At 71.7% G+C, this 55957-nt stretch carries 55 protein-coding genes and 1 riboswitch (2 of these 56 only partly in view); of the genes, 37 read left to right on the forward strand and 18 right to left on the reverse strand.

Annotated features, from left to right (window positions below; translation table 11 throughout):
- The 3 genes in view from BJ975_RS04785 to BJ975_RS04795 are tightly spaced (each overlapping or abutting the next) and all read right to left on the reverse strand, a layout consistent with a single transcriptional unit that may run on beyond the window.
- Window positions 1-425 carry the 5' portion of a hypothetical protein gene (locus tag BJ975_RS04785; RefSeq protein WP_179424057.1) on the reverse strand. Its footprint begins 223 nt before the window's first position, so only the first 425 of its 648 coding nucleotides appear in the window; it begins with the start codon at window positions 423-425; the stop codon falls past the left edge of the window.
- Complete coding sequence (locus BJ975_RS04790) at window positions 422-1030, reverse strand: hypothetical protein (protein ID WP_179424058.1); 609 nt, start codon at window positions 1028-1030, stop codon at window positions 422-424. The genes BJ975_RS04785 and BJ975_RS04790 overlap by 4 nt, the downstream gene beginning before the upstream one ends.
- On the reverse strand, window positions 1027-1671 hold the full coding sequence (locus BJ975_RS04795) for a hypothetical protein (RefSeq protein WP_179424059.1): 645 nt from the start codon (window positions 1669-1671) through the stop codon (window positions 1027-1029). Before BJ975_RS04795 ends, BJ975_RS04790 begins: the two co-directional genes overlap by 4 nt.
- Before the next feature lie 77 nt (window positions 1672-1748).
- On the opposite strand from BJ975_RS04795, the gene BJ975_RS04800 reads away from it, so the two are divergent.
- The 8 genes from BJ975_RS04800 to BJ975_RS04835 all read left to right on the forward strand — a co-directional run bounded on the left by BJ975_RS04800 (window position 1749) and on the right by BJ975_RS04835 (window position 10069).
- Window positions 1749-3014 (forward strand): aminotransferase class I/II-fold pyridoxal phosphate-dependent enzyme, encoded by a 1266-nt coding sequence (locus BJ975_RS04800; protein ID WP_179424060.1) that lies wholly within the window; start codon window positions 1749-1751, stop codon window positions 3012-3014.
- A gap of 1 nt (window position 3015) precedes the next feature.
- On the forward strand, window positions 3016-4125 hold the full coding sequence (locus BJ975_RS04805) for a glycerate kinase family protein (protein WP_179424061.1): 1110 nt from the start codon (window positions 3016-3018) through the stop codon (window positions 4123-4125).
- 124 nt (window positions 4126-4249) lie between these two features.
- Window positions 4250-4615 (forward strand): HesB/IscA family protein, encoded by a 366-nt coding sequence (locus BJ975_RS04810; RefSeq protein WP_179424062.1) that lies wholly within the window; start codon window positions 4250-4252, stop codon window positions 4613-4615.
- 79 nt (window positions 4616-4694) lie between these two features.
- Window positions 4695-5699, forward strand: a complete 1005-nt coding sequence (locus BJ975_RS04815; protein ID WP_179424063.1) for a carbohydrate kinase family protein — start codon at window positions 4695-4697, stop codon at window positions 5697-5699.
- Window positions 5700-5790: 91 nt separating this feature from the next.
- Window positions 5791-6639: an aa3-type cytochrome oxidase subunit II gene (gene ctaC, locus BJ975_RS04820; RefSeq protein WP_179428019.1), complete on the forward strand. Its 849-nt coding sequence runs from the start codon at window positions 5791-5793 to the stop codon at window positions 6637-6639.
- On the forward strand, window positions 6639-8387 hold the full coding sequence (gene ctaD / locus BJ975_RS04825) for an aa3-type cytochrome oxidase subunit I (RefSeq protein WP_179424064.1): 1749 nt from the start codon (window positions 6639-6641) through the stop codon (window positions 8385-8387). The genes ctaC and ctaD overlap by 1 nt, the downstream gene beginning before the upstream one ends.
- Window positions 8388-8390: 3 nt before the next feature.
- A complete protein-coding gene (locus BJ975_RS04830; RefSeq protein ID WP_179424065.1) occupies window positions 8391-8786 on the forward strand; it encodes a cytochrome c oxidase subunit 4 in 396 nt (131 codons plus the stop codon).
- Between the two features lie 92 nt (window positions 8787-8878).
- Entirely contained in the window at window positions 8879-10069 is a 1191-nt protein-coding gene (locus BJ975_RS04835; protein ID WP_317628325.1) for a L,D-transpeptidase, read from the forward strand.
- 3 nt (window positions 10070-10072) lie between these two features.
- Here BJ975_RS04835 and BJ975_RS04840 read toward each other — a convergent pair whose 3' ends face one another.
- A complete protein-coding gene (locus BJ975_RS04840) occupies window positions 10073-10648 on the reverse strand; it encodes an HhH-GPD-type base excision DNA repair protein (protein WP_179424066.1) in 576 nt (191 codons plus the stop codon).
- Between the two features lie 133 nt (window positions 10649-10781).
- Between BJ975_RS04840 and pstC the strand changes: the two genes are divergently transcribed.
- The 8 genes from pstC to BJ975_RS04880 all read left to right on the forward strand — a co-directional run bounded on the left by pstC (window position 10782) and on the right by BJ975_RS04880 (window position 21542).
- The gene (gene pstC / locus BJ975_RS04845) at window positions 10782-11795 is read left to right on the forward strand and encodes a phosphate ABC transporter permease subunit PstC (RefSeq protein WP_317628324.1); all 1014 of its coding nucleotides are present in this window, start codon (window positions 10782-10784) and stop codon (window positions 11793-11795) included.
- The gene (pstA, locus tag BJ975_RS04850) at window positions 11792-12880 is read left to right on the forward strand and encodes a phosphate ABC transporter permease PstA (protein ID WP_179424068.1); all 1089 of its coding nucleotides are present in this window, start codon (window positions 11792-11794) and stop codon (window positions 12878-12880) included. The genes pstC and pstA overlap by 4 nt, the downstream gene beginning before the upstream one ends.
- Entirely contained in the window at window positions 12877-14481 is a 1605-nt protein-coding gene (locus BJ975_RS04855) for a substrate-binding domain-containing protein (RefSeq protein ID WP_179424069.1), read from the forward strand. The genes pstA and BJ975_RS04855 overlap by 4 nt, the downstream gene beginning before the upstream one ends.
- Window positions 14478-16988: a hypothetical protein gene (locus BJ975_RS04860; RefSeq protein ID WP_179424070.1), complete on the forward strand. Its 2511-nt coding sequence runs from the start codon at window positions 14478-14480 to the stop codon at window positions 16986-16988. The genes BJ975_RS04855 and BJ975_RS04860 overlap by 4 nt, the downstream gene beginning before the upstream one ends.
- Window positions 16985-17890, forward strand: coding sequence for a sortase domain-containing protein (locus BJ975_RS04865; RefSeq protein ID WP_179424071.1), 906 nt, complete (start codon window positions 16985-16987; stop codon window positions 17888-17890). The genes BJ975_RS04860 and BJ975_RS04865 overlap by 4 nt, the downstream gene beginning before the upstream one ends.
- Before the next feature lie 123 nt (window positions 17891-18013).
- Entirely contained in the window at window positions 18014-19861 is a 1848-nt protein-coding gene (locus BJ975_RS04870) for an Ig-like domain repeat protein (protein ID WP_179424072.1), read from the forward strand.
- Window positions 19862-19935: 74 nt separating this feature from the next.
- Complete coding sequence (locus tag BJ975_RS04875; protein WP_218845737.1) at window positions 19936-20790, forward strand: phosphate ABC transporter ATP-binding protein; 855 nt, start codon at window positions 19936-19938, stop codon at window positions 20788-20790.
- Window positions 20787-21542: a lytic transglycosylase domain-containing protein gene (locus BJ975_RS04880; protein ID WP_218845738.1), complete on the forward strand. Its 756-nt coding sequence runs from the start codon at window positions 20787-20789 to the stop codon at window positions 21540-21542. The genes BJ975_RS04875 and BJ975_RS04880 overlap by 4 nt, the downstream gene beginning before the upstream one ends.
- A 9-nt stretch (window positions 21543-21551) precedes the next feature.
- Here BJ975_RS04880 and BJ975_RS04885 read toward each other — a convergent pair whose 3' ends face one another.
- Window positions 21552-22859, reverse strand: coding sequence for a condensation domain-containing protein (locus BJ975_RS04885; protein ID WP_179424073.1), 1308 nt, complete (start codon window positions 22857-22859; stop codon window positions 21552-21554).
- A gap of 47 nt (window positions 22860-22906) precedes the next feature.
- Here BJ975_RS04885 and BJ975_RS04890 point away from each other — a divergent pair, with 47 nt between their 5' ends.
- Window positions 22907-23689 carry an alpha/beta fold hydrolase gene (locus BJ975_RS04890; RefSeq protein ID WP_179424074.1) on the forward strand — a complete coding sequence of 261 codons (783 nt, stop codon included), beginning with the start codon at window positions 22907-22909 and terminating at the stop codon, window positions 23687-23689.
- Window positions 23690-23854: 165 nt separating this feature from the next.
- Here BJ975_RS04890 and qcrB read toward each other — a convergent pair whose 3' ends face one another.
- The 4 genes from qcrB to ctaE all read right to left on the reverse strand — a co-directional run bounded on the left by qcrB (window position 23855) and on the right by ctaE (window position 28244).
- Window positions 23855-25561, reverse strand: a complete 1707-nt coding sequence (gene qcrB / locus BJ975_RS04895) for a cytochrome bc1 complex cytochrome b subunit (RefSeq protein ID WP_179424075.1) — start codon at window positions 25559-25561, stop codon at window positions 23855-23857.
- Window positions 25558-26649: a cytochrome bc1 complex Rieske iron-sulfur subunit gene (gene qcrA / locus BJ975_RS04900; protein ID WP_179424076.1), complete on the reverse strand. Its 1092-nt coding sequence runs from the start codon at window positions 26647-26649 to the stop codon at window positions 25558-25560. Before qcrA ends, qcrB begins: the two co-directional genes overlap by 4 nt.
- Window positions 26646-27485 carry a cytochrome bc1 complex diheme cytochrome c subunit gene (gene qcrC, locus BJ975_RS04905; protein ID WP_179424077.1) on the reverse strand — a complete coding sequence of 280 codons (840 nt, stop codon included), beginning with the start codon at window positions 27483-27485 and terminating at the stop codon, window positions 26646-26648. The genes qcrA and qcrC overlap by 4 nt, the downstream gene beginning before the upstream one ends.
- A gap of 153 nt (window positions 27486-27638) precedes the next feature.
- Window positions 27639-28244: an aa3-type cytochrome oxidase subunit III gene (gene ctaE, locus BJ975_RS04910; protein ID WP_078700705.1), complete on the reverse strand. Its 606-nt coding sequence runs from the start codon at window positions 28242-28244 to the stop codon at window positions 27639-27641.
- A 24-nt stretch (window positions 28245-28268) separates the two neighbouring features.
- On the opposite strand from ctaE, the gene BJ975_RS16670 reads away from it, so the two are divergent.
- The 3 genes from BJ975_RS16670 to BJ975_RS04920 are packed head-to-tail and all read left to right on the forward strand — an operon-like array spanning window position 28269 to window position 30428.
- A complete protein-coding gene (locus BJ975_RS16670) occupies window positions 28269-28682 on the forward strand; it encodes a hypothetical protein (protein WP_269302656.1) in 414 nt (137 codons plus the stop codon).
- Window positions 28679-29731, forward strand: coding sequence for an anthranilate phosphoribosyltransferase (gene trpD / locus BJ975_RS04915; RefSeq protein WP_223303362.1), 1053 nt, complete (start codon window positions 28679-28681; stop codon window positions 29729-29731). The genes BJ975_RS16670 and trpD overlap by 4 nt, the downstream gene beginning before the upstream one ends.
- A gap of 34 nt (window positions 29732-29765) precedes the next feature.
- Window positions 29766-30428 carry a GOLPH3/VPS74 family protein gene (locus tag BJ975_RS04920; RefSeq protein ID WP_179424079.1) on the forward strand — a complete coding sequence of 221 codons (663 nt, stop codon included), beginning with the start codon at window positions 29766-29768 and terminating at the stop codon, window positions 30426-30428.
- A gap of 146 nt (window positions 30429-30574) precedes the next feature.
- Here the strand turns inward: BJ975_RS04920 and BJ975_RS04925 are convergent, their stop codons facing one another.
- Window positions 30575-30853: an Lrp/AsnC family transcriptional regulator gene (locus tag BJ975_RS04925; RefSeq protein ID WP_179424080.1), complete on the reverse strand. Its 279-nt coding sequence runs from the start codon at window positions 30851-30853 to the stop codon at window positions 30575-30577.
- Window positions 30854-30874: 21 nt separating this feature from the next.
- The gene (locus BJ975_RS04930; protein ID WP_179424081.1) at window positions 30875-32593 is read right to left on the reverse strand and encodes a DEDD exonuclease domain-containing protein; all 1719 of its coding nucleotides are present in this window, start codon (window positions 32591-32593) and stop codon (window positions 30875-30877) included.
- Window positions 32594-32682: 89 nt separating this feature from the next.
- Here BJ975_RS04930 and BJ975_RS04935 point away from each other — a divergent pair, with 89 nt between their 5' ends.
- Both BJ975_RS04935 and BJ975_RS17085 read left to right on the forward strand, forming a co-directional pair.
- Entirely contained in the window at window positions 32683-32919 is a 237-nt protein-coding gene (locus BJ975_RS04935; RefSeq protein ID WP_179424082.1) for a hypothetical protein, read from the forward strand.
- A gap of 42 nt (window positions 32920-32961) precedes the next feature.
- Window positions 32962-33109, forward strand: a riboswitch (cyclic di-AMP (ydaO/yuaA leader).
- Between the two features lie 10 nt (window positions 33110-33119).
- A complete protein-coding gene (locus BJ975_RS17085) occupies window positions 33120-34076 on the forward strand; it encodes a C40 family peptidase (protein ID WP_218845739.1) in 957 nt (318 codons plus the stop codon).
- A gap of 61 nt (window positions 34077-34137) precedes the next feature.
- Here the strand turns inward: BJ975_RS17085 and BJ975_RS04945 are convergent, their stop codons facing one another.
- Window positions 34138-35880 (reverse strand): AMP-dependent synthetase/ligase, encoded by a 1743-nt coding sequence (locus tag BJ975_RS04945; protein WP_317628323.1) that lies wholly within the window; start codon window positions 35878-35880, stop codon window positions 34138-34140.
- 72 nt (window positions 35881-35952) lie between these two features.
- Here BJ975_RS04945 and BJ975_RS04950 point away from each other — a divergent pair, with 72 nt between their 5' ends.
- Together BJ975_RS04950 and BJ975_RS04955 are read left to right on the forward strand one after the other, a co-directional pair.
- A complete protein-coding gene (locus tag BJ975_RS04950; protein ID WP_179424083.1) occupies window positions 35953-36402 on the forward strand; it encodes an SRPBCC family protein in 450 nt (149 codons plus the stop codon).
- Complete coding sequence (locus BJ975_RS04955) at window positions 36395-37432, forward strand: ROK family glucokinase (protein WP_179424084.1); 1038 nt, start codon at window positions 36395-36397, stop codon at window positions 37430-37432. Before BJ975_RS04950 ends, BJ975_RS04955 begins: the two co-directional genes overlap by 8 nt.
- Here BJ975_RS04955 and BJ975_RS04960 read toward each other — a convergent pair.
- Both BJ975_RS04960 and BJ975_RS04965 read right to left on the reverse strand, forming a co-directional pair.
- Window positions 37335-37757: a hypothetical protein gene (locus BJ975_RS04960; RefSeq protein ID WP_179424085.1), complete on the reverse strand. Its 423-nt coding sequence runs from the start codon at window positions 37755-37757 to the stop codon at window positions 37335-37337. The two genes, BJ975_RS04955 and BJ975_RS04960, sit on opposite strands and share 98 nt — an antisense overlap.
- A gap of 28 nt (window positions 37758-37785) precedes the next feature.
- A complete protein-coding gene (locus BJ975_RS04965; protein WP_179424086.1) occupies window positions 37786-38565 on the reverse strand; it encodes an alpha/beta hydrolase in 780 nt (259 codons plus the stop codon).
- A gap of 16 nt (window positions 38566-38581) precedes the next feature.
- Here BJ975_RS04965 and BJ975_RS04970 point away from each other — a divergent pair, with 16 nt between their 5' ends.
- A complete protein-coding gene (locus BJ975_RS04970; protein ID WP_179424087.1) occupies window positions 38582-39373 on the forward strand; it encodes a lysophospholipid acyltransferase family protein in 792 nt (263 codons plus the stop codon).
- Window positions 39374-39437: 64 nt separating this feature from the next.
- Entirely contained in the window at window positions 39438-40775 is a 1338-nt protein-coding gene (locus BJ975_RS04975; protein WP_395487640.1) for a class II 3-deoxy-7-phosphoheptulonate synthase, read from the forward strand.
- A gap of 32 nt (window positions 40776-40807) precedes the next feature.
- On the opposite strand, the gene pknB is transcribed toward BJ975_RS04975, so the two are convergent.
- Both pknB and BJ975_RS04985 read right to left on the reverse strand, forming a co-directional pair.
- Complete coding sequence (gene pknB / locus BJ975_RS04980) at window positions 40808-42784, reverse strand: Stk1 family PASTA domain-containing Ser/Thr kinase (protein WP_179424089.1); 1977 nt, start codon at window positions 42782-42784, stop codon at window positions 40808-40810.
- Window positions 42785-42846: 62 nt separating this feature from the next.
- The gene (locus tag BJ975_RS04985; RefSeq protein WP_179424090.1) at window positions 42847-43875 is read right to left on the reverse strand and encodes a polyprenyl synthetase family protein; all 1029 of its coding nucleotides are present in this window, start codon (window positions 43873-43875) and stop codon (window positions 42847-42849) included.
- A gap of 24 nt (window positions 43876-43899) precedes the next feature.
- Here BJ975_RS04985 and metF point away from each other — a divergent pair, with 24 nt between their 5' ends.
- On the forward strand, window positions 43900-44808 hold the full coding sequence (metF, locus tag BJ975_RS04990) for a methylenetetrahydrofolate reductase [NAD(P)H] (RefSeq protein WP_179424091.1): 909 nt from the start codon (window positions 43900-43902) through the stop codon (window positions 44806-44808).
- Window positions 44809-44895: 87 nt separating this feature from the next.
- Here metF and BJ975_RS04995 read toward each other — a convergent pair whose 3' ends face one another.
- Together BJ975_RS04995 and BJ975_RS05000 are read right to left on the reverse strand one after the other, a co-directional pair.
- Window positions 44896-46071: an FAD-dependent oxidoreductase gene (locus BJ975_RS04995; protein ID WP_179424092.1), complete on the reverse strand. Its 1176-nt coding sequence runs from the start codon at window positions 46069-46071 to the stop codon at window positions 44896-44898.
- A 2-nt stretch (window positions 46072-46073) separates the two neighbouring features.
- Complete coding sequence (locus tag BJ975_RS05000; protein ID WP_179424093.1) at window positions 46074-46649, reverse strand: DUF4126 domain-containing protein; 576 nt, start codon at window positions 46647-46649, stop codon at window positions 46074-46076.
- 54 nt (window positions 46650-46703) lie between these two features.
- On the opposite strand from BJ975_RS05000, the gene BJ975_RS05005 reads away from it, so the two are divergent.
- From BJ975_RS05005 to murD, 10 genes are all read left to right on the forward strand, one after another.
- The gene (locus tag BJ975_RS05005) at window positions 46704-47453 is read left to right on the forward strand and encodes a class I SAM-dependent methyltransferase (RefSeq protein WP_179424094.1); all 750 of its coding nucleotides are present in this window, start codon (window positions 46704-46706) and stop codon (window positions 47451-47453) included.
- Window positions 47454-47466: 13 nt separating this feature from the next.
- Window positions 47467-47847: a DUF3040 domain-containing protein gene (locus BJ975_RS05010; protein WP_179424095.1), complete on the forward strand. Its 381-nt coding sequence runs from the start codon at window positions 47467-47469 to the stop codon at window positions 47845-47847.
- Window positions 47848-48130: 283 nt separating this feature from the next.
- Window positions 48131-48583, forward strand: coding sequence for a division/cell wall cluster transcriptional repressor MraZ (mraZ, locus tag BJ975_RS05015; protein ID WP_179424096.1), 453 nt, complete (start codon window positions 48131-48133; stop codon window positions 48581-48583).
- A 121-nt stretch (window positions 48584-48704) separates the two neighbouring features.
- Window positions 48705-49652, forward strand: a complete 948-nt coding sequence (gene rsmH, locus BJ975_RS05020; RefSeq protein WP_179424097.1) for a 16S rRNA (cytosine(1402)-N(4))-methyltransferase RsmH — start codon at window positions 48705-48707, stop codon at window positions 49650-49652.
- Between the two features lie 22 nt (window positions 49653-49674).
- A complete protein-coding gene (locus BJ975_RS05025; protein ID WP_179424098.1) occupies window positions 49675-50136 on the forward strand; it encodes a hypothetical protein in 462 nt (153 codons plus the stop codon).
- Entirely contained in the window at window positions 50136-51878 is a 1743-nt protein-coding gene (locus tag BJ975_RS05030; RefSeq protein WP_179424099.1) for a peptidoglycan D,D-transpeptidase FtsI family protein, read from the forward strand. Before BJ975_RS05025 ends, BJ975_RS05030 begins: the two co-directional genes overlap by 1 nt.
- Window positions 51879-51916: 38 nt before the next feature.
- Window positions 51917-53401, forward strand: a complete 1485-nt coding sequence (locus BJ975_RS05035; RefSeq protein ID WP_179428031.1) for a UDP-N-acetylmuramoyl-L-alanyl-D-glutamate--2,6-diaminopimelate ligase — start codon at window positions 51917-51919, stop codon at window positions 53399-53401.
- Complete coding sequence (locus BJ975_RS05040) at window positions 53398-54756, forward strand: UDP-N-acetylmuramoyl-tripeptide--D-alanyl-D-alanine ligase (RefSeq protein WP_179424100.1); 1359 nt, start codon at window positions 53398-53400, stop codon at window positions 54754-54756. Before BJ975_RS05035 ends, BJ975_RS05040 begins: the two co-directional genes overlap by 4 nt.
- A gap of 27 nt (window positions 54757-54783) precedes the next feature.
- Window positions 54784-55851 (forward strand): phospho-N-acetylmuramoyl-pentapeptide-transferase, encoded by a 1068-nt coding sequence (gene mraY / locus BJ975_RS05045; RefSeq protein ID WP_179424101.1) that lies wholly within the window; start codon window positions 54784-54786, stop codon window positions 55849-55851.
- On the forward strand, window positions 55841-55957 hold the beginning of the coding sequence (gene murD / locus BJ975_RS05050) for a UDP-N-acetylmuramoyl-L-alanine--D-glutamate ligase (protein WP_317628322.1). It continues 1332 nt past the right edge of the window; only the first 117 of its 1449 coding nucleotides appear in the window; it begins with the start codon at window positions 55841-55843; the stop codon falls past the right edge of the window. The genes mraY and murD overlap by 11 nt, the downstream gene beginning before the upstream one ends.

The raw sequence follows: 55957 nt of genomic DNA on the forward strand, positions 1-55957 counted from the left end.
CCGTCCAGCGGCAGGCCCGAGTCGGACTCGCCGTGCAGGTTGCCGGCGGCGTCCACCACCGCGACGGTGCAGCCGACGAGCGACACGTCGGGGTCGGCGCTCACGTCGAGCCGCAGTCGCCACGCGCGCACGCCGTCGGGGAGCGGATCCCCGCCGATCAGGGTCACGTCGTCCGCCGGCTCGAACGCGTTGACGGTGTACCGCGCCTCGATCGGGTAGCGCAGGTGACCGTCGTCGTACTCGTCGACGAGGTGCGCCTGCGAGGCCTCGACGGGCGCGGGTGAGTGGAACCCCTTCGCCCACCAGTAGTCCTGGAGCCGCGAGCTGCCCGCCGCCAGCGCCAGCACGAGAGCGAGAGGAAGAGCCACGAGTCCCCAGCGGTTGCGCTGCCACCACGTGCGGCGGTGCTCGATCGTGCTGGTCACGACGCCTCCGTCCGAATCAGCTCGCGCGGGGCCGGCAGCTCGAGCGGCTCCTCGCGCTCCTGCCAGCGCTCGACGTCGCTCGCGTCGACTCCGAGCTCGACCACGGCCATGGAGTCCCAGCGCTCGTCGAGGCCGAGGGGCGCCAGTGCCACGGAGGCGCCGGGGACGCTGCGCGGATCCGCCTCGACGACGGCGACGCACCGCGCGGGCCGGTCGACCATGAGGCCGGTGCACGAGACGGAGCTGCGGCCGCTGGTGCCGAAGAACGGCAGCACGCGTCCGGCGTTGTCCCGCAGGGCGGCGTAGGTGAGGTCGGAGGACTCGCCCCGCGGGGTCCAGGCGAGCTCGACCGCGACGAAGACGCCGGGGGAGACCATGGTCGCGCCGCCGGCGGGCGCCACCGAGCGCGCGCCGTCGACCGACAGCACCTCGAGGTCACCGCTGCGCAGCGCGGCCGTGCCGCCGACCGCGACCGGCTCCTCGAAGGGGCGTGAGGACTGGGCACGCTCCGGCAGCTGCTGGTGCAGCCACTGCCCGAGCACGAGGGCGAGCACGACGAGGACGCCGGCGGTCGCGGGAGGCCGTCGCAGGCCGAGCACGCTCATGACGCACGCCCCTGCGACACCGCGAGCGTGCCCGCGTGGGTGACCGTCGGGTCGAACCACATCAGCTGGTCGTCGAGCGAGCTGCGGCGCCAGGTCCAGGCCGAGACGGCCACGGTGGCCTCGGTCGGCAACGGCTCGGACGCCGCCTGCTCCCACACGAAGGCGACCTCGTACTCGAGCCCGGGCGCGACGGCACTGAGCGGGCTGGCGTCGGCCAGCACGAGCACCTGCGGCGCGGCGTCGTCGCTCCGCCCGGTCTCCTCGCCGAGCAGCCCCGTGTAGAAGCCGTCGAGGCCCTTCAAGCGCACGGAGTCGCGGACGGTGCTGGTGTAGACGGGGTGGTCGGACGTGTTCTCCACCGTCGCGACGGCCACGAGGTAGCGTCCGCGGACGTCCTCGTCGAGGCCCAGGTCGTCCGACCACCGCAGCCGCTCGACGGTGAGGTCGAAGGGCTCGGCGTGGAACGGCTCGCCGGCCACGATCTCGGTGGGTCCGGCCGTCCTCGCGGTGGCGAGCCCGCCGAACAGCCCCGAGGCCAGCACGACCACCGTGGCGCCCGCGGCGAGCACCTGGCGCAGCGTCATCGTGCGGCTCAGCTGGCGCAGCCACCGGCGCACGCGTCCGCCCTCGTCCCCCGTCATGGCCCTGATGGTAGGGCAGCCCGAGCGGGCCGCGATGCCGGAGCAGGCACGACCGTGCTGCGCGATACCTTGGGTCCGTGACCCTCGACTCCCTCTCCCGTGACCAGCTCGACGCCTTCCTGGCCGAGCAGCAGCAGGCCTATGCCGACCTCCAGCAGGCCGGCCTGAAGCTCGACATCACGCGCGGCAAGCCGTCCTCGGACCAGCTCGACCTCTCCGAGGGCCTGCTGACGACGCCGGTCGAGGCTCACGTGTCCGGCGGCGTCGACGTCCGCAACTACGGCGGCGGCACGGGCCTGACCGAGCTGCGCGAGATCTTCGCCGAGCTGCTCGGCGTCCCCGTGGGCCAGCTCCTCGCCGGCAACAACGCGAGCCTGTCGATGATGCACGACTCGATCGTGTTCGCGATGCTGCACGGCGTCCCCGGCGGATCGGCCCCGTGGAAGGACGGCCCGGTCAAGTTCCTGGCCCCCGCGCCGGGCTACGACCGCCACTTCGCGATCTGCGAGCACCTCGGGATCGAGATGATCCCGGTCGAGATGCGCGAGGACGGCCCCGACATGGAGGCCGTGCGCGCCCACGTCGCCGACCCCGCGGTCAAGGGCATCTGGATCGTGCCGACCTACTCCAACCCCACCGGTGCCGTCGTGAGCGAGCAGGTCGCCGCCGAGCTCGCCTCGCTGGAGACCGCCGCCGACGACTTCCGGATCTACTGGGACAACGCCTACGCGGTCCACGACCTCACCGAGGAGCACGCGAAGTCGGCCGACATCCTCGGCCTGTGCTCGGCAGCCGGGCACCCCGACCGCCCGCTGATGTTCGCGTCCACGTCGAAGATCACGCTGGCCGGATCGGGCGTCAGCTTCCTCGCGGGCTCGCCCGACAACATCGCCTGGTACCTGTCGCACACGGCGATCCGCACGATCGGCCCCGACAAGGTCAACCAGCTGCGCCACGCGCAGTTCCTCGGCAGCCCGCAGGGCGTGCTCGACCTCATGGCGCGCCACCGCGAGATCCTGGCGCCGAAGTTCGACACGGTGCTGCGGATCCTGTCCGAGCGTCTCGGCCCGCACGAGGTCGCCACGTGGACCACGCCCAAGGGCGGCTACTTCGTCAGCCTCGACGTCGTCGACGGCACCGCCTCGCGCGTCGTGCAGCTGGCCAAGGAGGCCGGCATCTCGCTCACGCCCGCCGGCGCCTCGTTCCCGTACGGCAAGGACCCGCGCGACCGCAACATCCGCATCGCGCCGTCGTTCCCGCCGCTGCAGGAGCTGACGCTCGCGATGGAGGGCCTGGCCACGTGCGTGCTGCTCGCCGCGGCCGAGAAGGCCGCCTCGGCCTGACGTGCGCATCGTCGTCGCCCCGGACAAGTTCGCCGGCACTCTTACCGCACCCCAGGCTGCGCGCGCCATCGCCGAGGGGTGGCGGCGCACCGCGCCCGGCGACGAGCTCGTCGAGGCACCCATGGCCGACGGTGGACCGGGCTTCCTCGACGCCCTGCAGGGCGCGTTCGGAGCCGACGCGCGCCTCGAGGTCGTCACCGTGCCCGGCCCGCTGGGCGAGCCGGCGCCGGTCGGGCTGCTGGTCGCCGGTGACACGGTCTACCTGGAGTCCGCGCAGGCGTGCGGGCTGCACCTGGTGTCCGAGCGGCGTCCGATGGACGCCACCACCGTCGGCGTCGGCCGGGCGATCGCCGCGGCCGTCGACGGGGGAGCGCGGCGCATCGTCGTGGGACTGGGCGGCAGCGCCACCAGCGACGGAGGAGCGGGACTGCTCGCGGCCCTCGGCGCCACGTCCGACGTCCCCCTGGACGCCGGCCCCACCGGGCTGGACGGCGTCACCGAGGTCGACCTGGCCCCGGCACGTGCGCGGCTCGAGGGGATCGAGCTCGTGGTCGCGGCCGACGTTGAGACCACCCTGCTCGGGATGTTCGGCGCGGCGCGCACCTTCGGTCCCCAGAAGGGCCTCACGGACGAGCAGGTCATCACCGTCGACCACCGTCTCGACCGCTTCGTCGAGGCCGCCTGCGGCAGCACGCCCGCCGAGCGACGCGTCGCCGACCAGAAGGGTGCCGGCGCCGCCGGTGGTCTCGGGTTCGCGCTGCTGGTCCTGGGCGCCGAGGTCACGTCGGGCATCGGCCTGGTCGCCCGGGAGGCGGGCCTCGCCGACCTCGTGGCGGGCGCCGACCTCGTGATCTCGGGGGAGGGGGCGTTCGACTACTCCTCCCGCGCGGGCAAGGTCGTGCACGGCGTCGCCTCGATCGCCATGGAGCACGCCACGCCCTGTGTCGTCCTCGCCGGTCGCGTCGACGTCGGCAGCCGCGAGATGCGCGCCCTGGGCGTCGAGTCGGCCTACGGGATGGTCGACCGGGTGGGCGAGGAGGCCGCGCTGCGCGAGCCCCACCGGTATCTGGCCGACCTCGCCGAGCGCGTCGCCCGGTCCTGGTCGGCCTGAGACGGCGCGCGCGACCGGCCGGTGCCGCTCGACGACTTCGATCCGCCGCGTACCATGGGAATCGAATCCGATCGCGCCGTGTTGCACCTGACGGCATGATCCATCCGTAGACCGAGGAGCCTCGATGACCGCCACGGACCAGACCACCACCGAGACCACGCCCGCCGACGGTGTGACCCTGAGCGACGGCGCGGCCGGGAAGGTCAAGAGCCTGCTGCAGCAGGAGGGCCGCGACGACCTCGCGCTGCGCATCGCCGTGCAGCCCGGCGGCTGCTCGGGACTGCGCTACCAGCTCTTCTTCGACGAGCGCACGCTCGACGGCGACGAGATCCGCGAGTTCGACGGCGTCAACGTCGTCGTCGACCGCATGAGCCTGCCGTACCTCCACGGCGCGACGATCGACTTCGTCGACACCATCGAGAAGCAGGGCTTCACCATCGACAACCCGATGGCGACCGGCTCCTGCGCCTGCGGTGACTCCTTCCACTGAGTCGTCCAGCAGCCCACGTCGATCGGGGCACGCCACCGGGGTTTCCGGCGGCGTGCCCCGATCGCATATGGTGGCGGCCGTGCACCTCGCCATCGCCGGGTCGGTAGCCACCGACCACCTGCAGACCTTCGCCGGCAAGTTCTCCGACTCGCTCGTCCCCGACCAGCTGGACAAGCTGGCGGTCTCGTTCCTGGTCGAGGACCTCGACGTCCGCCGCGGCGGATGCGCCGCCAACATCGCCTTCGGGCTCGGCAGCCTCGGGCTGCACCCCACGCTCGTCGCCGCCGTCGGTCGCGACTTCGACCTCGGCTACCGCGAGTGGCTCCAGGAGTCCGGCGTCGACTGCTCGAGCGTCTTGGTGTCGCCCACGCTGCACACCGCGCTGTGCACCATCACGACCGACGAGGCGCACGCCCAGATCGTGACGTTCTACCCCGGCGCGATGGCCCAGGCGCGCGAGATCGACATCGCCGCGCTGCATGCCGAGCGCCCGATCGACCTGCTCCTCATCGGCCCCGACGACCCCGACGGCATGCTGCGGCACACGCGCACCGCCCGCGAGCTGGGCATCCCGTTCGCCGCCGATCCCTCCCAGCAGCTGGCCTGGGCCGGGGGAGAGCTGATCCGCGACCTGATCGACGGTGCCGCGTACCTGTTCAGCAACGACTACGAAGCGGCCCTGATCGCCAAGAAGACCGGCTGGAGCGACGCCGACATCGCCGAGCGCGTGGGCGTCCGCGTCGTCACGCACGGCAAGGACGGCTGCGTCGTCCACGAGGCCGACGGCACGCGCCACCAGATCGGGGCCATCGAGGGCGTCACCGCCGTCGACCCGACGGGCGTCGGCGACAGCTTCCGGGCGGGATTCATGGCCGGCGTCGCCGCCGGGCTCTCGCTCGACCGCGCGGCCCAGGTGGGCTGCACGATCGCGGCCAGCGTGGTCGAGACGATCGGCACCCAGGAGTACGTGCTGGAACGCTCGGCGTTCCTCGATCGGGTGCGCTCGACGTACGGCGACGAGGCCTGCGACGAGATCGGCACGGCGCTGTCGATCACCCATGACACGGTCGTCAAGTCAGGCTGACCTAACCCGCTAGGCGACCGGTCGCCTGCGTTACTGTTCATCAAAACCCTGTGTGGTCGAGATCTTCTGAGAAAGGCGCTCCGTGGGTCGAATGAAACTGGCGGCGTTGACCGCCCTGGCCGCTGTCATGCTTGGCGGCTGCTCGCCCTTGGACGAGTCGGACCTGAACCGACTCGCGCTCCCCGTGGCCGGATCTGACCGATCCATCTACATGTGGAACCTGTGGCTCGGTACGTGGATCGCAGTGCTCGTGGTGTTCCTGCTGGTGTTCGGCATGATCCTCTACGCGCCCCTCCGCTACCGCCGCAAGAACGCCGATGATCCCGCGCCGGTCCAGGTGCGCTACAACCTCCCGCTGGAGGCGCTGTACACGATCGCCCCGGTCATCATCGTCGCGGTGTTCTTCTTCCACACGGTCGAGTCGCAGAACGCGCAGCTCGAGGAGGTCGAGAACCCCGATCACACGATCGAGGTCGTCGGCAGCAAGTGGCAGTGGACCTTCAACTACCTCGAGGGCGCCCCCGGTGGGGAGTCGGTCTTCGACCAGGGTGACACCGCGAACCTGCCCGAGCTGTGGCTGCCCAAGGGCGAGTCGGTGAAGTTCGAGCTCATCTCGCCGGACGTCATCCACTCCTTCTGGGTCCCCGAGTTCTACTTCAAGATGGACGTCGTCCCGGGCAACATCCCCGGCAAGGACGGCAACAACTCATTCACGATGACGCCGAACCGCGAGGGCACCTTCACCGGTCGCTGCGCCGAGCTCTGCGGCGTCTACCACACCCGCATGCTGTTCAAGGTCAAGGTCGTCTCCCCCGAGGAGTACCGCGCCCACCTCGCCGAGCTCGAGGCCGCCGGCCAGGTCGGCGATCCGAAGGGCTCGACCACAGCTGACACCGTCGCCGGGCTGGACGCCAGCGGCGAGAGCGAACCGGAGGACTGATGGCCACCGCAACCTTCGACGCGTCAGAACCGCGCCGACCCGTCAGGGAGCGCTCCCTCGGGACGAAGGCCTTCACGCTGCTGACGACCACCGACCACAAGGTCATCGGTCAGATGTACGCCGTGACGACGTTCTTCTTCTTCATCTTCGGTGGCATCCTGGCCCTCATCATCCGTGCCGAGCTCGCTCGCCCGGGTGGCCAGTTCGTCGGCGACGAGACGTACAACCAGCTGTTCACGATGCACGGCACGATCATGCTGCTGATGTTCGCGACGCCGCTGTTCTTCGCCTTCGGCAACATGATCATGCCGCTGCAGATCGGTGCTCCCGACGTCGCGTTCCCGCGCCTGAACATGTTCAGCTACTGGCTGTACCTGTTCGGCTCGCTGATCGCCGTCTCGGGCTTCATCGTCCCCGGCGGCGCCGCCAGCTTCGGCTGGTTCGCCTACCTGCCGCTGTCGGACTCGATCCACAGCCCCGGCGTCGGTGGCGACCTGTGGGTCATGGGCCTGTACATGTCGGGTCTGGGCACGATCCTGGGCGCGGTCAACTTCATCACCACGATCTTCTGCATGCGCGCTCCCGGCATGACGATGTTCCGGATGCCGATCTTCGTGTGGAACACGCTGGTCACCAGCATCCTGATCATCATCGTGTTCCCGGTGTTCGCCGCGGCGCTGCTCGCGCTGGGCGCCGACCGCATGCTCGGGGCGCACGTGTTCGACCCCTCCACGGGCGGACCGATCATGTACCAGCACCTGTTCTGGTTCTTCGGTCACCCCGAGGTCTACATCATCGCCCTGCCGTTCTTCGGCATCATCACCGAAGTCCTGCCGGTCTTCAGCCGCAAGCCGGTCTTCGGCTACGTCGGTCTGGTCGGCGCGACCCTGGCGATCGCGGTCCTCTCGGCCGCGGTGTGGGCCCACCACATGTTCGTCACCGGAGCGGTGAACCTGGCGTTCTTCAGCTTCATGACGTTGTTGATCGGCGTGCCGACAGGCGTGAAGTTCTTCAACTGGATCGGCACGATGTGGGGCGGGTCCGTCTCGTTCGACACACCCCTGCTGTTCTCGCTGGGCTTCCTCACGACCTTCCTCTTCGGTGGTCTGACCGGCATCGTCCTGGCCTCGCCGGCCCTGGACTTCCACCTCTCCGACACCTACTTCGTCGTGGCGCACTTCCACTACGTCGTGTTCGGCACGGTCGTGTTCGCGATGTTCGCCGGCTACTACTACTGGTGGCCGAAGATCACGGGCCGGATGCTCGACGAGAAGCTGGGCAAGATCCACTTCTGGCTGCTGTTCGTCGGCTTCCACCTGACGTTCCTGGTGCAGCACTGGCTGGGCGTCGAGGGCTTCCCGCGTCGCTACGCCGACTACCTGCCCGGCGACGGCTTCACCCGCCTGAACGAGATCTCCACGATCGGTGCGTTCCTGCTCGGTGCCTCCACGCTGCCGTTCATCTACAACGTGTGGAAGTCCCGCAAGGCGCCCCTGGTCCGCCAGGACGACCCGTGGGGCTGGGGCCGCACGCTCGAGTGGGCCACGTCCAGCCCGCCGCCGCGTCACAACTTCGTGTCGCTGCCGCGGATCCGCTCGGAGAGCCCGGCCTTCGACCTGCACCACCCCGACGTGGTGGAGCTGGAGATGGCCCAGAACCCCGACGCCAACGAGCCGCTGGCCGACACCCCCGACCTCGAGGGTCGTGGCGAGGCGCTCGGCGGCAAGAACCCCAAGGCTGGTGAGTGATCGATGCGCAAGGAATTCTGGCTGTTCTTCAGCTGCGCGATCTTCTTCGTGATCGTCACCCCGGTCTACTGGGCCGTGGCGCACGAGGTCACCGGCACGGTCGCGCTGATCATGGCGATGCTGCTGTTCTTCATGATCAGCTTCTACCTGTGGTTCGTGGCCAAGGCCATCCCCGAGCGTCCCGAGGACCGTCTCGACGGTGAGATCGCGGAGGGCGCCGGCGAGCTCGGCTTCTTCCCGCCCTTCTCCTGGTGGCCGCTGTTCGCCGCCATGTCTTTCGGCTTCCTGGTCCTGGGCGTCGTCTTCGGCTGGTGGATGTTCATCCTGGCCCTGCCATTCGGCGCGATCTGCGTCTGCGGCTGGATCTTCGAGTACTACCGCGGGATCCACGCTCACTGAGCCCGATCCCCGCGCGTCACGCCCTCGGTGTTCCGACACCGGGGGCGTTTCGCTGTCCGGGCCGTGGGGTGCGATTGCCTAGACTTCCAGGCGTGAGCAGGTGGGGAATGCGGGCCGTGGGTGCCCTGGTCGTGATGGTCCTGGCGTCGTCGTGCACGAGTGGCGGCGGCAGCGGTGACCCGGCCGAGCAGGAGAAGGCCAAGGATCCGCTGACGATCACCGCGAGCGTCGAGAACGGTGCCGCGGACGTCCCCGTCGACTCGGTGGTCACGGTCGACGGCTTCGACGGCCAGCTGGCCGACGTCACGCTCGCGAGCGCCGACGGCGCGACGACGATCCCCGGCGAGGTGCACGGCGTCCGCTGGACCGCCGGGCAGCTGCTCGAGCCCGCCACCACCTACGTGCTCACCGCCTCCGGAACGGGTGACGACGGCCGGCAGGTCACCGAGACCTCGCGGTTCACCACGCGAGCCCTGAGCCTCGACGAGCAGACGTACCCGGCCGTGGCCCCGCTCCAGGGCGAGACCGTCGGCGTCGGCATGCCCGTCATCGTCAGCTTCGACATCGCGGTCAAGGACCGGGCCGCCTTCGAGAAGCGGATGAAGGTCACCGCCCAGCCGGCCACCGACGGTGGCTGGTACTGGCTCAGCGACAACACCGCCCACTGGCGGCCGAAGAAGTTCTGGAAGCCCGGCACGAAGGTCACGGTCGACCTCGGCCTGAACAGCGTCCACGCCGGCAACGGCATCTACGGCCAGCAGGACCAGCACGTGGAGTTCACGGTGGGTCGCTCGGTCGTGAGCGTCGTCGACACGCGGCGCCATCGCATGACCGTGAAGATCGACGGCAAGGCCCGGCGGACGATCCCGGTCTCCACCGGCGACGCCGACCACCGCAGCCGCAACGGCATCAAGGTGATCATGGAGAAGCACCGTTCGATCGACATGGACGCGGCCACGACGGGCGTGGACTCCGACGACCCGAACTACTACAACCTCAAGGGCGTCAAGTACGCGATGCGCGTGACGAACTCGGGAGAGTTCCTCCACGCTGCCCCGTGGTCCGCCGCCTCGCAGGGCAACGCCAACGTGAGCCACGGCTGCGTCGGCATGAGCACGAAGGACGCCGCGTGGGTGTTCGCGCAGAGCAAGCGCGGCGACATCGTCAGCTATGTCGGCAGCCCGCGTCGCCTCGAGCCCGCCAACGGGTGGACCGACTGGAACCGCTCGTGGGACGAGTGGCTCGAGGGCTCCGCGCTGGGCGCGGACGCCGAGGACGCCTGAGCCTCAGCGCGCCTTCGCCGCCTTCGCCGCCGCCTTCTGCTCGCGCTTGAACTCGCGCACCTTCGCCAGCGACTCGGGACTGGTGATGTCCGCGACGCTGCGGTGACCGGGCTGGCCGTAGTCGCCGGCGGCCTCGCGCCAGCCGGCGCCGTCGAAGCCGTACTGCTTGCCGAGCAGGGCCAGGAAGATCTTGGCCTTCTGCTCGCCGAAGCCGGGCAGCGCCTTGAGCCGCTTGAGCACCTCGGCGCCGTCGGGGGAGCCCTGGGTCCAGATCGCCGCGGCGTCGCCGCCCCACTCGTCGCGCACGGCGGCCGCGAGCGTCTGCACGCGCCCGGCCATCGAGCCGGGGTAGCGGTGCACGGCGGGCGTCTGCCGGAAGACGGCCTCGAAGCCCTCAGGATCCTGCGTGGCGATCTCGGCCGGGTCCAGCGTGCCGACGCGCTCGAGGATCTTCGCCGGCCCGGAGAAGGCCGCCTCCATCGCGATCTGCTGGTCGAGCAGCATGCCCACGAGGAGGGCGAAGGGGTCGTCCGTCAGCAGCTGGTCGGCGGTGGCATCACCGGTGATCGAGAGGCTCATGGCCCCATCGTCGCATCCCCACCGAGGTGCCTCCCAACGTTCATGCCGCGTTCATCGCAGGTGCTCATCTCTCCGCCGCAGCGTCCCTAGAGTCACAGCCGTCGTTGTTCGGGGTCGAGAGCTTGGAGGTCGTGTGACCACGGTCCTGCCCACCCGGGTGTCGTCCGACGCACCGGACGTCCCCCGCACGATCCGAGGCGGCCAGGCCGGCGCCGACCGGGTCTTCGCCGTCGCCATGAGGGCCACCGGGACGACCGTCCTGCTGATCACCGGCGGCATCGGCCTGTTCCTCGCGCTGCAGGCGGTGCCGACGCTGCGCCACTACGGTGCCTCGTTCTTCACCGAGACGCAGTGGGAGCCCGACGCGGACGTCGTCGGCATCGGTGCCGTGCTGGTCGGCACGTTCTCGGTCGCGGCCGTCGCGCTCGTCGTGGCGTTCCCGCTGGCGCTCGCCACGGCGCTGTACATCAGCGAGTACGCGCCGGCGCGGCTGCGCGGCCTGCTGGTGTCGATGGTCGACCTCATGGCGGCCGTGCCGAGCATCATCTACGGACTCTGGGGCTTCTTCCTGCTCCAGCCGCACGCGAGCGCGGTGGCCCGCTGGCTGCACGAGTACCTGGGCTTCCTGCCGTTCTTCGAGGTGCAGGCCGATCCGCAGGCCGCGATCTGGGAGCAGAGCCGCTACACCGCGTCGGCGTTCATCGCCGGCCTCGCCGTGGCCATGATGGTGATCCCGATGGCGTGCGCCGTGATGCGCCAAGTGTTCAGCCAGGCGCCGCTGGGGGAGCGGGAGGCCGCGTACGCCCTCGGCGCCACCCGCTGGGGCATGATCCGCTCGGTCGTCCTGCCCTTCGGGCGGGGCGGCATCATCGGCGGCACGATGCTCGGCCTCGGCCGCGCCCTCGGTGAGACCATCGCGGTCCTGCTGATCATCTCCCCGGCGTTCGAGCTCAAGCCTCGCGTGCTGGAGATCGGCACCAACACCGTCTCGGCGCTCATCGCCGGGCGGTTCGGCGAGGCCAGCGGCGGCCAGCTCCAGGCCCTGCTGACGGCGGGCTTCGTCCTGTTCGTCATCACGCTCGTCATCAACACGGCCGCGGCGGTCGTGGTCTCACGGAGCCGATCCGGAGCGGGGACCGAGGCATGAGCACCAGCATCGCCCGGCCGGACCTGGCCACGCCCCAGCCGCCCACCGGCACCCGCCGCCTGTCCACCGTGACGGCCGAGGACCGGTTCGTCGAGATCGGCTCGTGGGTCGCCGGCTTCGCTCTGGCGTGGATCGTCAACGCGCGGCTGCTGCCGTGGACGGGCCTGCTGCCCCTCGTGCTCTCGACCGTCGTCGCGGGCCTCGCCGTGCTCGCGGTGGCCACCGCCATGACCGAGCCGCGGCCCGTCGTCGTCGACCGGGTGGTCGCGGCCCTCGTGCACGTCGCGGCGCTCACGGTCGCCGTCGCACTGCTCTCCACCGTGGCGTTCATCGTCTACCGCGGCGCGGAGGCACTGTTCCACCTCTCGCTGCTCACGCAGGACATGTCCGGGGTCGGCCCGCGGGACTCCTTCGACCGCGGCGGCATCCTGCACGCGATCGCCGGGTCGCTCATCCAGGTCGGCATCGCCGTGCTCGTCACGGTGCCGCTCGGCATCGGCACGGCCGTGTTCATGACCGAGGTGGGCGGGCGCTACGCGCGCATCGTCCGCACGGTCGTCGAGGCGATGACGGCGCTGCCGTCGATCGTGGCCGGCCTGTTCATCTACACGACGCTCATCGTGGCGCTCGGGATCGACCGGTCGGGCTTCGCGGCCGCCATGGCGCTCGGTGTCATGATGCTGCCGATCATCGCCCGCGCGGCCGACGTCGTGCTGCGGGTGGTGCCGGGCGGCCTGCGCGAGGCGAGCCTCGCCCTCGGCGCGTCACGGTGGCGGACGGTCTGGCACGTCGTCCTGCCCACGGCACGCCCCGGCCTGGCCACCGCGCTCATCCTCGGCGTCGCCCGCGGCATCGGCGAGACCTCGCCGGTGCTGCTGACCTCCGGCGCCGCCTCGTTCCTCGTGCTCGACCCCACCGACGGCGTGATGAACTCGCTGCCGCTGTTCATCTACTCGACCGTGCGCAGCGGCGAGCCGATGTACATCGAGCGCGCCTTCGCCGCCGCCACCGTCCTCCTCCTGCTGGTGCTCGTGCTGTTCGCCATCGCCCGCCGCCTCGCCCGTCCTCGAAAGGGATCCCGATGACCCTGTCCCCCCTGCGCACGCGGAACCGCCTGGTCCTCGTGCTGGCGGCGCTCACGATCGTGACGCTGTCGTCGATCCGCCCCGCCCACGCGGCGTACGCCCAGATCGAGGGCTCGGGCTCCACCTGGTCGGAGGTGATCGTCCAGCAGTGGATCGCCGACGTGAACGCCAACGGCATGAAGGTCACCTACAACGGCGGCGGCTCGTCCCAGGGTCGCAAGGCGTTCGCCCAGCACGTCACCGACTTCGGCATCACCGAGATCCCGTACCAGGGCAAGGACGAGAGCGGCAACGCCGACACCGCGGGCAGCCGCGAGTTCGCGTACATGCCGATCATCGCCGGCGGCACGGCGTTCTCCTACCAGATCCGCGTCGGCGGGAAGCTGGTCAAGAACCTGCGGCTGTCGGGCGACACGCTGTCCAAGATCTTCACGAACCAGATCACCAACTGGAACCACCCGGCGATCGCGAAGGACAACAACGGGCGCAAGCTCCCCTCGCTCAAGATCATCCCCGTGGTCCGCTCCGACGGCTCGGGCACCACGGCGCAGTTCACGCGCTGGATGGACGCCCAGCACCCCAAGGTCTGGCGCGGGTTCTTCGGCACGTCCGGTCTCACGTCGTACTACCCGCGCCGGGGCGACACGATCGCGGCGGCCGGCTCGGACCAGGTCATGAACACGATCGCCGGCGCCGCGGGCAACGGCACGATCGGCTACGTCGAGTACTCGTACCCGGTGAACAAGAAGTTCCCGGTCGTGAAGGTGCTCAACGAGGCGGGCTTCTTCGTCGAGCCCACCCAGTACAACGTGGCCGTGGCGCTGACCAGGGCGCGGATCAACACCGACAAGGGCTCGCAGGACTACCTGACCCAGATCCTCGACGGCGTCTACAACGCGAAGGACCCGCGAGCCTACCCGCTGAGCTCGTACTCCTACATGCTGCTGCCCACCGGCGCGTCGGACCGGCGGATGTCGACGACCAAGCGGCAGACGCTCGCGGACTTCATGTACTACTCGCTGTGCGAGGGCCAGTCGAAGGCCGGCGCGTACGGCTACTCGCCGCTGCCGCTCAACCTCGTGAAGGCGGGCTTCGACCAGCTCAAGCGCCTCAAGAACGCCGACCCCAAGGTGGAGATCGCGGGGCGCGACGTGAAGTCGTGCAACAACCCGACCTTCGTGGCCGGTGACCTGACGAAGAACAAGCTCGCCGAGATCGCGCCCAAGCCCGCTGCGTGCGACAAGGTCGGCGCGGGCCCGTGCGACGGTGGCACCGGATCGGCCCCGACCACGCTCGAGGAGGCCCAGAAGTCCAGCACGGACAAGGCCGCCTCGGACACCCCGGCGGGCGCCGGGACCGACCCGTCGGGCGCGGTCGACACCGCGCCCGAGGGCGGTGCCGTGGACCCCGTCACGGGTGACGCGGTCCAGGCGTCCGGCCAGGTGGGAGGGAGCGCCCAGGCCGTGCCGGTCGAGCTGACCTCGTCGCGGCCCGGTGACTCGCGGGTCTTCGGGACCGTGGCGGTCCTGGAGCTGCTCGCGATCGTCCTGATCCCCGGCATCGTGGCGGCGCTCCTGCGCCGGCGAGGAGACCTCCGATGAAGCGCCTCATGCTGCTCCTGCCCGCCCTGCTGGTGCTGGCCGCCGGCCTGCCCGTCACCGCGGCACCTGACGCCGAGGCCGCCCCGAGCTCCGCGTTCACCCGGACGAAGGAGGTCGACCGCGCCTTCGAGGACGACGGCGACACGATCTCGGTGGAGAAGCGCCGCGTGACGGTGAGCGTCGACCACACCGAGAACCTGCGCGGCCGCGAGCGCGTGCGGGTCAGCTGGAAGGGAGCCCACCCCAGCGGCGGGCGCGCTGCCAGCCCGTTCGGTGCCGCCGGCCTGCGCCAGGAGTACCCAGTGGTCATCCTGCAGTGCCGTGGTCGCGACGACGCGGGCCTCCCGGCCGCCCAGCGGGTCTCGCCCGAGACGTGCTGGACCTCGACGGCCCAGCAGCGCTTCCGCTCCACGTCGGACCGCCAGGCCATCTGGCGGCGCGACCTGCACGCCAGGCCTGGCGACACCGAGCAGAAGAGCGGCATCGAGCCGTTCCCCACGAGCGGGTGCGACGACGTGCCGAGCTTCTCGGCGCACGCCGTGCCGTTCGTCGCGGCCAGCGGCAAGACGTACACGTCGTGCAGCGCCGAGACGATGGCCCCGGAGGCCGCCGTGGACGCGGCCCTCCCAGCCGCCGAGCAGGCCGCCTTCACCGACACCGACGGCACCGGCTCGGTGAGCTTCGAGGTCCGCACCGCGACCGAGAACGAGTCGCTGGGCTGCAGCGACACCGTGGCGTGCTCCATCGTCGTCATCCCGATCATGGGGCTGAGCTGCGTGGACGGCGACGACGAGTGCACCCGCACGGGACGGTTCGCGCCCGGCTCCAGCAACTTCGCCGGCGAGGGCGTCGACGACGCCGTGTCCGCCGGCTATTGGTGGGCCGGCTCGAACTGGCGCAACCGGATCACGGTCCCCGTCACGTTCGGCACCGCGCCGAACGTGTGCGACGTGCTCGACTCGCGCGCGCCCACGGCCTTCTACGGCTCCGAGCTGATGTCCCAGGCCGCGCTGCAGTGGGCGCCGGCTTACTGCCTGTCGAAGAAGCGCTTCAAGTTCCAGCACAACCGGATGTCCGACGAGGCCGCCTTCGCCCTCGTGGAGAAGAACGTCGCGCCCGCGGCGCTGGTGTCCGGTCGCCGCGAGCAGGAGGACGAGACGCCGGTGGCCTACGCGCCGACGGCCGTCACCGGGTTCGCGATCTCGTACGTCATCGACCGGCCGGACAACGCGGGGGAGTACGAGCGACTCCGCCTGACACCGCGCCTGCTGGCCAAGCTGCTCACGCAGTCGTACACGGGATCGGCCTACGGGGCCCAGCACCCCGGCATGGGGCGCAACCCCCAGTCGCTCAACCAGGATCCGGAGTTCATCGCCCTCAACCCCGGGCTCGACACGACGACGCGCGAGGCGGCCGCCACGGTGCTGTCGCTCTCGGAGTCCTCGGACGTGATGACGTCCCTGACGTCCTACATCGCGGCCGACGCGGACGCGCGCGCGTTCGTGAACGGCACCGCCGATCCGTGGGGCATGGTCGTCAACCCGAGCTACCGGCGGATCAGGCTGCCGGTGGCGGAGTGGCCGCTGCTCGACACGTTCGTGCCCGAGTACGACCTCGACTGCCAGCAGCAGCTGAGCACGCCGTACTTCACCCAGCTCGCGGCGCCGGTGTCAAGCCTGCGCACGATCGCGGAGGCCGTGCTCGACGCGTGGCCGAACGTCCAGACGAAGTGCGAGCGACCCTCGAGCTCCGACCCGTACAAGTTCGGTCGGGCGGACCGCCAGGGCGTCGGCGCGCGCTTCATGCTGGGCGTGGTGAGCGTCGGCGACGCCGAGCGACTCGGTCTGAGGACCGCGGCCGTCCGCACCTCGGCGAGCACGTGGGTCGCGCCGACACCGTCCTCGATGGCTGCGGCCGTCGCGGCCGCCACCGAGGTGAAGGGCACCACCGGCGCCTTCGCCATCACGCAGAAGGCGCTGGCGAAGCGTCCGAAGGCGTACCCCGGGACGATGATCGTCTACACCGTGGCGCGCACGCGCGGCCTGGCCGCGAAGGACGCGAAGCACGTGGCGCAGTTCATCCGCGTCGCCACGACCGAGGGCCAGCGGCCCGGGTCGGCGAACGGCACCCTGCCCGCGGGCTACGTCCCGATCGTCGCGTCCGGTGTCACCAAGCGCCTGTACGACGCGGCACGGCACGCCGCCGACCTCATCGCGGCGCAGCGCCCGGAGCGGGCACCCGACACGACCCCCAGCACGTCTCCGCCGTCCGGCGGTGGCGGCGGATCCTCCGACGCGCCGGTCTCCGCGCCGGGCGGCGACGTCCCCGAGGAGCAGGTCAGGGCGTCCGGCGCGACCAAGGTGACCTTGGTCGAGACCGCGCCCACCGGGGCGATCACGTCGACTTCGGGCCGGATGCTGCTGCCGCTGCTGCTGTGCGTCGGGCTGGCGGCCGCCTCCGTCGGGCCGGTGCTCCGCGGGATCGCGACGGCGAGGGCACGCCGGTGAGCGCCTGGACCGTGCGCGTGCCGGGACGGCGCGCCAAGCCGCGGGTCGCCGCCCAGCCGGTCACGCTGCCGGCCGAGATCGCGATGGTGACCGAGGCGCTGACCGTGGTCGCGGTCGTGTGCGCGTGGGTCGTGCTGCAGCTGCTCGTGCTGGGCGGCGTCGCGCACGACCGCGCCCAGCACGTGCTCTACGCGCAGTTCCGCACGGACCTCGCCTCGGCCACAGCCCCGGTCGGGGGAGTGATCGAGCCGGGGACCGCGGTGTCCACCCTGACGGTGAAGCGGCACGGGATCAGCGAGGTCGTCGTCGAGGGCACCGCCTCGAGCCAGACGCTCGACGGACCGGGTCACCGGCGGGACACGGTCCTGCCGGGCCAGCCCGGCACCTCGGTGGTCTACGGCCGCAGCAGTACGTTCGGCGCGCCGTTCGGGGGACTGGCGGACCTGCGGGTCGGCGACACGATCACCACGGTCACCGGACAGGGCCGTGCCGCCTACGAGGTGAGCGGGGTGAGGCGCGCGGGCGACCCGCTGCCCCAGCCGCTCGTCCCCGGGCAGGGACGCCTCGTCCTGGTGGGAGCCGAGGGTCAGGGTCGACTGGCGGCGCTGTCGCCCGGAGCCGTGATCTACGTGGACGCCGAGCTCGTCTCCACGCCCCATGAGGCGGGTCCGGCACGGATGACGGCCGTGCCCGCGGCCGAGCAGCCGATGGGCCGTGACACCTCCGTGCTGCCGCTCCTGGCGCTCGTGCTGGCGGGACTCGGGGTGCTGGCCGGCGTGGCGACGTATGCGCGAGCCCGGCTCGGGCGCGCCCGCGCGTGGGTCCTGCTGTCCGCCCCGGTCGTCGCCTTGGCCTGGATCGCGACCGATCTCGGCATGAGCCTGCTGCCGAACCTGGTGTGAGCGCCAGATGGCCCTCCGGGTTTCACCTGCCGTTCACCGCAAGCGCCCCGAGGCCGGGGCAGTCACTCATAGCGTGCCGCACGAGACCCGGCAGATCGCCGGCTCGAGGAAAGGGAACCCCCGATGAAGCGAAACCGTGTATCGGCCATCACGGCCGGTGCGGCCCTCGTGGTCGGCTCGACGCTGACCCTCATGTCGCCCGCCGTCGCGGCCGACGTGAACCCCTTCGATCCGACCTTCGTCCCGAACACCACCGACGACCTGGTCGGTGTCGGCTCGGACACGACCCAGATCGTCACCCACGACCTGGCCGTCGCCTACAACGCCGGCCGCGCCTCGGGCCGCCTCGCGTCGTTCGCGGCTGACGGCACGCCCGCCACGGTCACACTGCGCAGCGGCCTCGCCGCCATCACCCGCCCGAACGGCTCGGGCGCGGGCAAGAAGCTCCTCTACGCGCCGGACAACAACGCGAACGTCTCGTTCGCCCGGTCGTCGTCGACCCTGAGCCCGGCCGAGATCACCGGCGGCCTCAAGCAGGCGGCCTTCGCCGTGGACGGCCTCCAGATGGCCGTGAGCGCCTCCGCCACGAACGCGCCGGCGGACCTCACGATCGACCAGATCCTCAAGATCTACAAGGGCGAGGTCACGAACTGGAGCCAGGTCGGCGGCAGGCCGGGCACGATCAAGGCGCTCATCCCGCAGTCGGGGTCGGGCACGCTCAGCTTCTTCACCTCGCAGCTGACCGCGGCGAACGGCGGCATCCCGTTCACGCCGGTCGCGACCTCCACGCAGGAGCACAGCGACGCCGACGTGAAGGGCGATCCCAACGCCATCGCGCCGTTCTCCAGCGCCCGCACCACGATCACCTCCACGGTCGCCGCGCTCGGTGGCTGGAAGGCGACCCGCGCGGTGTACAACGTCGTGCGCACCGCCGATCTCGCGAACGCGACCGTGGGCGCGCGCCTCACCAACGTCTTCGGCGAGGACGGCTGGATCTGCGGACCCGACGGCCGTGCCGTGATCGAGAAGGCGGGCTTCGAGCAGCTGGCCTCGACGGAGGACGGCGGCGCCTGCGGCCAGTTCGTCACCGACCCGGTCTCCAACCTCAAGACCTCCGACCAGGCCGACGCCGTCGTCACCACCACGACGCTCGCGGCCTCGGCGCCGGGTCAGCGCACCGTGGGCCTGCGCGCGACGGTCGGCACGGGTGGCGGCGCGCCCGCGGCCGGCAAGGTCGAGTTCCGTGAGGGCGACGCCCTCGTCGGCACCGCGTTCACGTCCGGCGGGGTCGCATCCCTGACGCTCACCGGCGTCTCGGTCGGCACGCACCAGTACACGGCCTCCTTCGTGCCGACGCGCGTGAACGACTTCGCCCCGTCGCAGTCCACGGTCCAGCAGGTCGTCGTCAAGACGCCCGCCGCCGTGAGCGTCACCGGCGTCTCTGCGCCGTACGGCAAGGCCAAGACGGTCACCGTGAAGGCGACCGTCGGTGGCGCCGCGGCCACCGGCACCGTCCGCGTCGCGGTCGGCGGCGGAGCGGCCCGGGCGTACACGCTGTCGCGCGGCACGGCCACCGTGTCGGTCGCAGCCGCCACGCCGGCCGGCAGCCTGCGCGTCACCGCCTCGCTGCCCGGATCGGCCTCGGTCGACGCCGCCAGCGGCTCGGCCACCCTCCGGATCGCCAAGGCGAAGGGCGCCGTGACCGCGAAGCTCGTGAAGGCGAAGGTCAAGGCCTCGCAGCGCGGCGTGCTGCGCGTGGCGGTCAAGCCTGCCGGCGTCCCGGTCACCGGCAAGGTCACGGTGAAGGTCGGCTCGAAGGTCGTCGGCCGTGGCGTCGTCCGCAACGGCAAGGTCACCGTGAAGCTGGCGAAGCTGAAGAAGGGGACGCACCGCCTGGTCGTCGCCTACGGCGGCAACGGCAACGTCACGGGCGCCAAGGCCAAGGTCCTGAAGATCAAGGTCACCCGCTAACAGCCCCTCACCGAGGCCGGGGCGGCGCTCCCACCAGCCCGTCCCGGCCCTCGGCACCCATCGAAGGAACTCCCTTGAGCGTCACCACCGACACCTCGGTCATCCCCCTCGCCGAGACCGAGACCACCGTCGTCCCGGCCGTCGACGGCCCCACGCCGGCCGGTCTCCACGCCGTCGGCGTCTCGGCCTGGTTCGGCCGGCACCACGTCCTCGACCGCGTCTCCCTGGACATGCCGGCGGGTCACGTCACCGCCCTGATCGGTCCGTCGGGCTGCGGGAAGTCCACCTTCCTGCGCACCTTGAACCGCATGCACGAGCTCGTCGACGGTGCCCAGTTCGCCGGCGAGGTCCGCCTCGACGGCGCCGACGTCTACGACCCGCGCCGCAAGCTCATGGACGTCCGCCGCAGCATCGGCATGGTCTTCCAGAAGCCCAACCCGTTCCCGGCGATGTCGATCCGGGACAACGTGCTGGCCGGTCTGAGGCTCACGGGCACCCGCGCGAGCCGCTCGACGCGCGACGAGCTCGTCGAGTCCTGCCTGCGCCGCGGCGGCCTGTGGAACGAGGTGAAGGACCGCCTCGACGCCCCCGGCGGTGGTCTGTCCGGCGGCCAGCAGCAGCGCCTGTGCATCGCCCGCTCGCTCGCGATCCGTCCACGCGTCCTGCTGATGGACGAGCCCTGCTCCGCCCTCGACCCGACCTCCACCCGGGTCATCGAGGAGACGATGGTCGAGCTCGCCAAGGAGGTCACGATCGTGATCGTCACGCACAACATGCAGCAGGCCGCGCGCGTGTCGGACCAGTGCGCGTTCTTCCTCGCCGCCCAGGGCACGCCGGGCGTCATCGTCGAGCACGGCGACACGGCGTCGATGTTCGGCTCGCCGCAGGACCAGCGCACGCACGACTACGTCAACGGCCGCTTCGGATGAGGCGCGCCGCCCGGCTGCGGCTGGCCGTCACGGTCGTCGTGGCCGTGGCGGGCGCGTCCGCGGTGGCGGTCGTCGCCGCGGCGGCCCTGACCGGGGGAGTGGGGACGCTCGCCATCGCGGACGACCGGGTGCAGGACCTCTCGGCGGAGGTCGTGGAGCCGGCACCGTTCCCTGTCGCCGGTTCGTCCCGATCCTCCGGCGTCGACCCGGACTGGGTGCTGAGGAGCGCCGAGCGCACGGACATCCCCGCGGTCGCCGTGCGCGCCTACGCCGATGCCGCCCTCACCCTCGCGTCCGAGCAGCCTGCGTGCCACGTGGGCTGGACGACGCTCGCCGGCATCGCCACCGTGGAGTCCGACCACGGGCGCCACGGCGGGGGAGACGTCGACGAGCACGGCCGCACCAGCGTCCCGATCGTCGGGCCCGCGCTCGACGGCTCCCCGGGACTCGCGGCCATCCCCGCCGACGCGGCCTCGACCGCCCGGCACGGCGACCCGGTCTGGGACCACGCGGTCGGGCCCTTCCAGTTCATCGGCTCCACGTGGGAGCGCTGGGGCACCGACGGGGACGGCGACGGGATCGAGGACCCGCACGACCTCGACGACGCCGCCCTGGCCGCTGCCCGCTACCTCTGCGCCTCGGGTGAGGACCTGCGCACGGGCCCCGGGTGGAGCCGGGCGATCCACTCCTACAACCACTCCGACGAGTACGTCCTCGCCGTCCTGGCGGCCGCGGAGTCGGTGGCGCGCTGAGGCCCGGGCTCAGGCCTGCACGTCCGTCAGGTCGGCGGCCAGGTCTCGCATCCGCGCGACCAGTGCGTCCAGCCACGTGCCGACGCTGGCGCGGGCGACGTGGGTGTCGGGGTAGCGGCAGCGCAGGTGGACGCCCGAGTCGTCGATGATGAACCACAGCATCACGCCGTGCGTGCGGATGGCGGCGCCGACGTACTGGGCGTCCAGGCCGGCCGCGTCGATCCGTACCGGCAGCCTGCGCAGGTCGAGCCACGACACCGCGAACATGCCGGGCTGCTCGGGCATGCCGCCCCACGGCGCCATGAGGTCGGCGAGGGGCCACGAGCCGAGCCGGATCGCCTGCTTGACGGCGGCGGAGCACGCGCGCGGGTCGGTGTCGGCGGACTCGAGCACCGAGTTCGTGATGAACCAGCCCACCGAGTCGTGCCAGCGGTCCTGGTGGCGGCTGTGCACGGGGAACACGGTGCGCAGGGGAGTGCCGGCCAGCTCGAGCGTGATCGCGGTCATCGCCGACACCGCGAGTGCCAGCGTGGACACGCGCTCGGCCGACGCGCGCGCCGAGAAGTCGGCCAGCTCGCGCAGGTCGAGGACGTCGCGGATCACGACGCGCTCGGGCTGGGGGGTGGGGTCGCCCAGGGGGAGCGGGAAGCGGGGCATGGCGCCGCCCCCGGCCTCGATCACGTGGTCCCAGCGCTCGCGGATCTCGTCGGGCGCCGGGGGACGCTGCGCGAGCTCGACGGTGTGCTCGGCGAAGGTCGGCACGGCAGGCAGCGCGGGCGACTCGCCCTCGCCGATCCGCCCGAGCGCCGCCAGCAGGTCGCGCGCGATGACGAGCAACGACCACATGTCCACGTGGGCGTGGTCGGCCGCGATCACCAGGGTCGGGCCGTCGGCGGTCTCGATCACGCAGAACCGGTGGGACGGCCGTGCGTACGGCCGGCAGGTCGCGTCGAGGACGTCGCGCAGCGCGTCGTTCATGGCCTGACCCGGCAGGACCTCGTGCTCGGTCCACCTCCCGGCCTCGACGGTCACCTCGTGCAGGGCGGGCGTCCCGTCGTCGTCCGGCACGAAGACCGAGCGCAGCGTGCCGTGCGCCTGGACGACGGCGCACCACGCCGCCGCCAGGTCGTCGCGCGGCACGGGGGAGGGCAGGCGCATCGCGAGCGCCATCCACGAGCCGGGACGGTCGCCGAAGCTCACGTGGCGGGCCTGGTCGAACGACACGGGCAGCCGGGCGCCCGGCTCGGACACGATCGGGTCGTGACTCAGCAGGGGCCCGAAGGGGAGGCGCAGGTGCGCGACGTGCGTCAGTCGCATGCCAGTAACCTATTGCCCTCGCCGCCATCACGACTCAGGAGCAGCCCGTGCACCGTTTCTCCGTGCCGGACGCCGAGCTCGCCTGGGCGTTCAGCGACGAGTCCGGTCACCCCGTCGTGCAGCTGCACGGCCTGACCTCCAGCCGTTCGCGTGACCGCCTGCTCGACCTCGACCTCGGTCGCGGACTGTCCGACACGCGCCTGCTGCGCTACGACGCGCGCGGCCACGGGCACTCGAGCGGCCGACCCGTGCCCGAGGACTACCGCTGGGCGAACCTCGCGGACGACCTGCTGCGACTGCTCGACTTCTGGTTCCCCGACGAGGCCGTGCACGGGGTGGGCCCGTCGATGGGCACCGCCACGCTGCTGCATGCCGCCGTGCGCGAGCCCGATCGCTTCAGCGGCTTCACCCTGCTGCTGCCTCCCACGGCGTGGGCCACCCGTACGGCGCGCGCCGACGACTACCGGCGGCTGGCCGACCTCGTCGAGACCGAGGGGGTCGAGCCGTTCCTCGCGCTCGACCGGGTGGCGCCCAAGCCGCCGGCCACCCTCGGGCATCCCGACACCGTCCCTCACGTGCGCGGCGAGCTGCTGCCTTCGGTGCTGCGTGGCGCCGCGCTCAGCGACCTGCCTGCTCCCGAGCTCCTGGAGCGGATCGACCTGCCGACCACGGTGCTCGCGTGGATCGACGACCCGGCCCACCCCCTCTCCACGGCCGAGGCCCTCGTCGACCTCCTGCCGCAGGCGGTCCTGCAGGTCGCCCACACGCCCGAGGACGTCCGGCGCTGGCCCGGTGTGCTCGCCGCCGACATCGCGCGCCACACCGCCTGAGTCCGCACACGCGTCCCACCGAGCGAGGTTTCCCGTCACCTTGCGGGGGAAGTTCTCCCCGCAAGGTGACGGATTCCCCGGTGAACAGGGGAATCCTCGACCCTCCCCGCCCACAGCACGAGGGCCCCGACCGAAGCGGTCGGGGCCCTCGTGGGTGAAGTGCGATCAGTGGACGCGCGGGACGCCGGTCTCGGAGACGCCCTGGAAGTCGTCGCCGAGCTCCACCGGGTGCTCGCCGCCGCCGGCCAGGTGCTCGGCCGCGTGGTCCATGTCGTGACGGGTCGGCTTGTCCACCGAGCCGTCGTAGTAGAAGCGGCGCAGCTTGGCGCGGAGCGACTGCTTGCGGTACTTCGGGTTCCGCACGCCGTACGCGTCCTGCTGGTGCACTTCCTCGATCTCGGGCAGACGCTCGCGCGACGACGTGAGCTGGTAAGCGGACGAGTCCGGCAGCGGGGCGTGACGCTCCGCGTACCCACCGTCGGGGGAGCGGTCGATGACGCCCGTCTCCCAGCCGTGGGTCAGCGTCTCGTTGTCCTTGCGCTGCAGCGAGATGCAGATGCGCTTCGTGACGATGAACGCGATCACCGGGAACACGAAGATGCCGATGCGCAGGACCCACGTGATGGCGAAGATGTCCAGGCCGAACTTCAGCGCGATGATGTCGTTGCCGCCGGCGATCCAGCCGCAGGCGTAGGCGGTCATCGCGGCCACGCCGAGCGCGGTGCGGACCGGGGCGTTGCGCGGACGCTCGAGCAGGTGGTGCTCACGCTGGTCGCCGGTGATCCAGCGCTCGATGAACGGCCACAGGGCGAGCGACGTGAACAGGATGCCCAGGCCACCGACGCCGGGGAGGAAGACGCTCCACGTCCACGTGCGGTTGAACCACGTGGTCTCCAGCGGCGGCATGAGGCGCACGAGGCCCTCGGACAGACCCATGTACCAGTCGGGCTGCGAGCCGGCCGTGACCTCGGAGGGGTTGTACGGACCGTACGCCCACACCGGGTTGATCTGGATCAGCGCACCCATGAGGGCGGTGAAGCCGAACACGACGAAGAAGAAGCCGCCGGCCTTGGCCATGTACACCGGGAGCATGGGGTAGCCCACGACGTTCTCCTGCGTGCGTCCTGCGCCCGGCCACTGCGTGTGCTTGTGGTAGACGAGCAGCAGCATGTGCGCACCGATGAGGCCCAGCAGGATCGCCGGGATGAGCAGGATGTGTGCCATGTAGAGGCGGGGGATGATGATCTCGCCGGGGAACTCGCCGCCGAAGATGAAGAACTCCAGGTAGGAGCCGACGAGCGGGATCGAGCGGATCAGACCGTCGACGAACCGCAGGCCCGTGCCCGACAGCAGGTCGTCGGGGAGCGAGTAGCCCGCGAAGCCCTCGACCATGCCCAGCGCGAGCAGGCCGACGCCGATGAGCCAGTTGATCTCACGCGGCTTGCGGTAGGCGCCCGTGAAGAACACGCGCAGCATGTGGGCCATCATCGCCGCCACGAACAGGGCAGCCGCCCAGTGGTGGATCTGGCGCATCAGCAGGCCGCCGCGGATGTCGAACGAGATGTCGAGCGTGGAGGCGTAGGCCTGCGACATCTCGATGCCGTAGAGCGGCGCGTAGGAGCCGCGGTACTCGACCTCGCCCATGCTGGGGACGAACCACAGCGTGAGGAAGACGCCCGACAGCAGCAGGACGACGAAGCTCCACAGAGCGATCTCGCCGAGCATGAAGGACCAGTGCTCGGGGAAGACCTTGCGCAGGTTCTTCTTGCCTGCGGCGGCCAGACCGAGCCGGTCGTCGAACCAGCCGACCGGGCCGGCCAGCTTCTTGCCGGTCGAGGAGTCCTCGATCCGGGTGAAGGTGCTCTGGCTCATGCGTCATCACCGGACTTCTTGTCGAGGTTCTTCTGATCGCGGGCGAGTTCGGGGTAGCTCGGCGCGACGATCTCGGGGAAGTCGCTGACCGCGATGAGGTAGCCCTCGCCGTCGACCGCGAGCGGCAGCTGCGGCAGCGGGCGGTAGGCGGGGCCGAAGATCACCTTGCCGTTGTCCGCCAGGTCGAAGGTCGACTGGTGGCAGGGGCACAGCAGGTGGTGGGTCTGCTGTTCCCACAGGCTGATGGGGCAGCCGACGTGGGTGCAGATCTTGGAGTAGCACAGGATGCCGTCGACACCCCAGTTCTCGCGCCCCTTCTTGGGGGTGATGTCCTCGGGGCGCATGCGCACGACGATGACCGCGGCCTTGGCCTTGGCGGCCAGCAGGTCGTGACCGTGCAGGACCGGGTGGCCCTCGTCGTCGGTCTCGAAGAAGATCGCGGGCTCGGCGTTGACGAGCTGGCCGACCTCGAGGTCGGACGGCTTGATGGGGGCGCCCGAGACGTCGTTGACGACGCGCATGCCCTTCTTCCACACCGTCTCGTCCTGGCTGTGGGGGAGGGGGCCCAGGTCGCGCAGCAGCACGATCGCGGGCAGGCCCATCGCGCCGACGGCGCCGAGGAGGCTGTTGCGGATCAGGGGACGACGGCCGATGCCGCTCTCCTGGACGCCCGCGTTGAGGTCGGCCAGGACGGCCGCGCGGTCCTCGTCGCTGGAGCGCGCCGGGTGACGGAGCTCGACCATCTCCTGATCGCCCATGAGCTTCTTGGCCCACTGGATGATGCCGATGCCGATCAGCAGCAGGGCGCCGCCGAGTGTCGTGCCGAACGCGAAGTTCTGCGCCGACCAGCCGCCGAAGGCGTTGCCGCTGTTCGGGTCGCCGAACGCGAAGATGCGCGTGTCGGCGTCGACCGTGAAGTACGCGACGCAGAAGCCCAGCAGCAGCAGCGTGGCCACGCCGAACATGCCGGCGATCTGGCGCTCGGTGCGGCGCTCCTGGTCGACGTCGACGTCCTGCGGGCGGTACTGGTGGGGAGCCAGTCCCGGATCGGCGACGGGATCGCCGGTGGGTTCGATGTCCGTGCTCATCGCTTCTTCGACCTCGTTCCGTGCATGCCGATCCAGACCGCGAACGCGGTGAGCCCGCCGATGCCGATGATCCAGACGAACATGCCGTCGACCACGGGGCCCAGGCCGCCGCCACCGATGCCGCCGTCGTTGCCCTGCTGCTGCACGGTCTTGACGTAGGCGATGATGTTGCGCTTGTCCTCGGGGGTCAGCACGTCCTCGGAGAAGACGGGCATCTGCTGCGGGCCGGTGAGCATGGCCTCGTAGATGTGGATGGCGTCGACGCCCTTGAGCGTCGGGGCGTAGCGGCCACTGGGGAGGGCGCCGCCGGCGCCGACCGAGTTGTGGCACGCGGTGCAGTTGGTGCGGAAGAACTCGCCGCCCTCGGAGATGCCCTCCTTGTCGACGCTCTGCCAGTCGAGGTCCTCCTCGGACGGACGCGCGGGTCCGGGGGCGAGGGAGGCGACGTAGGCGGCGATCTGGTCGATCTCGTCCTGCGTGTACTCGATGTGCTTGCGCGGGGCCTGCGGCGCGGTCTGCGCCATCGGCATGCGGCCGGTCTCCATCTGGAAGCCGACGGCGGCCGCGCCGACGCCGATCAGGGAGGGGCCGTAGTTGCCCTTCTCGTCACCGTCGCCGGCGGTCGTGATGCCCTCGGCGTTGAGGCCGTGGCAGCTGGCGCAGCCGACGACGAAGAGCTGGCGGCCCGCCTCGATCTGCGAGACCGAGGAGGCGGACTCGGCGGTGGCCGGTTCCGGCGCGACCGTCGCGTATGCCGCGCCGGTCAGCAAGAGGGCCAGGGCCAGCAGCGCCAGGAGCGCCATGGGGTGCCGGCGGCGTGTCGACAGTTTCCGCACCGAGAGAACCTCGTTCCTGAGAATCTGAGAATCGGGACCGGAGGTGGGGTCGGCGTCGCGACTTCGTCCCATCTCCGAGGGCCCGTGCATTCGCCTCAGACTAGCGAGGCACGAGCTCAGCCTGTGTAGTTAGGTCCGCCTATCCCCGAGGGGTCAGCGGATGATGTAGATGGCCGCGAACAGGGCCACCCAGACGACGTCGACGAAGTGCCAGTAGTAGGACACGACGATCGCGGAGACCGCCTGCTCGTGGGTGAACTTGCGCGCCGCGTAGGTGCGGCCGATGACGAGCAGGAAGGCCAGCAGGCCGCCGATCACGTGCAGGCCGTGGAAGCCGGTGGCGAGGTAGAAGAGGGAGCCGTACGCGGAGCTCTGGATCGTCAGGCCCTCGTGGACCAGCTCGGCGTACTCGGTGGCCTGACCGCCGATGAACACGGCGCCCATGATGAAGCTGATGATGAACCACTTGCGCATGCCGGCCGCGTTGCCCTTGGCCGCGGCGTAGACGCCGAGCTGGCAGGTGACGGACGACAGCACCAGGATCGTGGTGTTGACCGTGGCGAACGGGATGTTCAGGAGCTCGGTCTCCTGGGCCCACAGCTCCGGCGCGACGCTGCGCACCGTGAAGTAGGCCGCGAACAGCGTCGCGAAGAACATCAGCTCACTGGACAGCCACACGATGGTGCCGACCGTCACGTAGGACGGACGGCCCTCGACGCCGTGGAGCCGGGACGCGGGGATCGCAGAAGTAGTTGCCACGCCCTCATTATGTACGATGCCATCGTGAGCCAGCACCAGCCCCTTCGTGTCCTGCTCTACAGCGATGACGTCAAGGTCCGAACGGCCGTCGTCGCAGCGCTGGGCACCAGGCCGCACCCCGATCTGCCGCCGTTGGAATTCGTCGAGTGCGCCACCGAGCCGGTGGTCTGGCAGCAGCTCGACGCCGGGGGCATCGCGCTGGCGATCCTCGACGGCGAGGCCGTCCCGGCCGGCGGCATGGGCATCGCCCGCCAGATGAAGGACGAGCTCTACCAGGGCCCGCCGAGCCTCGTGCTGACCGGTCGCCCGCAGGACGCGTGGCTGGCCACCTGGTCGCGCGCGGACGCGGTGGTCCCGCAGCCGCTCGACCCGTTCCGCCTCGCCGAGTCGGTCATCGCGCTGCTGCGCGGTGCCGCCGTCCCGGCCGCGCGTCCTTGAGCGGCGGCCCCGCGGCGCTGTCCTGGCCGCACGTCCTCACCGAGCTGCTCGCCGGGCACGACCTCGACGCCGACGCCACCGCGTGGGCGATGGGCGAGATCCTCTCCGGTGACGCCAGCGGCGCCCAGATCGCGGGCTTCGCGGTCGCGCTGCGCGCCAAGGGCGAGACGTCCGCCGAGCTGCAGGGCCTGGTCGACGCGATGTACGCCAAGGCCACCACGCTCGACCTCGACGACCGCGTCGTCGACATCGTGGGCACGGGCGGCGACATGGCCAAGACGGTCAACATCTCCTCGATGGCCGCCGTCACCACCGCCGGTGCCGGGGTCGGCGTCGTCAAGCACGGCAACCGCGCGGCCTCCAGCCAGTCGGGCACGGCCGACGTCTTCGAGCGTCTCGGCGTGCGCCTCACGGTGCCGGCCGAGCACGTTCTCGACGTCTACCGCGAGGCCGGCATCACCTTCTGCTTCGCGCCGGTCTTCCACGCCTCGATGCGGTTCGCCGGCCCGGCCCGCCGCGAGCTCGGCGTGCCCACGTTCTTCAACTTCCTCGGCCCGCTGACCAACCCGGCCCGCCCGGCGGCGTCGGCGATCGGCTGCGCCGACCCGCGCATGGCGCCGCTCATGGCCGAGGTGCTGGCGCGTCGTGGCAGCGACGCCCTGGTGTTCCGCGGAGACGACGGCCTCGACGAGATCACGGTGACCACCACCACGCGGTTCTGGCTGCCCGGTCCGGACGGCATCGAGGAGCACGTGCTCGACCCGGCCGACCTCGGCTTCGACCACGCGCCGGCCGATGCGCTGCGCGGCGGTGAGCCCGAGTACAACGCCGACGTGTTCCGCCGGGTGCTCGACGGCGAGACCGGTCCGGTGCGCGACGCGGTCGTGCTCAACGCGGGCGCCGCGATCGCCGCCCACACGGGCTCCGAGGGCCCGCTCGTCGAGCGACTGCGCGCCGGCGTGGCCCGTGCGACCGAGTCGATCGACTCCGGTGCCGCCCGCGCGGCCCTGGCCCGCTGGGTCGAGGCGACCTCGCGCCACGTCGCCTGACACCGGTCGTCCCGGCCGGCGATAGCGTGGCGGCATGAGCATCGCCGGCGACCTCACACTCCTGGCCACCGATCCCGACACCGGCACGTTCCGGCTGGCGAGCTCGAACCCGACCGCCGTGTTCGCCGGTGCGCACCTCATCGACCTCGTGCAGCTGGGTCGCGTGGACACCATCGGAGAGAGGCGTCGCGCGAAGGTGCAGGTGCTCGACCGGACCCCGACGGGCCGACCCGACGTCGACCACGCGCTGTCGCGGCTCAAGGACAGGCCGGTCTCGATCTCCTCGGCCATCTCGCGGATGGGGCACCAAGGGCGTCAGCGGGCCTACGCCGCCCTGGAGCAGGAGCACCGGGTGCGCTCGCGCACCGAGCGGGTGCTGCTGTTCGAGGTCACCCGGCACGACGTCGTGGACACCGAGCGGCGTGACCGGCTCGTGCGCGACGTCCGCGCCGTGCTGGTCGAGGGCGCCGAGCCGGACGCCACCACGGGCCCGCTGGTCTCGCTGCTCGCGGCGGTGAGCCAGCTGCGGCTCGTCGTGGAGCGGTCGGAGCACAGGGCCGCGAAGGCACGCGCCAAGCAGGTCTCGGCGGAGGACTGGGCGAGCGAGGCGGTACGCCGCGCGGTGGCGGGTGCCGAGGCCGCCGTCACGGCGGCGATCATCGGCGCCACGACCGCGGCGGCCGCCGGCGCCTCGTGAGCCTCGGTCCAGGCCACGCGGTGAGTGGTCGACCCTTCCGCGCAGCTCGCGGTGACCTGTCAACGGAATGGGACTGGGGTTCGGTTGCTGGGGCACCGGCGATGAGCGGGAAGGGTTGACAGCTCACCGCCTCACCAGCGGGCGACTCAGTCGAGGCCGATGCTGAACGCGTCCTCGAGGTCGTGCCGGCTGAACGCGCGGAAGGCGATCTGCGTCTGGGTGGACAGCACCCCGGGCACCTTGTTGAGCCGGTCGGCCACGACCGACGCGATCTCGTCGTGGGTGCGCACGCGCACCATCGCGATGAGGTCGTGGTCGCCGGTGACGGAGTAGACCTCGCTGACCCCGGGGATGTCGGCGATCGCTGCGCCGGTCTCGGGGATGGAGGAGACCTCGGCCTGGACGAAGACGATGGCGGTGATCACCGGGTCAGCCTAGCCGCGGTGTCAGGCCAGGCGCGCGACCTCGAGGTCGACGTCGAAGCGGTCGACGTGACGTGCGGCGGCCGGCCATGCCGAGGCCCACGAGCCGCGCACCATGCGCACGCCGGGCGACTCGAGCCAGCGCAGCAGCACCTCGGTCTCCTCGACGAGCGCGGCGGGCATCGGCCGGGGCGCGGGCTCGACGGTCTCGGCGGTGGTGAGCAGCGTGTCGACCCAGCCGGCCGTGGCGCCGCGCGTGGTGGCGACCTGGCGCGGCAGGATCGCCGCGGCGGCGAGCCGGCCGTGGCGGATGACGTGGACCTGCCAGCCGTCGTCGTGTGGTGCCGCCGCGATGACCTCGGGCTCGGAGGCCAGCGAGTCGAGCCGCTGCGTGCGCCGCACGGCGCGGATCAGGCTGGCCGCGCGGTCGCGCAGGACCGCGGCGTCCTCGAAGCGCTGGGACTCGGCCAGGTGCGCCATCCGCTGCTCGAGGTGGGTGACGACCTCGACCGGGTCGGCGGTCATCGCCGTGCGGACGCGCGACACCTCGTACAGGTAGTCGGTGGGCGTGACGGCGCCGTCGCAGGGGGAGAGGCACTGGCCCAGCTCGGCCAGCACGCACGCGGCCCGGCTGGGCTTGATCGGCAGCCGGCCGGAGCACTGGCGGATCCGGAACGCGTCGTGGAGCGTGGCCAGCGCGGCCTCGGCCTGGCGGCGGCTGCGGAACGGGCCGATGTGGGTCGCGGCCCCCTCGGTGACCGAGCGGACGAGCGAGATCCGCGGCCAGGGCTCGTCGGTGAGGCGCAGCCACGACACGCGCTCGGGGAACTTCGACCGCCGGTTGTACGGCGGACGGTGCCGGTCGATGAGGCGCAGCTCGCGCACGCGCGCCTCGGTGTCGGTGGCGCACACGACGGTGTCGACGCGCTCGGCCAGCGCGATCATCTCGCCCATGCGGGTGCGGGTCTCGGCCTTGGTGAAGTACGACCGCACGCGCGTGCGCAGCGAGCGGGAGGTGCCGACGTAGAGCACCTCGTCGCGGGCATCGCGGAAGAGGTAGACGCCCGGGGCGTCGGGCACGCTGTCGGCGAGGTGGCGCTTGCGGCGCTGCTGCGGGGTGACCTTGGACGTGAAGGACGCGACGTCCTCGACCGTGGCCACGTTCCACGTGCCGAGCCGCTCGAACAGGGCGTGCAGGACGTCGACCGTGGCCCGCGCGTCGGTGAGGGCCCGGTGGTCGGGCCGGACGGGGGAGAAGCGCGCCGCGAGCGTGGCGAGCTTGACGTTGGGCACCTCGTCGCGCAGCAGCACGCGCCGCGCGAGGACGGCCGTGTCGACGACGTCGAAGCCGGGCCAGGCGATGTCGAGCTCGCGCGCCGCGTGCTTGAGGAAGCCGGTGTCGAACGGCGCGTTGTGCGCCACGAGCACGCTGCCGTGCGCGAACTCGAGGAAGGAGGGGAGCGCCTCGGCGATCCGGGGCGCCTCGACGACCATCTGGTCGGTGATCCCCGTGAGCACCGTGATGAACGCGGGAATGAGCTGGTCGGGGTTCACCAGCGTCTGGAACTCGCCCAGGATCTCGCCGCCGCGCACCTTCACCGCACCGATCTCGGTGATCTTCGAGCCCTTCGCCGGCGAGCCGCCCGTGGTCTCGAGGTCGACGACGCAGAACGTGGTGTCGTGGAGCGGACGGCCACCCCAGTCGATGCCGGGATCGTCGAAGGCGGGTTGGTGCGGTGCCATGGGTGTGACCGTAGGTCGACGGTCCGACGAATCCGGGTAGGCTGCGCCGCGGACCGAAATTGTCGGATGTCACACCTAGCGTCGCGGCCATGAACGAGATGGAACCCACGGCACCGGTCGTCGTCGACTGCGACAGCTGCCTCGTCCGCTGCCCCGCAGTGTGCGGCGACTGCGTCGTCTCGGTCCTGCTCGGACCGCCCGACGACGTCGCCTTCGACGCCGACGAACGCGCCGCCCTCGACACGCTCGCCGCCACCGGCCTGGTGCCCCCGCTGCGCCTCGTCGTGGGCCTGTCCGATCCCCAGACACACCTCGACGCAGGTTGATCGGCTGGGACGGGCGAACTACTGTTGCGTCTTGTGCCGCCGACGGCGGCACCGCCGAATCGTCCGGCCGCTCGCGGCCGCCGAACCGGGGAACCAAGTACGTGGGGTGAATCGACCGGCCCGCCGGTCGTAGGGCAAGACCGAGGCCCGAATCCGTCAGCTCACCTGGTAGGCGTCGAGGTACAGCAGGAGATTCTTTCGTGCGCTTTCGCACCGCAGCGGCCTCCGTGGCCGCGTCGGCCTTCGTGGCCGGCACGTTCATCGCCGTCTCCCCGGCCAACGCCGATCCCGAGGTGACCGAGGCCGACGTCGAGAAGGCCTTCGACCGCGCCGAGGCCGCCAACGAGACGCTCAACCAGCTGACGGCCGACGCCGAGGACCTGGACGGGCGCATCGACGAGGTCGGCTCCGAGATCCGCACGATCCGCAAGGTCTACCGCGTCCAGCGCGACGAGCTGGGCGCCGACATCGTGCAGCAGCAGCTCGAGCAGCCGCTCGGCCCGACGGTCGGCCTGCTCGGCAGCCAGGACCCCGACCTGTTCATCGAGGGCCTCAGCGCCATCGACGCGCTCAACACCACCCGCGCCGACGCGCTCGAGTCGTTCACGCGCACCCGCGTCGAGCTGGAGAAGCGCCAGGCGCAGCTGGCCGAGCACCAGCGCGAGCTCGACGGCAAGCTGGAGAAGGCCGAGAAGACCAAGAAGAAGCTGACCGAGTCCTACCGGAAGGCCAAGTCCGACTTCGCCCTCCTGTCGGCCGCGCAGCAGTCGCAGATGAACGCCGGCGACGTCACCGCCGTCCGCAACGCCGGTGCCGGTGCGGCCAAGAAGGCCATCGCCTTCGCCATGAACCAGCTCGGCGACCCCTACGTCTACGGTGGCACGGGTCCGGACAGCTGGGACTGCTCGGGCCTCGTGCAGAAGGCCTACGCCGCCGCGGGCGTCTCGCTGCCGCGCGTCGTCGGCCCGCAGATGTCGGCCGGTCGCAAGATCTCGGCCGGTGAGCTGGCGCCCGGCGACCTCGTCGCCTACCCGAGCATGTCGCACATCGGCATCTACCTCGGCGACGGCAAGGTCATCCACGCGCCGCGCCCCGGCAAGAGCGTCGAGATCACCAGCCTCTCGTCCGGCTTCGGCGTCTACGCGCGCGTCTCCTGACCCAGGCTGCACGCAGAACGGCCCCCGGCGATGCCGGGGGCCGTTCTCGTGCTCGGGGTGATCAGCGCACGTAGAGCGCCTCGATCGTGTCGTGCAGGTCGCGCACCACCATGTGGCGCTTCACCTTGAACGAGGGCGTCAGGTAGCCGTTCTCCTCGGTCCAGTCGTCCTCGACGATCACGAACTTGCGGATCGCCTCGGCGCGCGAGACCTGCGCGTTGGCGTCGTCGATCGCCTTCTGGACCTCGGCGAGCAGCTCGGGGTCGTCCAGGTCGCCCTCCCACGCCTCGGTGTCGATCGTGACGAGTGCGGCGACGAAGGGCTTGGCCTCGCCGACGACCAGGCACTGGCTGACCAGCGGGTGCGCGCGGACGCGGTCCTCGAGGATCGCGGGGGAGACGTTCTTGCCGCCCGCGGTGACGATGAGCTCCTTCTTGCGGCCCGTGATGCGGACGAACCCGTCCTCGGTGACCTCGCCCAGGTCGCCGGTGGAGAACCAGCCGTCCTCGGTGAGCACGTCGCGCGTGGCGCCCTCGGCGTTCCAGTAGCCCTGGAACACCTGCGGGCCGCGGAACTGCAGCTCGCCGTCGTCGCCGGTGCGGACCTCGACGCCCGGCAGGGGCGGGCCGACGGTGCCGATGCGCTGGGCGCCGGGGTGGTTCACGGTGAGGGCCGCGGTGGTCTCGGTGAGGCCGTAGCCCTCGAACACGTTGAGGCCGACGCCGCGGTAGAAGTGGCCGAGACGGTCGCCGAGGGGCGCGCCGCCGGAGATCGCGTGCGTGGCGCGACCGCCCAGGGCGTCGCGCAGCTTGCCGTAGACGAGCTTGCTGTAGAGCCCGTGCTTGGCCCGCAGCGCGAGCGACGCCTTGCCGGACTCGGTGGCGCGGCTGTAGGCGATGGCGGTGCGGACGGCCGCGTCGAAGATCTTGCCCTTGCCCTCGGCGTACGCCTTCGTGCTGGCGCTGTTGAAGACCTTCTCGAACACGCGCGGGACGGCGAGCACGAACGTGGGCTTGAACTGGCCCAGGTGCTCGACGAGGTTGGCGATGTCGGCGGTGTGGCCCAGCACCGAGCCGTAGCGGATCGCGCCGACCTGGACGATGCGCGCGAACACGTGCGCGAGCGGCAGGAACAGCAGGGTGGCCGCGTCGTCGGGGGCGAACATCACCTCGAGGCGCTCGTTGGCGCCCCACAGCTCGGCGCGGAAGTTGGCGTGCGTGAGCTCGCAGCCCTTGGGGCGGCCGGTGGTGCCGGACGTGTAGATCAGCGTCGCGAGGTCACCCTCGACCACGGCGGCGCGGCGGGCCTCGAGCGTCTCGTCGTCGATCGCGGCGCCCTCGGCGGCGAGCAGCGTCAGCACGTCCTCGATGGGACGGCTGGAGGCGAGCTCGGGCGCCTCGGGTCGGGCCTCGTCGATGCGGGCGCGGTGCTCGTCGTTCTCGTAGAAGATGTGGGTCGCGCCGGAGTCGGCGAGGATCCAGGCGATCTGCGGCGCGGACGAGGTCTCGTAGATCGGCACGGTGACGGCGCCGATCCACCAGTTGGCGTAGTCGAGGACGGTCCACTCGTAGCGCGTCTTGGCCAGCAGTGCCACGCGGTCGCCGTGGCCGACGCCACCGGCCAGCAGGCCCTTGGCCGCCGCGGTCACCTGCTCGTGGAACTGGCCCAGCGTGACGTCGATCCACTCGCCGTCGACGACGCGGCGCAGCGACACGCGGTCGCGCTGGGCGTCGAGGCGGTCCAGGACGTCGAGGCTCAGGGTGCCCCAGGAGGCAGGGACGGGGTTCGAATTCTCCGTGGTCACAGACAGCACCGTACCGTCCCGCCACGCGGTGCCTCTGCGCCGATAGGCTGGTCGCCAGTCGAGGAGGTGGACATGGCGCGCACGGTCAGCGACATCGTGATCGAGGCTCCGGCCGGGGATGTGATGTCGGTCATCGCCGCGTTCGACGACTACCCCGATTGGGCCACCGGAATGCGCGAGGTCACGGTGCTTGCCACCGACGCCGCGGGGCGTCCGCTCGATGTCCGCTTCGTGGTGGACTCCGCCCCCATCCGCGACACGTTCACGCTGCGCTACGACTGGCGCGACGAGCGGCTCGTCACGTGGAGCCTGGTGCCCGCCGACGAGACGATGCTGTCGGGCATGGACGGCTCCTACTCGCTGGACTCGGTGGCCGACGACAAGACCCGCGTCACCTACCAGCTGGCGGTCGACCTGAAGCTGCCGCTGCTGGGCATGCTCAAGCGCAAGGCGGAGAAGGTCATCGTCGACACGGCGCTCAAGGGACTCAAGCGCCGCGTCGAGGGCCACGCCGGTGGCTGAGCGCCTCGCCGTCGGGATCGACGTCGGCGGCACGAAGATCGCCGGGGGCGTCGTCGACGAGGACGGCCGGATCCTGGCGCGGTCGCGTCGCGCCACTCCCAGCACCGACCCGTCCGCCGTGCTCGACGCGATCGCCGACCTGGTCGAGGAGTTCCGCGACCAGTACGTCGTCCGCGCCGTCGGCGTGGGCGCGGCCGGCTACGTCGACGTCACGGGCTCCACCGTCGTGTTCTCGCCGCACCTGGCGTGGCGCAACGAGCCGCTGCGCGACGCGGTGGTCCGCCGCACGGGCCTGCCGGTCCTGGTGGACAACGACGCGAACGCCGCCGGCTGGGCCGAGTGGCGCTTCGGCGCGGCGCAGAACCTGCCCGACGTCGTCCTGGTGAACCTCGGCACGGGCATCGGCGGCGCGATGGTGCTCGACGGCAAGCTCTACCGCGGCCACTCCGGCATGGCCGGCGAGTTCGGCCACCAGCGGGTCGTCGACGACGGCCGCCCCTGCGAGTGCGGCAACCGGGGGTGCTGGGAGCAGTACGCCAGTGGCCGTGTCCTCGAGCGCCGGGCGCAGGCCGCGGTGGCCGAGGGATCGGACATCGGCCGGGCCCTGGTCGAGGCGGCCGGGGGAGCCGACCGCGTCGACGGCGCCACGGTCGGACGCCTGTCGGCCGACGGCCACGAGGAGGCCCAGGCCTGGGTCGGCGACGTCGGCCGCTGGCTGGGCATCGGGCTGGCCAACCTGGCGGCCTCGCTGGACCCCGCGATCTTCGTCATCGGCGGCGGGGTCAGCCAGACGGGCGAGACGCTGCTGCGGCCGGCCCGGTTCGCCTTCCACGACCACCTGACGGGACGCGGCTACCGTTCCGAGGCGCGCATCGTCGCGGCCCACCTGGGCAACGACGCCGGCCTCGTCGGGGCGGCCGACCTCGCCCGGCTCAGAGCGCGGCGCCGTCGTCCGGCCAGTCCGGGTTACTCGGTCCGCGGTCCGGCAGTCGCGCGATCAGGTAGGCGACGGCGCAGACCGCGGCGATGACCACGGCCGCCACCAGCACGGGCGGCGGGGTCAGGTCGGCGAGGCGCGCCAGGATCAGCAGTGCCGGGCCGCCGATGATGACGAGCCAGGCCGTCTTGGTGCGCTTGTCGGTGGGCAGGTCCGCCGGACCGACGTCGCGGTAGAACTGGTCGTCCTGCTCCTCGGGCTCGGCGGCGCGCCGCCGCTCGTCCTCGAGCTCCTCGCGCTCGCGGGCCGCGGCGGCCCGCGCGGCCGAGCGGTCGAAGTCGTCGAGTCCGCTGAGGTCGAGCTCGAGGCCTTCGACGATCCGGTCGAAGTCGTCGCGCGGTGATGCGGGGTCGGTCATGGCGACCTCCTCGGGACGGTGGAGCGGCTCACGCGCCGGGCGCGTGGTCGGCGATGAACTGTGCCGACCTCTCCATGATGAACTCCGCATCGTGATCGAGCGTCGCGACGTGGAAGCTGTCGTTCAGCTCGACCAGCTCGCGCTCGCCGGAGGAGACGCCCTCCATGACCAGGCCGACGGTGGTCTCGTCGACCACGTGGTCGTCGGTGGACCGGAACACCAGCAGGGGAGCGGTGACGCGGTCGAGGTTCTCGCGCACGTCGCGCCACAGCTGCAGCTGCGAGGCGAGCGCCTTCAGCGGCGTGCGGCTGTAGGCGATCTCGTCCTGGCCCGGCTTCTTGATGTCGTTGGACACGCCGCCGATCGACGGCAGCACGCGGCTCAGCAGGGGCACCAGCTTGAGGTCGAGACGCTTGAGCGCGATCGCGGGGTTCACCAGCACGAGCGCGTCGACCTCGTCGGGTCGCTGCTCGGCCAGCCGCAGCGCCAGCGCGCCACCCATCGACAGCCCGCACACCGCCACCCAGTCGCACTGCTCGCGCAGGTCGGTCAGCGCGGTGTCGACCTCGCCGTACCAGTCACGCCACGTCGTCGTGTTCATCTCCTGCCACGTGGTGCCGTGCCCGGGCAGCCGCGGCACCGACACCGTGTGTCCGGCCTCGGCCAGCAGCCGGCCCCACGGCGTCATCGAGGCGGGCGAGCCGGTGAAGCCGTGGCTCAGCAGGACGCCCACACGGCCGCCGGGGGAGAAGAACGCTTCGGCACCGGGACGGACGGGTGACGTGCCGGGGGCGAGGGACTCGGACATGACGCCATGGTGCCCCATGTCACGTCCGGTCGGACAGCGGCGCGGTAATGTCTCGTGCGTGTTCTACTGGTTCCTCAAGTTCCTGGCTCTGGGTCCGGTGCTCAAGCTGATCTTCAGGCCGTGGGCCGAGGGCACCGAGAACGTCCCGCGCGAGGGCGCGGTGATCCTGGCCAGCAACCACCTGTCGTACAGCGACTGGCTGTTCATGCCGCTGGTGATCCCGCGCCGCGTCACCTTCGTGGCCAAGGCCGAGTACTTCGAGGGCACCGGTCTCAAGGGCTTCCTGCAGCGCTCCTTCTTCTCCGGCTCGGGCCAGGTCCCGATCGACCGCAGCAGCGGCAGCGCCGCCGCCGGCGCGATCCGCACCCAGCTGCGCCTGCTCGCCGAGGGCGAGGTCTGCGGCATCTACCCCGAGGGCACCCGGTCGCACGACGGCAAGCTCTACCGCGGCCGCACCGGCGTGGCCCGCCTCGCCCTCGAGGCCAAGGTCCCGGTCATCCCCGTCGCCGTCATCAACACCGACGTCGTCGCGCCTCCCGGGAAGATCGTGGGGCGCTACGCCCGGCCCGGGGTGCGCTTCGGCAAGCCGCTGGACTTCAGCCGCTACGAGGGCATGCAGGACGACCGCTACATCCTGCGCGCGATCACCGACGAGATCCTCTACGAGATCATGAACCTCTCGGGCCAGGAGTACGTCGACCTCTACGCGCCCGACGCGAAGAAGCGCGACAAGGAGCTGGAGCGCCAGGCCGCCAAGGAGCGCGACCGCGCCGAGGCCGACGAGGTCTGGGAGGAGATCGCCGAGTAGGGCTGTCCCGTCCTGCATGCGGACGTCGTCGGGGGCGCGGGAACCGGTCGCGTATCCTTTCTTGGTGAGCATTCCCAGCCTTGAAGAACTGCGTGCGATCGGTGCTGCGCAGCAGCCCACGTACCCCGATCTCGATGCGCGCGACGCCGCCGTCGAGAAGCTGCGGAAGATGCCCCCGCTGGTCTTCGCGGGCGAGTGCGACTCGCTGCGCGACAAGATGGCGGCCGTGGCACGCGGCGAGGCCTTTCTGCTCCAGGGCGGCGACTGCGCCGAGACGTTCGAGGGCGTCACCGCCGAGAACGTGCGCAACAAGCTGCGCGTGCTGCTGTCGATGGCCGTCGTCCTGACCTACGCCGCGAGCGTCCCGGTCGTGAAGGTCGGCCGCCTGGCCGGCCAGTACGCCAAGCCGCGCTCGAGCGACACCGAGACGCGCGACGGCGTCACGCTGCCGGCCTACCGCGGCGACGCGGTCAACGGGTTCGACTTCACCCCCGAGGCGCGTCACCCCGATCCGCAGCGCCTGCTCGACGTCTACCACGCCTCGAGCGCCACGCTGAACCTCGCGCGCGCCTTCACCACCGGCGGCTACGCCGACCTGCGCCAGATGCACTCGTGGAACACGGACTTCGTGCGCAACAGCCCCGTGCGCGAGCGCTACGAGCGCATCGGCGACGAGATCGACCGCGCCCTGGCCTTCATGGAGGCCATCGGCGCCGATCCCGACGAGCTGCACACCGTGGACTTCTACTCCTCCCACGAGGCCCTCGTGCTGGAGTACGAGCACGCGCTGACGCGCATCGACTCGCGCACCGACCGCCCGTACGACGTCTCGGGCCACTTCGTGTGGATCGGCGAGCGCACGCGCCAGCTGGACGGCGCCCACGTCGAGCTGCTGAGCCGCATCGCCAACCCGATCGGCGTGAAGCTCGGTCCCACCAGCACGGCCGACGACGCGCTCGCGCTCTACGAGAAGCTCAACCCCGACCACGTGCCGGGCAAGATCACGTTCATCACCCGCTTCGGCGCCGAGAAGATCCGTGACCTGCTGCCCACGCTCGTGGAGAAGGTCACGGCCGCGGGCGCGCAGGTCGCGTGGGTCACCGATCCCATGCACGGCAACACGTTCGCCACCGACAACGGCTACAAGACGCGTGAGTTCGACGCCGTCATCGACGAGGTCCGGGGCTTCTTCGAGGTCCACCGCGCCCTCGGCACGTGGCCCGGCGGCCTGCACGTCGAGCTCACCGGCGACGACGTCACCGAGTGCCTCGGCGGCGGCATGCGCCTGTCGGCCCAGGACCTGGAGCACCGCTACGAGACGCTGTGCGACCCGCGCCTGAACCGGGCGCAGTCGCTGGAGCTGGCCTTCCTCGTCGCCGAGATGCTCGCCGGCCGCTCCTGATTCCTCTCCTGACCTCGCGCCCCGGCGCGAGGTCAGGAGAGGAACACGGTGACGGTCGAGCCGGGCTTGACCTTCTTGCCCACGGTCGTCATCTGGTACTGGACGCGGGCGTCGTCGCCCGAGAACGGGTTCTTCGCGGCGTTCAGCTTCAGGCCGAGCGCGGTGACGGCCGCGCGGGCCTCGTCCTCGGTCATGCCGCGCAGGTCGGGCACCGCGACGAGCTCGGGTCCCTTGGAGACCGTGAGCGCAATCGTGTCGCCGCGCACCCCAGTGCCTGCCGACGGGGTCTGCGAGATGACCACGCCCTTCTTGACGCTGTCGCTGAACTGCTCGACCTCGCGGACGACGAAGCCGGCGTCCTCGAGGGCGGCGGAGGCGTCGTCGGCCGCCTGGCCGGTGTAGTCGGTGATCGTGATGGGCTTGGGGCCCTTGCTGACGACGAGGTCGACGGCGGTGTCGCGCTTCACCTGGTCGCCGACCTTGTGGCTCGAGGACTTGATGATCCCGTCGGTGGGGACCTTGTCGCTGAAGGCCTGGGTGACCTCGCCGACGCGCAGGTTCAGCGAGCCCAGGATGGTCTCGGCCTCGGACACGGAGCGGCCCTGGATGTTCGGGATCTCGTAGCGCTCCTTGCCCTTGCTGACGACGAGCGTGATGACGTCGTCGGGCAGGGCACGCGACCCGGCGTCGGGGTCCGACGAGACCACGGCGCCCTTCTCGACGACCTCGGAGAAGGCGGGCTCGCCCAGCTCGGTGGTGAAGCCGGCGGCCTCGGCGGTCTTGACGGCCTCGGCCTGGTCGAGCGAGACGAGGTTCGGCACGGTCTCGTAGCGGCCGATCGCCAGGTACCAGCCGAGCAGGGCGGTGGCGGCCAGCGCGGCGAGCGCCACGAGGAGCAGGACCGGACCGCGACGACGCCGGCCCGCCGGGGCGGGCTCGGCCTCGGAAGGACGGTCGACCGCGGCAGGCGCGACCGGACCGCCGAACGTGGTGGTGGGCTCGGTGACGGCGGTGGTGGGCTGGTCCTGGCCGACGTCCCACAGCGAGGTGACCGGCGCGGTCATCTCGACGTCCGCGGGTGGGCCGTCGAGGACGGGCGCGACGACCGGCGTGGGCCCCGAGCCCGGGAGCAGGTCCTGCGTCAGCTCGGGATCGTCGGCGAGACCGGCGGCCAGGGCGCGCTGGACCTGGCGCAGCTGGTGCAGCAGGACGCGGGCGTCGGGGGAGCGGCGCTCGCGGTCGCGCGTCATGGCGCGACGCACCAGAGCGTCGAGGTAGGGCGGGATGCCCGGCTGCAGCGTGGAGGGCGGCGCGACGTCCTCGTTGACGTGCTGGTGGGCTACGGCCAGCGGCGAGTCGCCCGTGTGGGGCTTGGAGCCCGTGAGCATCTCGAAGAGCATCGCGCCGCACGCGTAGACGTCGGTGCGGGCGTCGGCGCCCTGGTGGGTGATGACCTCGGGCGCCAGGTAGGACACGGTGCCGACGAGGACGCCGTCGAAGGTCGAGTCGTTGGAGATCGCGCGGGCCAGCCCGAAGTCGGCCAGCTTGACCTCGCCGGTGGTGGAGATCAGCACGTTCTCGGGCTTGATGTCGCGGTGGATCAGGCCGGCGTCGTGGGCCGCCGAGAGCGCCATCAGCACGGGCTCGAGGTAGGACAGCGCCCGCCGTGGCGCCATCGGCGCCTCCTCGCGCAGCACGTCGCGCAGGGTGCGACCCGGGACGTACTCCATGACGAGGTAGATCGTCTCGCCGTCGACACCCTGGTCGTAGACCGAGACGATGCCGCGGTGGTTGAGCTTCGCCGCCGACTGGGCCTCGCGCACGAACCGCTCGGGGGTGTCCTCGAGGTCGGTGTCGGGGTGCATGATCTTGACCGCGACGATCCGGTCGAGCCGCAGATCGGTGGCGCGGAAGACGCTCGCCATGCCGCCCCGGGCGATGCGCTCATGGATCACGTAACGCTGGTCGAGCGTGCGCCCGACCAGTGCGTCGTCGTCCGTGACCGTCATGCTCGCCTCCTGGGACACCTCGATTCTAAGGGCTGGGCCCCCAGCACCCGTGCTCCCTCGGATCAGCGGACGCGTCGGATGGCCGCGTCGACCAGCGGCTCGAGCACCGGACCGGCCGACGGGCCGATCCGGGCGATGGCGCGCAGCGACTGCTCGACGAGCCGGTCGATGTCGGCCTCGACCTGCTCGAGGGCCCCGCTGGACTCGATGAGGTCGTGCAGCTCGGCGACGCCCTCCTGGGTGCCGAGGAGCGCCAGGACGCGCTCGTGGCCGACCGCGTCAGCGGTGCGGGCGACCAGGACGGTGCGCTTGCCCTCGCGCAGGTCGTCGCCGATCGGCTTGCCGGTGTCGGCCGGGTCGCCGAAGACGCCCAGGACGTCGTCGCGCAGCTGGAATGCCTCGCCGAGCGGCAGCGCGACCTCGGTCAGCCGGCCCAGCAGGTCATCGTCGCCGCCGGCCAGCGCCGCGCCCACGTGGAGGGGCCGCTCGATCGTGTACTTGGCGGACTTGAAGCGGATCACGTGCATCGCGCTGGCGACGTCGAGCCGGTCGCGGGTCTGCGCGAGGACGTCGAGGAACTGGCCCGAGACGACCTCGGACTTGCACGCGTCCCACAGTCGCGCGGCGCGGGCGTCGGGCTCGGCTCGACGCAGCTGCTCGTCGGCCCACGACAGCATGAGGTCGCCGACGAGGATCGCCACGCGGGCCCCGTACTCGTGGGCCTCGCCGTGACCGCCGGCCGCGACGTGCCGCGCCTCGAAGTCGCGGTGCACGCTGGGGCGGCCGCGCCGGGTGTCGGAGCCGTCCATCAAGTCGTCGTGGACCAGCGCGCTGCCCTGGAGCCACTCGAACGCCGCGCCCGCCGCGGCGATGCGCTCGTCCGAGGGGGCGCCGCCGGCGAGGAGCCAGCCGGCGTGGCAGAAGGTGGGCCGGAGCAGCTTGCCACCGGCGGTGAAGTCGACGGCGGCGTCGACGAGGTCGCCCACCGCGGGATCGAGATCGGTCAGCAGTCGCCGCTGCTCGCCGACGAAGGAGTCCAGCTGTCGAGCGACAGCTGTCCGAAAGGTGGAATCGGCTGCCGGGCTGTTCACGTCCGTGACGATACCGTTGGGACCATGCCCGCTTCCCCCGACGCCGCGTCCCACGACCCGATCCTGCAGGCGCTCGCCTCGGACCGGCCGGCCGTGTCGTTCGAGTTCTTCCCGCCGAAGGACGACGAGGGCGAGGCGCAGCTGTGGCGCACGATCGACGACCTCTCGCCGCTCGAGCCGACGTTCGTCTCGGTCACCTACGGCGCCGGCGGCACCAGCCAGGACCGCACCGTGCGGATCACCGAGCGGATCGCCCGCGAGGCGTCGATGCCGCCCGTCGGTCACCTCACGCTCGTGGGGCAGAGCCGCGGCGAGATCGAGACGGTGCTCAAGCAGTACGTCGCGGCGGGCGTCCAGCACGTGCTGGCCCTGCGCGGCGATCCGGCCGGAGGCCCGCGCGCTCCGTGGGAGCCGCACCCCGACGGCATGAGCCACGCGATCGAGCTGGTCGACCTCGTGCGCGAGGTAGGCGGGCTCTCCGTCGGCGTGGCGGCGTTCCCCGAGGGTCACCCCGACTGTGGCGGCCTCGACGAGGACGCCGACGTGCTCGTGGCCAAGTCGCGCGCCGGCGCGTCCTTCGCGATCTCGCAGCTGTTCTTCCGCGCCGACGACTACTTCGGCCTCGTCCGCCGCGTGCGCGACCGCGGCTGCGACCTGCCGATCGTGCCGGGCATCATGCCGATCCTGAACTTCGGCCAGGTGGCCCGCATGGCCGAGCTCTCCGGCGCCGACATGCCGCGCGAGGTGCTCGACCAGATCGAGCCGATCGCCGACGACCGCGCCGCCGTGCGCGCCAAGGGCATCGAGCTGGCCACCCAGCTGTGCCGCGATCTGCTCGCCGGCGGCGCCCCCGGACTGCACTTCATGACGCTCAACCGCTCGCCCGCGACGCGCGAGATCTTCGAGCAGCTCCGCGCCGACGGCCTCGTCTGAGCCGACCGAGCGGGGTTTCCCGCCACGATGCGGGGGAAGTTCTCCCCGCAAGGTGACGGATTCCCCGGTTGACCGGGGAATCCTCGCCTAGCGCGGCACGGCGCCGAGGTGGGCCGCCAGGGCGGCGGTGCCCATGCCGGTGATCTCGAGGCCGGCGCCGGGCGCGGCCGCCGCGCCGACGAGCCACAGGCCCTCGCGCGGGCTGCGGGCCGGGAGGGGCAGGTCGGAGACGGCCGGGGGAGCGGGCACGCTCTCGCGCCATGTCACGTGGGGCCGCAGGTCGTGGCCGTGCCGGGCGAGCACCTCGAGCGGGTCCGTGCCGGTCGGCGCCTCGAGCACCCAGCCGTCGTCGCCCGAGCGCCAGCCGCGCACCACGTCGCGACCGTGCACGACGAGGTCGTCGGCCGCCACGGCCCCGTCGAGCCGCACGGCGGTGAGGGTGCGCGCGCCGGAGGTCTCGGAGCCGGCGGCCCACACGACCAGGTCGGCCTCGCGCACGGATCCGTCGGCGAGCACGACGCCGTCGACGACACCGGAGGCCGCCGCGGGCTCGACCACCTCGACGCCGGTCTCGACGGTGACCCGTCGCTCACCGAGCCGCTTCAGCAGTGCGGCCGCGAGTCCGGCGCTGCCGCCGTCGAACCGCCACCGGCCGAAGTTGCGCTCGACGTAGTGCCAGACCGCCAGCACCGACGGGCCCGATTGGTCGACCCACCCGAGCTCGGCACCCACGCGACGCAGCCGTGCGTCGCGCACGGGACGGACCAGCCGCTCGAGGGAGACGTCCGCGAGCGGCACCTCCGGGGCGGGCGCGCCGAACGGGTGCGCCGCCTCGAACACGGTGCGGCGGACGGCGTCCCACGGGTCGGCGAGCTCGTCCACCCACGGTGACCAAAGGTCCGAGCCGAGCGCCGTGGTCACCGCGTCGTGCTGGGCGCCCCGGGTACCGAAGGGCAGGTCGAGCTCGAGGCCCCGGCCGGGCCAGCGGCCGGCCACGACGTGACGGCGCGGTCCCGCGGGGGAGATCGCGATGAGGGCGTCCATCGGTCGACCGGACTTGCGGAAGAGATCGCGGAAGACGCCGGGCAGGGTCACGCCGTCGGGCCCGGCGGCCCACCGGGCGCCGCCGATCGGGCGGCCGAGCAGCAGCCCGCCCGCCTCGCCGTCGCGCTCGAGCACGGTGACCTGATGCCGCAGCTTCGCCAGCCGGGCGGCGGCGGACAGTCCGGCGAAGCCGCTGCCGACGACGATGATCCGGGCCACGCTCAGCCCCTCCGCTCGCGCCGCCGGGCGCGGGAGCGCCTGATCGCGCGCCACAGCCACAGGAAGAGGGAGACGCCGAGGACCAGCGCGACCGCCGTGACGACGAGGGCGACCCACGGGTGCGCGAGCGCCAGCAGCACGACGGCCACGACGCTCAGGTCCTCGCCGGTGCTCAGCGCGGCGTTGGAGAACGGCTCGGGGGAGGTGTTCGCCGCCGCGCGCACGCCGGCCTTCACTCCGTGGGAGGCCAGCGCGGTGCCGCCGCCGAGCGCCGCGAGCAGCGCCGGGTCGAGCGTGCCGCCGTGCTCGGCCAGCTTCCACGCCACGACCGCGCCGATCGCCGGACGGACGACCGTGGAGACGCCGTCCCAGGCCGAGTCGAGCCACGGCACCTTGTCCACGACGAACTCGATCGCGAACATGCCCAGGCTCAGCCCGATGACCCACCAGTCGCCGAATCCGGCCGGCACCCACTCCGAGCCGCCGGCGCGCGCCACGATCCCGAGCACCGCCACGGTGGCCCAGGCGTTGACGCCGCTGGCCCATCCCGTGGCGAAGACGAGGGCCGCCAGATCCATGCCGCGACCGTACCGCGAGGCGCTGCGCCACCTCCCCTGTGGGAAGGTGACGTCATGGGTCCGATCCGTGGCGTGCTGGCGTGGCAGTCCGTGCTCGACGCGCTGGTGCAGGCCGGCGCGGCCCCTGACGGCTCCGGATCCCTCGACGTGCTCGACCTCGGTGGCGGCACCGGCTCGGACGCCGTGCGCGTCGCCGCGCTCGGTCATCGCGTCGTCGTGGTCGATCCCAGCCCTGACGCCCTGGCCGCCTCCGCCCGCCGCGCAGCCGAGGCCGGCGTCGAGGTCGAGGGCCGACTCGGCGACTCCGCCGACCTGGCGGAGCACGTCGCGGCCGCCAGTGTCGACGTCGTGATCTGTCACGGCGTGCTGGAGCACGTCGACGATCCCGGCCAGGCCGTGGCCGCGGCGCGCGAGGTGCTGCGCCCCGGCGGCTGGCTGAGCGTGATCGTCCCCGGCCGCGTCGCGGCGGTCGCGGCGCGAGCCGCGGCGGGCGACTTCGCCGGTGCCACCGCCCTCGTCGAGGCCGCTCCCGACGCCTCGTGGGACCTCGCAGGGCTCGGCCCGCGACGCTGGTTCGCCGAGGAGCTCGAGGACCTGCTCGTCGACCACGGACTGACCCCGGTCCTGAGCCAGGGCGTGCGGGCCCTGAGCGACGACGTGCCGGGGGTCGTGGTCGACGGATCGGCCGGTGCCCGCGAGGAGCTCTTCGCCCTCGAGCGCTCGATCCGCCGGATTCCGCAGTTCGCTGGACGTTCGGCTGGTTTGCAGACCATGGCCCGCCTAGAATCGACCTCACACCCCTGACCAAGGAGTCACCGTGCCACTGTCGGACGAAGAGGCCCGGCTGCTCGCCCAGTTGGAGCAGTCGCTGGCCGCAGAGGATCCCGAGTTCGCGTCCACGCTGCGCGGCTCCAAGTTGATCGCGCACAACCGTCGTGTCGCGGCCATCTGTGTCGTGGGCTTCCTCGCCGGCATCGCCATGCTGCTGGGCGGAGCCGTGTCCAAGATGACCTGGGTCGGCGCACTCGGCTTCGTCGCCATGGTGGCGGCCGCCTACTTCTTCGTCCGTGCCTGGCGACGCGGGATCAGCGGCGCCCAGGAGCCCAGCGGCCCCGCGCCCAGCTCGCCGAAGGGCTCCGGCTCGTTCGTCGAGCGCATGGAGGAGCGCTGGCAGCGCCGTCAGGACGACGGCATCTGATCGCTCCACCGCGCCCCACCGTCCACGAGACCCCGCCGATCGGCGGGGTCTTCGTCGTTCTCGCCCCCCTTCGCTCCACCAGCGGCTGAATTCCCCCCACTTCCCTCCACCGACCCGCCATCGCTGAGATGGCGGGCCTTTTGCGCTCTCGTCCCACGCGACACGCCTGACTCTTGACGAAATCAGGGTGGATGGTGGAGCGTTGTGGGTTAAGGTGGGGCGTAGTGGTGGAAACACCGGACTTCGACCTCGAGGGAGAGCGACGTGGAGCAGGGAGGACGCGATGGCCGCACCGGCATCGACGCACTTCTTCGGCACGTTCACGCCTCGCCTCGACGAGAAGGGCAGGCTCTTCTTGCCGGCGAAGTTCCGACCGCTGCTGACGGACGGCGTGGTGCTGACGCGTGGTCAGGAGCACTGCATCTACGGCTGGACGCCCGAGGCCTTCGACGAGTTCTCCGAGCGGGCGCGGCAGGCGTCGTTCACGAACCGACAGGCGCGCAACTTCATCCGCATGCTCTTCGGCGGTGCGGCGCACGAGACGCCGGACAAGCAGGGACGCGTGCCCGTGTCGCAGCTGCTGCGCGACTGGGCCGGCCTGGACCGCGACTGCACGGTCGTGGGCACGGGCGAGCGGTTCGAGATCTGGGACTCGGCGAAGTGGAACGACTTCTCCGACGAGCACGAGGAGGGCTTCGCCGACCTGTCGGAGGAGATCTTCCCCGGGATCTTCTGAGCACTCCCGCGGTGGGGCGCGATGCCCGCCTGAGGGGTTCTGACGTCACTTCCCCGGCGTCAGAACTCTGCAGGCGGGGATCGGGCCCCATCGGCGCGCCGTCGGTGACCGGGACGCTGGCATGAGCGCGCGGCACGTCCCGGTGATGCTGGACCGCGTCGTGTCGGAGTTCACCCCCGTCGTGGAGGGACGTGACCGGCCGGTCGTCGTCGACACCACGCTCGGACTGGGCGGGCACACCGAGGCGCTCCTGAACCGCTACCCGAGCCTGCACGTCATCGGCATCGATCGTGACCCCGAGGCCCTGCGCCGTGCGGGGGAGCGACTGGCTCCGTTCGGTGACCGCTTCGAGGCCGCGCACGCGGTCTACGACGAGATCGCCGAGGTCGTGCACGACTCGGGCCGCACGAGCGTCGACGGGGTCCTGTTCGACCTCGGCGTCTCCTCGATGCAGCTCGACCTGGCGGACCGCGGCTTCGCCTACGCGCAGGACGCGCCGCTGGACATGCGGATGAACTCCGAGGACGACCTCACGGCGGCCGGCGTGCTCAACACCTACGCCGAGGACGACCTGGCGCGGATCCTGCGCGAGTACGGCGAGGAGAAGTTCGCCCGCCGCATCGCCAGGGAGATCGTCGCCGAGCGCGAGCAGCGTCCGTTCGAGCGCAGCGAGCAGCTCGTCGAGCTGATCCGCCGCTGCATCCCGGCCCCGGCGCGGCGCACGGGCGGCAACCCCGCCAAGCGCACGTTCCAGGCGCTGCGGATCGAGGTCAACGACGAGCTCGGCGTCTACCGGCGGGCGCTGCCGGCGGCGCTGGACCTGCTCTCGGTCGGCGGGCGCGTCGTCGTCCTGTCGTACCACTCCCTGGAGGACCGGATCACCAAGCGCGTGTTCACCTCCGCCACCACGAGCACGGCTCCGCGGGACCTTCCCGTGGTGCCCGAGTCCATGCAGGCCCGCTTCCGCTCCCTGACCCGGGGAGCCGAGCTGGCCGGCGAGGACGAGATCACCGACAACCCCCGCGCGCGTTCGGTCCGGATGCGCGCTGTCGAACGGATCGCCGCATGAACGACGCCCAGCGAGAGACCCGATGAGCACCGCCACCTCCCCCCGTGCCCTCAGTCGCACGGCCGCCGCGCGATCGTCCGCGCTCGCGTCCGGCATCGCCGCGCGCGGTCGTGACGCGCGTGACGTCGGGCTGAAGCTGGTCGGCCCGGTCCGCGTCCGCGCGCGCCGGGCGCCCTTCGTCGTCGTCGTGCTGTCCGTCCTGGCCGCGGGCCTCGTCGGCCTGATCCTGCTGAGCACCGCCATGCAGGCCCAGTCGTTCAAGATCGACGACCTGCAGCAGCGCGCCACCCTCCTGCAGGCGCAGAAGGAGCAGCTCGCCGCCGAGGTGGACCGCATGCAGAGCCCGTCGGGCCTGGCCGACCGCGCCCTGAGCGAGGGCATGGTCCCCAACGCCAACCCCGTCTTCCTGCGCCTCGCCGACGGCAAGGTCATCGGCGAGCCGGTCCCGGCCGAGCCCGACACGAACGTCAGGAGGGCCGGCTGATGCCCGTCTCGGTCACCCGGAACCGGCTGCGGGTCCTCGTGGTCTGCGTGCTCGGCCTCTTCCTGCTCTTCGCCGGCCGCCTGTTCCAAATCCAGGCGGTCGACTCGAAGGCGTACGCGGCGATGGCCGTCGAGGCCGGCACGCGCAAGGCCGTCGTGCCCGCGCCCCGAGGCGACATCGTCGACCGCAACGGCGAGGAGCTGGTCACCAGCACCGACGGACTCACGATCACGGGCGATCCGTCGATGACGGCCGAGAAGGCCCCCGAGATCGCGCGCATCCTGCACGAGAAGCTCGGCGACGAGATCGACTACTTCGACACGATCCAGAAGCTGCGCACGCCGAAGTCGCGCTACGTCTTCCTCGCGAAGGACCTGCCGGCGTACGAGGCCCGCAAGGCGGTGAAGGCCGTCGCCGAGGCCGGCTACACCGGCGTGTTCACCGAGACGGAGAGCCTGCGCAGCTACCCGGGCGGCTCGCTCGCGGCGAACGTCCTGGGCATCACCGAGGAGAACGGCAAGGGCATCGCCGGCCTCGAGATGCAGTACGACCAGCAGCTCACCGGCAAGGACGGCTCGTCGACGTACGAGGTCTCCACGACCGGCCAGCGCATCCCGATGGCCGACTCCACGGTCGAGGAGATGGTGCCGGGCGCGAACGTCAACACCACGATCGACCGTGACCTGCAGTGGTACGCCGACCAGCGCCTGCGCGACGTCGTCAGCTCCGCCGGTGCCGACTACGGCCTGGCGATCACGATGGACGTCCGCACGTGCCAGATCGTGCAGCTCTCGCAGGCGCCCACGTTCAACCCCGACAGTCGCGCCGGCGTCAACGACGGCACGCTCGTCAACCGCGCGGTGTCGAACGTCTTCGAGCCCGGCTCGGTCATGAAGACGATCACCATGGCGGCGCTGGCCGACCAGGGCAAGGTCACCGCCGACACCAGGATCAAGGTGCCGTCGGGCATGGTCATCGACGGCTTCCCGATCGGCGACTACTGGCAGCACGGCGCGATCCGGCTGACGGCTGCGGGCGTCATCGCGAAGTCCTCGAACCTCGGCACGATCGTCGCGGCCGAGCAGATGTCGGACTCGACGTTCTACTCGTACCTGCGCAAGTTCGGCTTCGGCGCCCACAGCGGCATCGACCTGCCCGAGGAGTCGGTGGGCATCGTCTCCCCGGCGCGCGACTGGACGAAGGCCAAGCACGCCACGACCTCGTTCGGACAGGGCGTCTCGGTCAACGCGATCCAGATGATCCGCGCGGTCGGTGCGATCGCCAACGGCGGCGTCATGTGCACGCCGCGGGTCGTGGACTCGCTGACGAAGGCCGACGGCTCGGTCGAGAAGACCGATCCGGGCGAGTCGCGCCGGGTCGTCTCCCGCGAGGCCGCGTCCGAGGTCACCCGCATGATGGAGGCCGTCACGGCCGACGACGGCACGGCGCCCGCCGCGCAGATCGAGGGCTACCGCGTGGCCGGCAAGACCGGCACCGCCTGGCGCGTCAACCCCACCACCGGCAAGTACGTGCGGGGCCAGAACACGATCTCGTTCATGGGCTTCGCGCCGGCGGACAACCCGCGCTTCATCACCTACGTCGTGATCGACAAGCCCCCGCGCAACGCCGGTGGTGGCTCGATGGCCGGCCCGGTGTTCCACGACATCATGTCGATGGCCCTGGAGCGCTTCGGCGTGACGCCCACGGGCGCCAAGCCGCCCAAGATCAAGCAGGACTGGTAGCCGTCGTGCCGCCCGGTAGGTTGGGGCGGGTGGACGAGATGAGGGTCAGGCCGTTCGACACGCCCACGTGGTCCCTCGCCGAGGTGGCCGCGGCGTGGTCCGGGGCGACGGCCGAAGGCGACGCGAGCGTCACCGGGATCAGCCTCTCCACCCGCGACGTCGTGGCCGGCGACCTGTTCGCCGCGCTGCCCGGTGCCAGCACGCACGGCGCCCGGTTCGCGCCCCAGGCGCTCGAGGCCGGGGCCGTGGCGATCCTCACCGACGCCGAGGGCGCCGCGACGCTGCCGGGCGACGTCCCGCGGGTCGTCGTCGAGGAGCCGCGACGCGGTCTCGCCGCGTTCGCCGCGCGGTTCTACGACCGGCCCAGCAGCCGGTTCACCACCGTCGGCGTCACGGGCACGCAGGGCAAGACCACGACCACGTACCTCGCCGAGGCCGCGCTGGGGGAGTCGCGCTCGGCCGTCATCGGCACGATCGGCACCCGCATCGCGGGACGCCCGGCGGCCAGCAGCCTGACCACCCCCGAGGCCCCCGCCCTGCAGGCGCTGTTCGCCGTCATGGCCGAGGAGCAGGTCGCCGCGTGCGCGATGGAGGTCTCGAGCCACGCCATCGTGCAGGGACGCGTCGACGGCTTCGTGCTCGACGCCGCGGTGTTCCTCAACCTCGGTCGCGACCACCTGGACTTCCACCACGACCTCGAGTCGTACTTCGCCGCGAAGGCCGAGCTCTTCACGCCCGAGCACGCCCGCCGCGCCGTGATCAACCTCGACGACGCGCACGGGCGCCGGCTCGCGCAGCAGACCGTGCTCCCGGTCACGACCTTCTCCACCGAGGGGGCGCCCGCCGACTGGCGTGCGGTGAACGTGCGCTCGCACCGCCTCGGCAGCGACGTCACACTGATCTCGCCCGACGGCACCGAGACCGAGCTGTCCGTGCCGCTGGCCGGCGCCTTCAACGTCTCCAACGCCGTCGCCGCGATCGTGGCGCTGGCGGGGGAGGGCCACGACCTGCGTGAGCTCGTCCGCGGCGTCGCCTCCGCGCGGGGCGTGCCGGGCCGGATGGAGCGCGTCGACGCGGGCCAGCCCTTCACGGCCGTCGTCGACTACGCCCACAAGCCCGAGGCGGTCGAGGCCGTCCTGGCCGCACTGCGACCCGTCACCGCGGGTCGGCTGATCGTCGTGATCGGCGCCGGGGGCGACCGCGACCGCGGCAAGCGACCGCTGATGGGCGAGGTCGCGGCGCGGCTCGCCGACCTGGTGGTCGTCACCGACGACAACCCGCGCAGCGAGGAGCCGGCGCGGATCCGCGCCGAGGTCCTGGCCGGCGCCGAGCGGGGCACCGCCGAGGTGCTCGAGGTGGGCGACCGACGCGAGGCGATCGCGGTGGCCGTCGGACAGGCGCGCACCGGCGACACGGTCGTGGTCGCGGGCAAGGGCCACGAGCGCGGCCAGCAGGTCGGCGACGTGGTCCACCCGTTCGACGACCGCGAGGTGCTCGTCGAGCTGATCGGAGGCGCCTCGTGACCCCCACCACCCTGGCCCAGGTCGCCGTCGCCACCGACGGCCGCGTCGAGGGCGACGACGCGCTCTCGGTCGAGGGCCCCGTCGCCATCGACTCCCGCCGGGTGACGCCCGGCTGCCTCTTCGTGGCGATCCCGGGCGAGCACGTGGACGGGCACGACTACGTCGAGGCCGCCCTCGAGGGCGGAGCCGTGGCCACGCTCGCCACGCGCGCGGTGCCGGGTCCTCACGTGATCGTGGCCGACCCCGTCCGGGCGCTCGGCCGGCTCGCCGCCGACCGGCTCGCGTCGCTGAGGTCCGAGACCGACCTGCGGGTGGTGGCCATCACCGGCTCGCAGGGCAAGACCTCGGTCAAGGACCTCGTCGCGCACGTCCTCCGGACCGAGGGCGCCACGGTCGCGCCCGAGGGCTCGTTCAACAATGAGCTCGGCGTGCCGCTCACCGTGCTGCGCGCCGACGCCGGCACGCGCCACCTCGTGCTCGAGATGGGAGCCCGCGGGATCGGCCACATCGCCACGCTGTGCGAGATCGCGCCGCCCGACGTCTCCGTCGTCCTGAACGTCGGCACGGCCCACGCGGGCGAGTTCGGCGGTCTCGACCGCACGGCCCAGGCCAAGGGCGAGCTCGTCGAGGCGCTGGACGAGCACGGCACGGCCGTCCTCAACGCCGACGACGAGCGCGTCGCGGCGATGGCGTCGCGCACGCGCGGTCGCGTCCTGACCTTCGGGCGGGCCGGGCAGGTCCGCCTCGTCGGCGACGTCACCCTCGACGACGCCGGGCACCCGCGCTTCGTCGTCGAGGCCGACGGCCTCACGCTCGACGCCACGGTCCCGCAGCTGGGCGCGCACCACGCGATCAACGCCGTCGCGGCCGTCGCCGCGACCTCCGCCCTGGGCGTGCCCGTCGAGGCCGCCGTGCACGCGCTGACCACCGCGACGGCCACCTCGCCCATGCGGATGGAGCGCCACGAGACGGCCGGGGGAGTCGTCGTCGTCAACGACGCGTACAACGCCAACCCCGAGTCCATGGCGGCGGCCCTGCGCACCCTCGCAGGACTGGCCCCGGGACGCGGCGTCGCCGTGCTCGGTGAGATGCTTGAGCTGGGCGAGGACTCGCCCGCGCAGCACCACAGGATCGGCCGGCTCGCCGCCGACCTCGGCATCGCCCGGGTCATCGCGGTCGGTGCCGGAGCCGCCGAGATCGCCCGGGGAGCCGGGTCGGCGGGTCTCCAGATGGACGATGTCGAGGCAGCGGTGGACGCACTCTCCGCGAGCCTGGATGCCGGTGACGTGGTGCTTGTGAAAGCATCGAGGGGCGCCCGCCTGGAGCGGGTCGTCGAAGCGCTGCTGCGCAACTGACACGCACGGAAGGAACGAACGGAAGCGATGCTGGCCGTACTGATCGCAGGGGTCGTGGGACTCGTCGGCACACTCGTCGGCACCCGTTTCGCGATCTCCGTGCTCGTGGCCAAGGGCTACGGACAGCTCATCCGCGACGACGGTCCGACCTCGCACCACGTCAAGCGCGGCACGCCCACCATGGGCGGCCTCGTCATCATCATCAGCACGGTGCTGGGCTACGCCATCGCGAAGCTGGTCACCGGCTACGAGCCCAGCGCCTCGGCGGTGCTGCTGCTCTTCCTGTTCGTCGGCCTCGGCGCCATCGGCTTCCTCGACGACTGGATCAAGGTCGCGAAGCAGCGCAACCTGGGTCTGCGCAGCAAGGCCAAGATGGTGGGCCAGATCCTCGTCGGCCTCGTGTTCGCCGTCCTGGCGATCGGCTGGGAGAACGACAACGGCCAGACCCCGATCACCCACGCGATCTCGTTCACGCGCGACCTGTCGTGGGAGCTGCCCACGGTGCTGCTGATCGTGTGGGTGCTGCTGATGATCGCGGGTGCCAGCAACGGCGTGAACCTCACCGACGGCCTCGACGGCCTGGCCACCGGCGCCGCCGTGATGGTCTTCGGTGCGTTCATCCTCATCAACGTCTGGCAGTCCAACCAGAGCTGCTTCATGCTCGACCCCGGCCCGAAGTGCTACGAGGTGCGCGACCCGCTCGACCTCGCGGTGGTCGCCTCGGCCGTCACCGGCGCGTGCTTCGGCTTCCTGTGGTGGAACGCCTCGCCCGCCAAGATCTTCATGGGCGACACCGGCTCGCTCTCGCTCGGCGGCCTCATGGCCGGCTTCGCGCTGATGACCCGTACCGAGCTGCTGCTCATCGTGCTGGGCGGCCTGTTCGTCATCATCACCTTCTCGGTGATCCTGCAGGTCGGGTACTTCAAGCTCTCCGGCGGCAAGCGCATCTTCCGGATGGCGCCGCTGCAGCACCACTTCGAGCTCAAGGGCTGGGCCGAGATCACGATCGTGGTCCGGTTCTGGATCATCAGCGGCATCTGCGTGATCTCCGGCATCGGCCTCTTCTACTGGGAATGGGTCGTCGGTGCCTTCTGAGCGCGACGTCTCGTCGCTGCACCGCGACTCCTCGTGGGAGGGCGTCCGCGCCGTCGTCGCCGGCTTCGGCGTCAGCGGCTTCGCGGCCGCCGACACGCTGAACCAT

The sequence above is a fragment of the Aeromicrobium tamlense genome (assembly GCF_013408555.1).
Classification (GTDB): domain Bacteria; phylum Actinomycetota; class Actinomycetes; order Propionibacteriales; family Nocardioidaceae; genus Aeromicrobium; species Aeromicrobium tamlense.

Bases quoted from the DNA above. Each gene is read 5' to 3' on its own strand.
- BJ975_RS04790 (WP_179424058.1), bottom strand. From the start codon at position 1,030: ATGAGCGTGCTCGGCCTGCGACGGCCTCCCGCGACCGCCGGCGTCCTC.
- BJ975_RS04795 (WP_179424059.1), bottom strand. From the start codon at position 1,671: ATGACGGGGGACGAGGGCGGACGCGTGCGCCGGTGGCTGCGCCAGCTG.
- BJ975_RS04810 (WP_179424062.1), top strand. From the start codon at position 4,250: ATGACCGCCACGGACCAGACCACCACCGAGACCACGCCCGCCGACGGT.
- ctaC (WP_179428019.1), top strand. From the start codon at position 5,791: ATGAAACTGGCGGCGTTGACCGCCCTGGCCGCTGTCATGCTTGGCGGC.
- ctaD (WP_179424064.1), top strand. From the start codon at position 6,639: ATGGCCACCGCAACCTTCGACGCGTCAGAACCGCGCCGACCCGTCAGG.
- BJ975_RS04830 (WP_179424065.1), top strand. From the start codon at position 8,391: ATGCGCAAGGAATTCTGGCTGTTCTTCAGCTGCGCGATCTTCTTCGTG.
- BJ975_RS04840 (WP_179424066.1), bottom strand. From the start codon at position 10,648: ATGAGCCTCTCGATCACCGGTGATGCCACCGCCGACCAGCTGCTGACG.
- pstA (WP_179424068.1), top strand. From the start codon at position 11,792: ATGAGCACCAGCATCGCCCGGCCGGACCTGGCCACGCCCCAGCCGCCC.
- BJ975_RS04855 (WP_179424069.1), top strand. From the start codon at position 12,877: ATGACCCTGTCCCCCCTGCGCACGCGGAACCGCCTGGTCCTCGTGCTG.
- BJ975_RS04860 (WP_179424070.1), top strand. From the start codon at position 14,478: ATGAAGCGCCTCATGCTGCTCCTGCCCGCCCTGCTGGTGCTGGCCGCC.
- BJ975_RS04870 (WP_179424072.1), top strand. From the start codon at position 18,014: ATGAAGCGAAACCGTGTATCGGCCATCACGGCCGGTGCGGCCCTCGTG.
- BJ975_RS04880 (WP_218845738.1), top strand. From the start codon at position 20,787: ATGAGGCGCGCCGCCCGGCTGCGGCTGGCCGTCACGGTCGTCGTGGCC.
- BJ975_RS04885 (WP_179424073.1), bottom strand. From the start codon at position 22,859: ATGCGACTGACGCACGTCGCGCACCTGCGCCTCCCCTTCGGGCCCCTG.
- qcrB (WP_179424075.1), bottom strand. From the start codon at position 25,561: ATGAGCCAGAGCACCTTCACCCGGATCGAGGACTCCTCGACCGGCAAG.
- qcrA (WP_179424076.1), bottom strand. From the start codon at position 26,649: ATGAGCACGGACATCGAACCCACCGGCGATCCCGTCGCCGATCCGGGA.
- BJ975_RS04920 (WP_179424079.1), top strand. From the start codon at position 29,766: ATGAGCATCGCCGGCGACCTCACACTCCTGGCCACCGATCCCGACACC.
- BJ975_RS04930 (WP_179424081.1), bottom strand. From the start codon at position 32,593: ATGGCACCGCACCAACCCGCCTTCGACGATCCCGGCATCGACTGGGGT.
- BJ975_RS04935 (WP_179424082.1), top strand. From the start codon at position 32,683: ATGAACGAGATGGAACCCACGGCACCGGTCGTCGTCGACTGCGACAGC.
- BJ975_RS04950 (WP_179424083.1), top strand. From the start codon at position 35,953: ATGGCGCGCACGGTCAGCGACATCGTGATCGAGGCTCCGGCCGGGGAT.
- BJ975_RS04960 (WP_179424085.1), bottom strand. From the start codon at position 37,757: ATGACCGACCCCGCATCACCGCGCGACGACTTCGACCGGATCGTCGAA.
- BJ975_RS04965 (WP_179424086.1), bottom strand. From the start codon at position 38,565: ATGTCCGAGTCCCTCGCCCCCGGCACGTCACCCGTCCGTCCCGGTGCC.
- BJ975_RS04970 (WP_179424087.1), top strand. From the start codon at position 38,582: ATGTCACGTCCGGTCGGACAGCGGCGCGGTAATGTCTCGTGCGTGTTC.
- pknB (WP_179424089.1), bottom strand. From the start codon at position 42,784: ATGACGGTCACGGACGACGACGCACTGGTCGGGCGCACGCTCGACCAG.
- metF (WP_179424091.1), top strand. From the start codon at position 43,900: ATGCCCGCTTCCCCCGACGCCGCGTCCCACGACCCGATCCTGCAGGCG.
- BJ975_RS05000 (WP_179424093.1), bottom strand. From the start codon at position 46,649: ATGGATCTGGCGGCCCTCGTCTTCGCCACGGGATGGGCCAGCGGCGTC.
- BJ975_RS05005 (WP_179424094.1), top strand. From the start codon at position 46,704: ATGGGTCCGATCCGTGGCGTGCTGGCGTGGCAGTCCGTGCTCGACGCG.
- mraZ (WP_179424096.1), top strand. From the start codon at position 48,131: ATGGCCGCACCGGCATCGACGCACTTCTTCGGCACGTTCACGCCTCGC.
- rsmH (WP_179424097.1), top strand. From the start codon at position 48,705: ATGAGCGCGCGGCACGTCCCGGTGATGCTGGACCGCGTCGTGTCGGAG.
- BJ975_RS05025 (WP_179424098.1), top strand. From the start codon at position 49,675: ATGAGCACCGCCACCTCCCCCCGTGCCCTCAGTCGCACGGCCGCCGCG.
- BJ975_RS05030 (WP_179424099.1), top strand. From the start codon at position 50,136: ATGCCCGTCTCGGTCACCCGGAACCGGCTGCGGGTCCTCGTGGTCTGC.
- BJ975_RS05035 (WP_179428031.1), top strand. From the start codon at position 51,917: ATGAGGGTCAGGCCGTTCGACACGCCCACGTGGTCCCTCGCCGAGGTG.
- mraY (WP_179424101.1), top strand. From the start codon at position 54,784: ATGCTGGCCGTACTGATCGCAGGGGTCGTGGGACTCGTCGGCACACTC.